Source organism: Mycobacterium sp. NS-7484 (assembly GCF_001953975.1).
Taxonomy (GTDB): domain Bacteria; phylum Actinomycetota; class Actinomycetes; order Mycobacteriales; family Mycobacteriaceae; genus Mycobacterium.
This window is the reverse complement of sequence record NZ_MBEJ01000014.1, coordinates 1-55,733: the sequence shown is the minus strand read 5'-3', so window position 1 is coordinate 55,733 and position 55,733 is coordinate 1. Positions and strand designations below refer to the sequence as shown.

Sequence of the window (55,733 nt, the reverse complement as noted above, 5' to 3'; positions counted from 1 at the left end):
GTCGATGGGCACCTCGCGGCTGAGCTCGGACAGCAGGTCGGCACCCACCGTCCGCCACCGGCGCAGCGGCTCGTTGATCATGGTGGCCGCCGAGGCCACGTCGCCGGTGTAGAGATGGCCTGGGTCGGCCACCCCGTGTTGGATGACCTGTGTCGGCGCCGCCCCGTTGTCCCACATCAGGCGGTTGAAGTCGGTGACGTGTACCAGGAGGATGTCGCTGCGATCCGACAATGGGTGGCTGCTCTCGGCGGCGTACGGCCGCGGCGCGTTGTGCTCCACATAGATCGCGGGAACGTCGATGCCCGGCCGCCGTCCCAACCAGTTCTCGGTGAGTGCGATCTCCTCGGGTCGCTGCAGAACCACCAGATCCACATCGGCATCCCGCAATTCGCCCACCGGAACCTCTTGGGCCCCTGGCCAATTGCGTCCGCAAAGACCCCGGCCGTCAGCGTCCCCGGCGTCGTTGACGGGGATCAAATAGCGGTGCGGACCCGCGACAAAGGCCTCCATCCAGGAACCGTGCACGTGCCACGCGAGGACGGACCGTGGTGGGTCTGGGTTCATGCCGCGGAAGTACCCGAGCAGAAGTCACTTAAACACTCGAAGAGTTTGATCGAGATGGCTGCGTGGTACTCCCGCCAGATGCCCCGCGACGACGTACCCGATGAAGTCCCGGTGGCCGACGCGCTCGAACAGCGACGCGACTACGGCGAACCGGTTGTCGACCGTGAAGTCTCCGTGACAGATCGGGACAGTCCTCCACTGGAAGCCACTGATCAGGACTGGCAGGAGCAGCGGGAGGCGGTCCCGGACGACTCCGAACTCGACGAGTTCGACCGTGACCGGTGACCCAGAGGCAGAAGAAACAAGGGTAGACAGACCACGGAGCGCCAAGGCGCTCGTGTCGGTCGCCCTGCTGCTTGCCGGACTGGGCCTGCTGCTGACGTGCTGCCCGGCCAACCGCGACGGGATGCCCGGGCAGCTTGCCCAGGCGATGGCGGAAACCGCGGCCGCCGCGCGCAGCGGCGCGTATGCGCTCGACCTGAGGATGCGTGACCGGTCCAGCCCACAGCTGGTCAGTGTCCAGATATCGGCGGCACGCGAAGACATCGCCAAGGCGTATCAGGGCATCGCCGATCTGCGCGCCGAGGATCCCGTCGACCTCGAACGGCAGAAATACCTCACCGAAGCCATGACCACGATGATCGCCCAGCTGAACACCGCATCGGCTCGGGTCCGCGGGGTCGCCGCCGAACCCGAGCTGAGCGCCCTGCGCTCCCAGCTGTTGGCATCGGCGGACGCCCTGGAAGCGGGATACCGCTGATGAAGAAATTCTTTGCCGTGGCGTTGGGCATCCTGACCGCGATCGGCGGGTTCCTCGACATCGGCGACCTGGTGATGAACGCCGTGGTCGGTTCGCGGTTCGGTTTGGCGCTGGCCTGGGTGATCCTCGTCGGTGTCGTGGGAATCTGTCTGTTTGCCCAGATGGCCGGTCGGGTGGCGGCGGTCAGCGGCCGCGCCACCTTCGAGATCATTCGCGAACGGCTCGGTCCGCGCACCGCGGCGGCAAACCTGGCGGCGTCGTTCCTGATCAACCTGATGACACTGACCGCCGAAATCGGTGGTGTGGCGCTGGCACTGCAGTTGGCCACCGACGTCGGGCGGATGATGTGGATCCCGGTGGCAGCAGTGGCGGTGTGGCTGGTGATCTGGCGAGTCAAGTTCTCGGTCATGGAGAACACGGCAGGACTCATGGGGCTGTGCCTGATCGTCTTCGCCGTCGCGGTCTTCGCGCTGCAACCTCAGTGGGGCGAGCTGGCCCACCAGGCGGTCCAACCGGTGATCCCAGAATCCGAGTCCTCGGCGACCTACTGGTACTACGCGATCGCACTGTTCGGCGCCGCGATGACCCCGTACGAGGTGTTCTTCTTCTCTTCGGGCGCTGTCGAAGAACATTGGACCGTAAAGGATCTCGGAAAGTCACGGATCAACGTCCTGATCGGGTTCCCGCTCGGCGGCATCCTGTCGGTGGCGATCGCGGCCGGCGCCACGCTGGTGCTGCTGCCCGAGCGGATTGAGGTCACCTCGCTGTCACAGGTGGTGATGCCCGTCGTAGAGGCCGGCGGCAAGCTCGCGCTGGCCTTCGCCATCGTCGGCATCGTCGCGGCCACGTTCGGTGCAGCCCTTGAGACGACGCTGTCCAGTGGCTACACCTTGGCGCAGTTCTTCGGCTGGACGTGGGGGAAGTTCCGTCGTCCCGCCGAGGCTTCGCGCTTCCACGTGGTGATGTTCGTGAGCATCGTGGTGGGTGCCGCCGTCCTGTTCACCGGCGTGGACCCGGTGATGGTGACCGAGTACTCGGTGGTGTTCTCGGCCATCGCCCTGCCGCTGACGTACCTGCCGATCCTGATCGTGGCCAACGACCCGGAGTACATGGGCGACAAGACAAACGGAAGGCTGCTCAACGTGTTTGGATCGGTGTATCTGGTGATCATCCTGGCCGCCTCGCTGGCCGCCATACCGCTGATGATCGTAACGGGAGCCGGACAATGAGGCCCTTGGACGCACGGCTACACCTGCTGGGCCACCAGTTGCTCGACCATGACGGCGATCCCGCCGGCATCGTCGACGACCTCGAGCTCGACGGAGTGGAACTCGAGGTCGACATCAAACCAGGAAGCCCACCGCCGCGCGTGGTGTCCCTGTTGTCGGGCCAAGTGGTGATGACCCGAATCCTCGGTGGCGCGCCCCCGCGGTCGCTGTTACACGAAATACCATGGGAGCTGGTCGATTCCGTCGGAGTGACGGTGCAGTTGACCCCGGTCGAACTGCCGTCCGACGCCGACTGGGTGGAACGTTGGCTCCGCGATCACATCGTCTCGCGCATTCCCGGAGGACGTCATGCAGCTGAGTAACCTCCTGGGGCTGCGGGTGGTCGACGCCGGCCACCACCGGGTCGGGACGGTGATCGACGTACGGCTGTGGCTCGACGAGGCGCGTGGCGATCATCCGCCCTGCCCCGAGGTCGTCGGGCTGGTGGTGAGCCCGCGAACCCGATCGTCCTACCTGGGCTATGAACGCAGGGGCATCAACGCCCCGGCGCTCATCGCCGCCATCGCCGCGTGGCGGCATCGCGACACATTTCTTGCCGCGTGGGAGGACGTGGCCCGGATCGGATCAGAACGCGTCACGCTGCGCGCGGGGTATACGCGTCATTCTGCGGCGTTACGCACGCAGTGATCCGCTCGTCGCCATCCAGCCACTGCCGTACCAGTTCGGCGACGGCTTGCTCGCCAAGGGCGCGCCGGCACTGGGTTTCGATGATCTCGGAGATACGCCCGAACAGGCCGTCGAGCCTACGTTGGGTTGTCATGGCTCACCTCGCATCCAATGGATAGCTGATACCCGCCCGACCCTTCGGACAAACCGTTTACCTACCGCCACGACCGGGAATAACTGCGACGAAATGACTACTGTTCCATCCGGACTCCCGTCCAGCACCCAGCCTCGGCTCCCGCATGCGCAGGGACCCGTTTCTGCCGCGGTGATCGAACGACTCGGCGACCGCGCACCCCACAATCACCTCGAACCGGTGTGGGTTCCGCTGCGCGACTCCGATCCGCTCGGCCTCGATGTGCAGCTGGCCCTGTACATCTGCTACGAGCTGCACTACCGCGGCTTCGCCGACGTCGATTCCGACTGGGAATGGAACGCAGGTCTGCTGCACCTACGGTCGCAGTTCGAACGGATCTTTCTCGCCGCCGTCCGTCGCGAGGTCGGCCCGATCGATCCCGAAGACACTGCCGAACAGGAAATGGCCCGGCTGTCGGTGGAACCGGCGGGCGGGACGGGACCGTCGTACTACCTGCGTGACGAGGGCAGCTGGGACCAGATGCGCGAATACTTCGTGCATCGGTCGCTGTATCACCTGAAAGAGGGCGATCCGCATGCCTGGCTGATCCCCCGCCTGGGCGGCCAGGCGAAGGCCTCCTTCGTCGCGGTCGAGTTCGACGAATACGGGGCCGGCTCGGGTGCCCGTCTGCACCAACGACTGTTCGGCGACCTGTTGACGGCCGCCGGGCTGGACTGTAGCTATCTGGGCTATCTGAATGTGGTCCCCGCCGAGTCCCTCGCGGTGGTGAACCTGATGTCGATGTTCGGGCTGCACCGTCGGCTGCGCGGCGCGGCCGCAGGGCATTTCGCCGCTACCGAGATCACCTCCTCCCCCGGCTCACAGCGGCTGATGGCCGCACTGCAGCGGATGGCGGCGCCCCAAGAGTGCGTGCACTTCTACCGGGAACATGTCGAAGCCGACGCTGTCCATGAGCAGGTGGTTCGCCATGACGTGGTCGGCGATCTGGTTCGGCGGGAGCCCGAATTGGATGCCGACGTGGTGTTCGGCATCCGGGCTTTCAACGCTCTGGAGGGCAGGCTGGCCGACCACCTGATGAAATGCTGGTCGGCCGACCGCAGCTCGCTATGCCGAGCGCTTGCCTGACCCTTTTCCACCACGCAGCACCTTACGGTGGCTGGTATCGCACAACGGATATGTCTTGGACCGGCGACACGTGCAGATCGCCACCATGAACCGGTCCGTTTCGACGGTCGTCCCATCGGGCAGTTCGATCCGCACCGGCCCCTCGACGAGGATCGGGCCGCCTTGGACGACCCGCACCTCCCGCCGGTCGGTCATCGCTTGTCCGCCCGGATCACGACGAGTTCTTCCTCGGCCCTGCTGTGCGTCAACCGCCCCGTCTCGCGCAGCCATTGGGCCTGAGAATGCAGCACCGGGCCGAACGGGATCTGCCGGGTGGCGCAGACGTCGGCGTCCAGACCACCGTCGCGCAACAAGGTGAGCGACTCTTCGACATCGGAGAACTCGGACTGCACGAGGAACAGCGAGCCGCCGTCGGCCAACATGGCCGCCGCCGAGCGGCACAACGGATCCAGGACGAGCCTGCCGTCGAGACCACCGTTCCACGAGACCATCGGACCGGCCAACGGGATCGATGCGGGGGTGTCCGGGCCGACGGGGACGTAGGGTGGATTGCACACCACGACGTCGAACGGCTCGTGTTCGAATGCCTGAGTCCACGAGCCGAGCTTGGCCTCGACATCGACCTGTGCGGCAAGCGCATTGGCCTGAGTGCATCGCATCGCGCTGGGCGAGACGTCCAGCGCGGTCACCCGGGCGGCACCCAACTCGGCCGCAGCGATGGCCACGACGCCGCTGCCGGCGCACAGGTCCACCAGCCGGCGGCCCGCCACCGCGTCGCTACGTTCGAGCGCGTCGATGAGCAGCCACGAATCGTGCTGTGGTTGGTAAACATCCTCGGCGCCAACGGCAATGGTCTCAACGGCCATTCTTGCTCCCTTCCCGGAGTAACTCCTATTCGATACCCATACCGGGGAAGGGCAAACCGCCAGGTTTAGCGGCGAGGTATCCGGGAACCCAGCGGTTGCGTGGAGAAGCCGCGTGGAACCACCAATCCACTCCAGTAGCGGAAAGGTAAGCATGACCGAGAAGAACTCAGGACCTGAAGAAGCCATCAAGGGCACCGTCGAGGATGTCAAGGGTAAGGCCAAGGAAGCCGTGGGTACCGTCACCGGGCGAGAAGATCTCGTTCGAGAGGGTAAAGCTCAGCAGGACAAGGCCGATGCCCAGCAGGACGCCGCCAAGAAGGAGGCCGAAGCCGACTCGGCCCGGGCCGGAGCCAAGGCAGCGGAGAAGCGCGAGCAGGCCAGTCAGCGGCCGTAGGTCGCACGACTCATACCGGGTTGAAGAGATGGCCCAGCCCACCGGGGCTGGGCCATCTTCTTTGTGCGCCTCAACTGTTCGGCGTCTGCCTTATGACATCCGGATGCTCTGCGTACCACTGCTTTTCGATTCGCCGGACACGCTGGTGTGCGATGGCCAGCCACAGCCCGCCACCGAGGATGCCGATGGCCGCCAGCACTGCCAGCAACACCGCCACCCCACTGTTGCCGGTGGCGAAGGCAAACAGGCACGCGACGAACAGCACCACGCCGACACCGATCATTGCCAGCGCCGGCATGTTGCGGTTGTCCTTCATCGTCTCCCCGGCGTGCGGCCGGGTCGTCCTGGTGTGGTCAACAGGATCGTCAGGGCCTTTCATCATTCACTCCCTCTCATTGGTAACGCGGGTATTGCCCGGTCTTGAGCAGCCCGGCCAGATGTGCCGCATTGCGCGCGGCAGCGCCGGTGGCATCGGCGACGGCACTGGGTACCTCGTCGAGATCCTTGTAGTCGGTGCCGTGCATCGCCTCACCGTTCCAGTACGTGCAACCCTGAGCCGGGATGCTGTAGCCGACGTCGTTGAGGCCCTGAAACAGATCGGCGACCGTCTTGTGCGCGCCGTCCTCGTTGCCCACCACCGCCACCAGGGCCACCTTGCCCGCCAGCACCGGGCGTCCGGCGTCGTCGGTGTTGGACAGTTCGGCGTCGAGCCGTTCCAGAACCCGCTGCGCGATGCTCGACGGGTGGCCAAGCCACACGGGCGTCGCCAGCAACAGGATGTCCGCGTCGAGGACCTTCTTGCGGATTTCCGGCCATTGGTCATCCCCGCCCATGTCGGGCTCGACCCCGGGTTCGATCGTGTAGTCGGCGCACCGCAACGATTCGGTGCCGACGCCGAGCACGGTGAGGTGTTGGCAGACCTGATCAGCGATCAGCGAGCTGCTGGACTCGGCCGGAGAGCGTTTGAGGCTGCAAACGAGGGCGAGTGCCGACAAGGTTGGAGCGGTCATCGACCCGGTCCTCTCGCCATTGCACAACTCCCCGCATCGCTACGACTCAGCGGAGGGGGTTTTCCCTGCAAGAGGGCGTTCTAAACCTCGGCGACCCGCAAGTGGCTGGTCAGCAGCAGCCGGTCGAACACCACACGGTTGGGAAAGACCTCGGTGTAGTCGAGGTCGAGGAAGTCATTCGCCAACTGCTCGGCCAGCAGCCGCAACTTGGTGTTGGTTTCCTGTGAACGCCACTTCAGCAGCTCGAACGCCGCGTCGGCGTTGATCCGGTAGATCAACATCAACATGCCTTTGGCCTGCTCGATGGCGCTGCGGGCCTCGGCGATCTCGGCAACCACCTCGGTGACGGCCCGCTCGTGTGCCTGCGCCACCGATGGCGAGACGTCGACATAGAAGCCGTGGGTGCCGACGACCGCACCGGCGTCGTCGAACAACTGATCGCCGACCACGACGACATGATGGACATCGCCCGTGGTGTCGACGATGCGGTGCCGCGTACTGAAGGCACCGGAGGTACGCCGGATTTCCTCCAGCGTGGCGGCCACCTGACCGTAGTCCTCGGGGTGCTTGTGCGAGAGCACCAGGTCGGTCGTCGGATGCGCGGTGCCCGGCTCGTACCCGTGCATCCGCTCGACTTGCGGCGACCATTCCCAGCGCTCGTCGGCGAAATAGAACCGGAACCATCCGACGCGCTGCGGTTCGCCGCCGGCAAGTGCATGCTCAATCGGCGACTCGAAGTCCTCCGCGGCCGGTTCACTGGTCACGGGTCGAGAGTAGCGCGCTTAGCTGGAGGTAGGTGGGGCGAATTGTCAGCGCCGGTCTCTAGCATTTCCGGCTGTGAGACGGCTTCGGATCAAGCTCTACCTCGCAGCCGGGGTGGCGGCGGCGATGGCGTGCCACCTGGCCGGCGTGGAGACCGGGTGGAGCCTGGCCACCGGCGCGGCGGTTTCCCTGGGGATCGCCTGCGCCCCGGGTTTTGTGCGGGGGGCCTTCGCGGGGGCAGGTACCCCGACCGCGCGGGAACAGGCGGCCACCGAGATGACCGGATTGCAGTTCGAGGACCACGTGGCCCATGTGGCACGACGCTGCGGGTTGCCGGTCATCATGACGCCTCTCACGGGTGACTGGGGCGTGGATCTGATCGTCGGACATCGCCCGAACCGGGTTGCCGTGCAATGTAAACGATTGTCCCGTCCGGTGGGCACCGCCGCCGTCCAGGAGGTTGTCGCGGGCGCGCCGATGCAGGACTGCGCCCGGACGATGGTAGTCACCAACAACGAATTCACCCCGGCTGCACGCAAACTCGCCGAGCTGCACGGCTGCGAGTTGGTTGCCGGGGCAGATCTACCCCGGCTGAAATCGATCTTGCGGCGGGCTGCCTCCGCCGCCCCTAGCCTCCCAGACGACGGCTGAGCGCGTCCCGGATGGCGTCGAGGCAGGCGTCGATCTCGCCGGGCGTCACCGTCAGTGCGGGCCGGAACCGTACCGAATGGGTACCGCTCGGCAGCATGATCACGCGGCGGTCCCACAACCGGCGCACGAGCTCGTCACGCGCAGCCGTCGAGGGAAGGCTGAACGCACACATCAAACCTCGTCCGCGTGGGTCGAGTACCGCGCCCGCGAAATCGTCGGCCAACTGCCGCAACTGACCGAGCAGGTAACTGCCTGTCACCGCTGCGTTGCCGAACAGATCCTCGGACTCGATCACCTCCAGGATGCGCCGTGAACGGACCATGTCGACCAGGTTGCCGCCCCACGTGGAGTTGATCCGCGAGCTCACCGCGAAGACATTGTCGGCGACCTCGTCCGTGCGGCCGCCGGCCATCACCCCGCACACCTGTGTCTTCTTCCCGAAGGCGACCACATCCGGTGTGACACCCAATTGTTGGTAGGCCCAGGCCGTTCCGGTGATACCGCAGCCGGTCTGCACTTCGTCGAAGATCATCAGGGCGTCGAACTCGTCGCACAGCTGACGCATCGCGGCGAAGAATTCGGGCCGCAGATGGCGGTCACCGCCCTCACCCTGGATCGGTTCGGCGATGAAGCAGGCGATGTCGTGCGGGTAGGCCTCGAACGCCGCCCGCGCCGCGCGCAGCGAATCGGCTTCAAGCGCAGCGATGTCCACGCCGGGCCGAAGATACGGAGCCTCGATCCGTGGCCAGTCGAACTTCGGGAACCGGGCCACCTTGACCGGATCGGTGTTGGTCAGCGACAAGGTGTATCCGCTGCGCCCATGGAACGCTCCACGCAGGTGCAGCACCCTGGTTCCCAGGGCAGGGTCGATCCCGCGGGCCTCGTTGTGCCGGCTCTTCCAGTCGAATGCCACCTTGAGCGCGTTCTCGACCGCCAGCGCCCCGCCGTCGACGAAGAACAGGTGCGGCAGCCGCGGATCACCGAGCACGCGGCGGAAGGTGTCGACGAACCGGGCCAACGGCACGCTGTAGATGTCGGAGTTGCTGGGTTTGTTGACCGCGGCCGCGGCGAGTTCGGCGCGGAAACTTTCGTCATCGGCGAGCGCGGGGTGGTTCATCCCGAGCGCCGACGAAGCGAAGAACGTGAACATGTCCAGGAAATGTTCGCCACTGCGCGCATCCACCAAGTGCGAGCCGCGGGAGCGGTCCACGTCGAGGACGAAGTCGAAGCCGTCGGTCAGGATGCTGCGCGCCAGGACCGCATGCACCTGGTCGGGGCTCACCTGTACCGGGGACGTCAGCACTGCAGTCATGACGCCACTTTAGCGAAATTTTTACGGCCATTCCCACTTATGACCGCAACTGTTACGGAATATAGTCCCGACCACTGTAAAATGTCTGCAAGATGATCGTGCTGCGCGTGCGGACATCGGCCGCCGTCCGGATGCGTTGGAGCAAGTCCTCCAAGGCCCGGGCCGAGGCGACCCGGACCAGCAGGACGTAGCTCTCTTCGCCCGCCACCGAGTGGCACGATTCGATTTCGGGGATGTGCTGCAACCGGGCGGGGGCATCATCGGGTTGGGACGGATCGAGAGGGGTGATGGCGACGAACGCCGAGAGCATGTGGCCCAGCGCTTCGGGATTGAGCCGCGCTGCATATCCGGTCACCACGCCCCGCGACTCCAGTCGACGCACCCGGGCCTGCACCGCGGACACCGACAGCCCGGCCGCGGACGCCAGCTGCGCCAGGGTCGCCCGGCCGTCCGCGACCAGCGCGCGGACCAGGATCCGGTCGGTGTCGTCGAGCACGTGTCCGTCGGCTTCGCCCATGGCCCGCACTGTAACCCCTCACCCAGCCTGAACTGACCCCAGAAAGGCAGCCGATGACCACCACCGAACGGACCGAGCTCCCCACCGCCGAACAGTTGCGACGACGGGTACGGCACGCCCTGGATGCGGTTGGTGCCCGCGCCGAGTTGGGTGAACCGACCGCCGCGGGCAGTGGCCTGACCGCCAGCACCCCGATCAGTGGAGACGTACTTTTCACGCTTACCGAACACGGTGCGGACGACGTCGACGCCGCGATCACCGATGCGGCGCAGGCATTCTCGACCTGGCGCACCACACCGGCGCCGGTGCGCGGCGCGTTGGTGGCCCGCCTGGGCGAGTTGCTCGTCGAGCACAAGGCCGATCTGGCGACGCTGGTGACGATCGAGGCGGGCAAGATCACCTCCGAGGCTCTGGGCGAGGTGCAGGAGATGATCGACATCTGCGGGTTCGCCGTCGGCCTGTCGCGGCAGTTGTACGGCCGCACCATCGCTTCCGAGCGGCCCGGACACCGGCTGATGGAGACCTGGCACCCGCTGGGCGTGGTCGGGGTGATCACCGCGTTCAACTTCCCGGTCGCGGTGTGGTCGTGGAACACCGCGATCGCACTGGTCTGTGGTGACACCGTGGTGTGGAAACCCTCCGAGCTGACCCCGCTCACCGCGATCGCCTGCCAGGCACTGATCGAGCGGGCCGCCTCGGACGTGGGTGCGCCGGCGGGCGTGGCCCGACTCATCCTGGGTGAGCGCGAGCTGGGTGAGCAACTGGTCGACGATCCGCGGATCGCCCTGGTTAGCGCTACCGGTTCGGTGCGGATGGGCCAACAGGTGGGGCCACGGGTGGCGGCCCGGTTCGGCAAGGTGCTGCTGGAATTGGGTGGCAACAACGCCGCGATCGTGACGCCCTCGGCGGATCTGGACCTCGCGGTGCGCGCCATCGTGTTCTCGGCCGCGGGTACTGCCGGGCAGCGGTGCACGACGTTGCGCCGGTTGATCGTGCACTCCTCGATCGCTGATGAGGTGGTCTCGCGCATCGTCGCGGCGTATCGCAGCCTGCCGATCGGTGACCCCAGCGCCGAGGGCACCCTGGTCGGGCCGCTGATCCACACCCGCGCCTACCGGGACATGGTCGGTGCCCTGGAGCAGGCCGAGGCCGACGGCGGTGAGGTGTTCGGGGGTGAGCGCCATGACCTCGGCATGGAGGGCGCGTTCTACGTCGCCCCCGCGGTGGTGCGGATGCCCGCTCAGACGGCCGTCGTGCACACCGAGACCTTCGCCCCGATCCTCTACGTCATGACCTACGACACCTTCGATGACGCCGTCGCACTGAACAATGCGGTACCGCAGGGCCTTTCGTCGTCGATCTTCACCACCGACGTGCGGGAGGCCGAACGGTTCCTGGCCGCCGATGGATCCGACTGCGGCATCGCCAATGTCAACATCGGGACCTCCGGCGCCGAGATCGGCGGCGCATTCGGCGGTGAGAAGCACACCGGCGGTGGCCGCGAATCCGGTTCGGATGCCTGGAAGGCCTACATGCGTCGCGCCACCAACACGATCAACTACTCCTCGGAACTGCCGTTGGCCCAGGGCGTGCATTTCGGATAAGAACTGCTCATGGACATCGAACAGAAGGTGGTTGTCGTCACCGGCGCCGGATCGGGAATCGGCCGGGCCCTGGCCGCGTCGTTCGCCACCGCCGGCGCCCGGGTGATCGCCGCCGACCTCGACGGCGAGTCGGCCGAACAGACTGCCGCACAGATCCATTCGGCCGGCGGCAAGGCCCTCGGAGTGCGGGCCGACGCCGCCGCCTCCGCGGACATCGAAGCGCTGAGCGCCACCGCGCTCGGCCCGGTGGACATCTACGTCGCCAACGCCGGCATCATCGGGGCGCCCGGTCTGGCCACGGACCAGGAGTGGGACGTCATTCTCGACGTCAACCTGCGGGCCCATGTCCGGGCCGCCCAAGTGCTTGTCCCGCAATGGCTGTCGCGAGGTGGCGGCTACTTCGTGTCGGTCGCCTCGGCAGCCGGTCTGCTGTCTCAGATCGGGGCGGCGGGGTACGCGGTGACCAAGCACGCCGCGGTCGGCTTCGCCGAATGGCTGGCCATCACCTACGGCGACGACGGCGTCGGGGTCAGCTGCGTGTGCCCGCTCGGGGTGGACACGCCACTGCTGGATGCGGTGCGCGGCGCCACGGATCCCGACGTCGCGGCCGGCGCGGCGTCGATCGTGGGGTCCGGTGAGGTGATCAGTGCCCAGGACGTGGCGGCAGCCACGGTGGACGCGGTCAAGGCAGACCGGTTCCTGGTACTCCCCCATCCACAGGTCCTCGACATGTACCGCCACAAGGGCTCGGATTACGACCGCTGGATCGCCGGGATGCGCCGCTACCAGCGGTCACTGCGCGCCGGCCGATGAACGCCCCGCCGACGGCAACGACTGCGGCGGAACATACACACCCAGCGAGATGCGTCGCCACCAGACATGGTCGCGGCGCAGTTCGGCCCAAGTGCTGAACTCGTACCGGTACAGCACGGCGCGCACGTAGCGGGGCGGCTGGTCGGTGAATGGGTTGTACCGCAGGAGTTTCAGGGTGGCGCGGTCGTTCTCGAGCAGTCGGGTCAGCAATGTCCGCAGCCAGCCCTGGGCGTATGCCGGCGAGATGGCCGCGAACCACATCAGCCAGTCCAGCCTCAGGTGATACGGCGCGAACTGCCGAGGCCACCGTCGAACATCACCCGGTTTGCCCTTGAACTCGTATTCCTTCCACACCGTGTGCTCACCCAGCTCGGAATCCGTCGTGCCCTCCAACACCACCTCGTCGCGGGTGCGTCCGACCGTGCCGAACGCCCCGTAGGAATTCACCAGGTGATAGCGGTCGTAGGAGGCGTTCATCCGCTGCCTCTTGGAGAACAGATTGCGCGCCGGCCGGTAGCTCAAGACGACCACCGCGGCAGCGAACGCGATCACCACGACGACGAACCACACTGGGGTCGGCCCGGATTGGCGTGGCGAGACCGCTATTGCACTGAACGCCAGGACGATCGTGATCCAGTTCAGCCAGGCGAAGTTGCCCGATATGACCAACCACAGTTGGGTGACGATCACGATGGCCGCCGCCATGCTCGCCACGGGCTGCGGGGCAAACAGCGCGAACGGCACGACGAGTTGGGCAAAGTGGTTGCCGGCCACCTCGATCCGGTGCAACGGCTTGGGCAGGTGATGGAAGAACCAGCTCAACGGCCCGGGCATGGGCTGAGTCTCGTGGTGGTAGTACAGACAGGTCAGGTTGCGCCAGCATGGATCCCCGCGCAGCTTGATCAACCCCGCGCCGAACTCGACACGGAACAACAGCCAGCGGGCCAGCCACAACACCAGCAGCGGGGGTCCGACGTCGTCATTGCCCAGAAACGTCATCAGGAACCCGGCTTCCAGCAGAAGCGATTCCCAACCGAACGAGTACCACGTCTGCCCGACGTTGACGATCGACAGGTACAACGCCCATACCGACAGCCAGGTCAGCATGGCGGCCCACAACGGAACGACATCTCCGAACCCCGCCAGCAGGGCCGCCGAGAGTAGCGCTCCGACCCCACACACCGCGGCGAAGAATCGGTCCGAATAGTGGAAGTGGAACAGGCTCGGCGCCTGCCGGAACGAGGTGGCCGCCAGGAATCGGGGTATCGGCAGCAGCCCCCGGGTGCCGAGCAGGGCGCGGAACTGCCGGGCCGCCGCGATGAACGCGACCAGATAGATCGCGGCGGTCCCCCGCTGCAATACCTGGCGGGCCAGCCAGTATTCGTCTGCGATGAACCATTCCATACGCGGACCTGTCAACGATGCGGTCTGTCCACGATGACGGTACCCCGAATCGGGCGCCTTCACGCCTGCCGCTGCCGAATCAGCGGCGGCGCAGGCCCAATCGGAAACCGGAGGGCATCATGGTCAGCCGCTCCTGAACCTGCAGCCGGTAGCCCGGATCGGCGATCAGGTCGTAGCGCCGGATCAGCACCGCCAGCAGCAACACCGCCTCGTGCAGCGCGAACTGTCTTCCGATGCACGCTCTTTCACCGGTGCCGAACGGTTTGTACAGCCCGCCGGGACGCGACCGCATCTGCTCCGGACAGAAGCGGTCCGGGTCGAACGCCTCGGGGTCAGGCCCCCATCGGGGGTCGCGGTGCAGGGTCGAGGTGAGCGCCAATGCCCAGTCGCCCTTGCGCATCGGCAGGATTCCGGCCAGCACGGTGTCCTCACGGGCCGCGCGGTAATACGCCGGCACCGTCGGCTGTAGCCGCAGCGACTCGTCGAGGACCCGCCGCACGTACCGCAGTTTGGCGATCTTCTCGTACCCCGGCCGCGGTTCGTCACCCCAGACCGCGTCGACCTCGGCGCGGGCCAACGCGAACACCTCGGGATGCCGCGACAGGAAGTAGAGCGCGAATGACAGTGCGCCCGAGGTCGTTTCATGCCCGGCGATCAGGAAGTTGATCAGCTGGTAACGGATGTTCTCGGCGTCGAGATCCGACTCCAACATGATCTGCAGCAGATCGTGGTGGTCGCCCGACCGCTCAGACCGGCGCTCGGAGACGATGTCGTCGGCCAGTGCGTGCAGGTACTGTGCGTCGCGGCGGATCCGGCGCTCGTAGCGCCGGTAGGCGAGGCTCGGCAGGAAGGTTTGCCGCAGCACGCCGAGGCGGTCGGCTCCCAGCAGCGCGGACACCATGTGTGTGACGAACGGGTGCGTGGCGTCGGACTGAAAGCACCCGAACGAATAACCGGCCGCACAGCGCCCGATGGTCTCCAGGGTGACCCGGGTGGTGTCGGCCGAGACGTCGACGGTCGCCCCGTTCCCGGCCTGCTGGTCCCACCGGTCGGTCAGCTCACCGGCGACGTCGAACATCGTCGCGTGGTAGCGCCGCATCGCGGCCTGGCTGAACGCCGGCATCAGCAGCTGATGGGCCTTGAGCCAGTTCGGCTCGTCGTTGTAGGCGGTGAAAAGCCCGTCGCCTCCGACGATTCGCAGCGCCTCGATGTCCGGGCCGACATGCTTGCAGAACCGGGTTTCGTCGTTGAGGTCGGCAACTGCGTCGGCACCGGCGGCCACCACATAGCGGGCCCCGAGGAACGTGAATTCACAAATCGGTCCGAGCTCGGCCATGCCCATCGCGGCCTGCATCGACGAATCCGACTGCAGACTCAAGACATCCCCGAGCAACGGCACCCGGCGCGGTGGATGTGGCAGGGTCCCCACGACGGTCATGACTTCAGGATTCCGGCCTTGTTATACATGTGTCAAGTAAGCCTCGGGGCGCTGCGGGTTAGGCTGCACCCGTGGGTGCCGAGTCGAGACGCCGGCTGTCCCCCGCCGACAGACGCAACGAGCTGCTGGCGCTGGGGGCCGAGGTGTTCGGTCAGCGTCCGTACGACGAGGTCCGCATCGACGAGATCGCCGAGCGCGCCGGGGTCTCACGGGCCCTGATGTACCACTATTTCCCCGACAAGCGGGCTTTCTTCGCCGCCGTGGTGCGCGCCGAGGCGGAGCTCCTGTTCGAGGCCACCAGCACCCCGGCCGAGCCCGGGCTGAGCCTGTTCGGTCAACTACGCGCCGGCGTGCTGGCCTATCTGCGCTACGACGAGGAACATCCGCACGGCGCCTGGGCCGCCTACATGGGGATGGGCCGCACCGATCCGGTGCTGCGTGGTGTCGACGACGTCGACAACGACCGCCAAGCCGACCGCATCATGAGCCGGATCGCCGAGGCCGTATCCGAGCCGCTGGACGCCAAAGTCGAACGCGATGTGCGGGCCACCGTCTACGGCTGGCTGGCCCTGACCTTCGAGATGTGCCGGCAACGGCTCATCGACCCGTCGATCGACGCCGGTTTCGTCGCCGACAGCTGCGCACACGCCCTTCTGGACGCCCTCGGGCGGGTATCGGGGTTGCCCGCCGAACTGGCCTCTGCGGCCGCCCCTGAGCACCGCTGACACCACTTGTCGGTGGCGCGCGGCAGTATGGCTGAGTGCCCTCCGCGCCGGCCGATCCACTGGCCCGGTTCAGTGCGCTGACCCGGGAGTGGTTCACTGCTGCCTTCCCGGCGCCGACAGCTGCGCAGGGCCAGGCCTGGTCAGCCATTGCCGAGGGGCACAACACCCTGGTCATCGCACCCACCGGCTCCGGCAAGACCCTGGCGGCGTTCCTGTGGGCGATCGACGAGTTGGCCCAGTTGCCGCCTGATCCTCGGCCGGGCACGACGGTGCTGTACGTGTCACCGCTCAAAGCGCTGGCCGTCGACGTCGAGCGCAACCTGCGCACCCCGCTGACCGGCATCACCCGCGTCGCCGAGCGCCACGGAGTGCCCGGCCCGTCGATCAGCGTCGGCGTCCGCTCCGGGGACACCACCCCCAGCCAACGCCGCGCGATGTTGAGCAAGCCGCCCGACATCCTGATCACCACCCCGGAATCACTGTTCTTGATGCTGACGTCGGCAGCCCGCGAGACATTGGCGAACGTGCGGACCGTGATCGTCGACGAGGTCCACGCCGTCGCCGCCACCAAACGCGGCGCCCACCTGGCCCTGTCGCTGGAGCGGCTCGACCAGTTGCTCGACAAGCCGGCCCAGCGGATCGGCTTGTCCGCGACGGTGCGCCCACCCGAGGAGGTGGCCCGGTTCCTGTCCGGGCAGGCCCCCACCACGATCGTCGCGCCGCCGACCGCCAAGACCTTCGATCTGTCGGTCCAGGTCCCGGTACCGGACATGGCCGCGCCCGACAACCAATCGATTTGGCCCGACGTCGAGGAACGCATCGTCGATCTCATCGAGGCGCACCAATCCTCGATCGTGTTCGCGAACTCGCGCCGGCTGGCCGAACGGCTGACCTCACGGCTCAACGAGATCCACGCCGAGCGGTGTGGGATCGAGCTCGCGCTAGACCACAATCCACAGGTCGGAGGCGGTGCACCGGCCCAACTCATGGCCAGCGGCCAGGCCAACGGCGCACCGACGCTGCTGGCCCGGGCCCACCACGGTTCGGTCAGCAAGGAGCAGCGGGCCCAGGTCGAAGACGATCTCAAGAGCGGCCGGCTGCGCGCCGTGGTCGCGACCTCCAGCCTGGAACTCGGTATCGACATGGGCGCGGTCGATCTGGTGATCCAGGTCGAGTCACCGCCGTCGGTGGCCAGTGGACTGCAACGCATCGGGCGTGCCGGGCATCAAGTCGGCGAGATCTCCCAGGGCGTGTTGTTCCCCAAGCACCGGACCGACCTGATCGGCTGTGCGGTGACGGTGCAGCGCATGCGCGCCGGTGAGATCGAGACCATGCACGTCCCGGCCAATCCGCTCGACGTGCTGGCCCAGCACACCGTGGCGGTGGCGGCCCTGGAACCGGTCAACGCCGACGCCTGGTTCGACGCGGTGCGGCGCAGTGCGCCATTCGCCACGCTGCCGCGCAGCGCGTTCGAGGCGACGCTGGATCTGTTGTCGGGCAAGTATCCGTCCACCGAGTTCGCCGAGCTACGGCCGCGGCTGGTGTATGACCGCGACACCGGAACGCTGACCGGGCGCCCGGGCGCGCAACGCCTGGCCGTCACCTCCGGCGGGGCGATCCCCGACCGTGGCCTGTTCACCGTCTACCTGGCCACCGACTCCGAAAAGCCTTCGCGGGTGGGTGAACTCGACGAGGAGATGGTCTACGAAAGCCGGCCCGGCGACGTCATCTCACTGGGTGCCACCAGTTGGCGGATCACCGAGATCACCCATGACCGGGTGCTCGTGATCCCGGCCCCCGGGCAGCCGGCCCGGCTGCCGTTCTGGCGCGGTGACAGCGTCGGCCGGCCCGCCGAGCTGGGCGCCGCAGTCGGTGCATTCACCGGGGAGCTGGCCGCGCTCGACCGCAGCGAGTTCGATACACGTTGCCAGACAATGGGTTTCGCCGGGTTCGCCACCGACAACCTCTATCAGCTGCTGCACGATCAGCGTACGGCCACCGGCGTCGTCCCCAGCGACAGCACGTTCGTGGTGGAGCGCTTCCGGGACGAGCTCGGCGACTGGCGGGTGATTCTGCACTCTCCATACGGCCTGCGGGTGCACGGACCGTTGGCATTGGCCGTGGGCCGCCGGCTGCGGGAACGCTACGGCATCGACGAAAAGCCCACCGCCTCTGACGACGGCATCATCGTGCGGTTGCCCGACAGCGGCGAGAACCCTCCAGGCGCCGATCTGTTCGTGTTCGAGGCCGACGAGATCGAGCCGATTGTGACCGCGGAAGTGGGCGGTTCGGCACTGTTCGCGTCCCGGTTCCGCGAATGCGCGGCGCGGGCCCTGCTGCTGCCTCGCCGGCATCCCGGCAAGCGTTCTCCGTTGTGGCACCAACGACAGCGCGCTGCACAGCTACTCGACATCGCCCGCAAGTATCCGGACTTCCCGATCATTCTGGAGACAGTGCGCGAATGCCTGCAGGACGTGTATGACGTCCCGGCCCTGACCGAGTTGATGCGCCGGGTGGCCCAGCGCCGGCTGCGGGTGGTGGAGGTGGAAACCGCCACCCCGTCACCGTTCGCCGCTTCACTGCTGTTCGGCTACGTCGGCGCCTTCATGTACGAGGGCGACAGCCCGTTGGCCGAGCGACGAGCCGCGGCGCTTGCGCTGGATACCGTGTTGCTGTCCGAACTCTTGGGCCGCGTCGAGCTGCGCGAATTGCTGGACCCGGCGGTGGTCGCCTCGACGTCGGCGCAGCTGCAACACCTCACCGAGGAGCGGGCAGCCCGCGACGCCGAGGCAGTGACCGATCTGCTGCGGATGCTCGGCCCGCTCACCGAGGCCGAGATCACCGACCGTTCCACCTCCGACACCATCGGAGGGTGGCTCGAGGGGTTGCATGCCGCCAAGCGCGCACTTGCGGTGACCTATGCCGGGCAAACCTGGTGGGCCGCAGTCGAGGACATCGGCTTGCTGCGGGACGGGGTCGGTGCGCCGGTGCCCGTCGGGGTTCCTGCCGCGTTCACCGAATCCGTCGACGATCCACTCGGGGATCTGATCGGCCGCTACGCCCGCACGCACGGGCCATTCACCACCACCGAGGTGGCCGCCCGCTTCGGGTTGGGCCTGCGGGTGACCGCAGATGTGCTGGGCCGCATGGCCGTTGATGGCCGGCTGGTGCGCGGTGAATTCGTAGACGATCTCCCTGGCGATCAGTGGTGTGACGCCGAGGTCTTGCGCATCCTGCGTCGTCGTTCCCTGGCCGCCCTGCGCGCTCAGGTCGAACCGGTGAGCACCGCGGCATTCGGCCGGTTCCTGCCGTCGTGGCAGCATGTCGGTTCCTCCCACAGTTCCGGGATCGACGGGCTGGCTGCGGTGATCGAGCAGTTGGCCGGGGCGCTCGTCCCGGCATCGGCGGTGGAGTCTCTGGTGTTCGGCCAACGCGTCCGCGACTATCAGCCGGCCATGCTCGACGAACTGTTAGCCTCCGGCGAAGTCATGTGGTCGGGCACCGGCCAGATCGGCGCCAGCGACGGCTGGGTGGCGTTCCACCTGGCTGACTCCGCGCCGCTCACACTGGCCGCCCCCGCCGAGATCGAGTTCACCGATACCCACCGGGCAATCATGGAGACCTTGGGGCACGGCGGGGCGTATTTCTTCCGTCAACTGACCGATCAGGCCGCTGACTCTGATCTGAAAACCGCGTTGTGGGAACTGATCTGGGCCGGGTGGGTCACCGGGGACACCTTTGCCCCGGTGCGGGCGATGCTGTCCGGCCTGGCAGGTTCAAGACGATCCGGCACGCCCGCGCACCGACAGCGCCAGCGCCCGCCACGGCTCAGCCGCTACAGCGTCGCACGCCCACAGAGCCGCGCGGCCGATCCGCTGGTGTCCGGCCGGTGGTCGGCTTTGCCTGCTGCCGAACCGGATTCGACGGTGCGAGCGCATTTCCAGGCGGAGTTGCTGCTCAACCGGCACGGGGTGCTGACCAAGGGAGCGGCGGCCGCCGAGGGGGTGCCCGGCGGGTTCGCCACGTTGTACAAGGTGTTGAGTGCATTCGAGGACGCCGGCCGCTGCCAGCGCGGCTATTTCGTCGAATCGCTGGGCGGGGCTCAGTTCGCCGCCGCATCGACGGTTGACCGATTGCGTTCGTACCTCGACGGCGTCGACCCCCAGCGGCCGGAATACCACGCAGTGGTGCTCGCGGCGACCGACCCGGCCAACCCCTACGGAGCGGCGCTGGCCTGGCCCGAGCGCGCCGGCGACGACACCCACCGGCCCGGCCGAAAAGCCGGAGCCCTGGTCGCACTGGTCGACGGGCAGTTGGTGTGGTTCCTGGAACGCGGTGGCCGGACCCTGCTGAGCTTCACCTCCGATGCCGAGACCCAACGAGCGGCCGCGGCCGCGCTGGCCGATCTGGTGAGCACCCGACGGATCCCGTCACTGTTGGTGGAACGGATCAACGGTGTCGCGGTGCTCGATCCCGGGGTCGACGACGACCGCGCCGCCGTGCAGGATGCATTGACCGGTGCCGGATTCTCCCGTACCCCGCGTGGGCTGCGACTTCGGTAGGTTCGTGGTGCCATGCCTGAAGGTGACACCGTCTTCCACACCGCCACGGCGCTGCGCGACGCCCTGGAAGGAAAGGCGTTGACGCGCTGCGACATCCGTGTGCCGCGGTACGCCACTGTCGACCTGAGCGGACATGCCGTCGACGAAGTCCTCAGCCGGGGCAAACACCTGTTCATCCGCGTAGGCCCGGCCAGCATCCATTCCCATCTGAAGATGGAGGGCAGCTGGCGTATCGGGTGGTCCAAAGCCGCACCGCACCGGATCCGTGCTGTGCTGGAGACCGCAGACAGTCGAGCCACCGGGATAGATCTGGGTGTACTGGAAGTGCTGGACCGCGACAACGATATGGCGGCCGTGGAGCACCTGGGCCCAGACCTGCTCGGCCCGGACTGGGATCCACGCACCGCGGCCGCCAATCTCACTGCCGACCCGGACCGCGAGTTGGCCCAGGCGTTGCTCGATCAGCGGGTGATGGCCGGCGTCGGCAATGTGTACTGCAACGAACTGTGTTTCGTGTTCGGCCGGCTGCCGACCTCTCCCGTCAGCACGCTGACCGACCCGCTACGCGTCGTGCAGCGCGCGCGGGACATGCTGTGGCTCAACCGGTCCCGCTGGAATCGGACCACTACCGGTGACACCCGGACCGGGCGGCAACTGTGGGTGTACGGCCGCGCCGGCGAGCCATGCCGACGCTGCGGAACCCTGATCCAGACCGACTGGGGCGGTGAACGGGTGACGTACTGGTGCCCGAGCTGTCAGACGTGAGTCTGTGGGCCAGCGGCCAGCCATCACCGATGTGATGAGAATGAGTGCGCGTGTCGGCCGTTGCCGACGTATTGGATGCAGGGTGCGGGGCGGATGCGCTCGGCGAGGGCCTCGCCTTGCAGGTCGGTGATGATGTCGCGTCGCCGGTGCTGACGAGAAGGCGTCCACGACGCTGGCGTCGATCGTCGAAGCCCTCGTCGCGGTCGGTGGTTTCTGGCGATGCCGGTTGACCGGATGGCCTGCCGCGAGAAGCACCATCGCTCGAGCCTGGGACCAGAAGTGTCAACCACCACCAGCAGTGTCACCGATGTCCTGATGCAGAAATGTCACCGATGTGCTGAGAAATCCTGTGGTTGTCGGTCGGTGATGGCATAATCGAACATGTGTTCGACACTGATTCTGATGCGGCCCTCATCGACGCGATGAGCGCTGCCGCGCGGGCAGAATCCGCGGCGATCGCCGCGCGGTTGGCCGCCATCGGTGCGTTGGACACCCGCCGCGAACACGAACTGGCCGACACGGTGTATTGGCGCACCGACCCATTCGAATCGGTCGCCGCCGAAATCTCCGCGGCGTTGAACATCAGCCGCCACCGCGCCGGTGAACAGATCCGCCACGCCCGCGTCCTGCGTGACCGGCTCCCCCAGGTGGCGGCCCTGTTCGCCTCCGGGGCCATCGACATGCGCATGGTGTTGGTCATCATCAACCGCACCGACACCGTCGACCCCACCGCCTGGGCTGCTGTCGACGAAGCCCTGGCCGCCCGCGCCGGAAGTTGGATGCGGTTGTCGAAACGCAAACTGCGCGACCGCATCGACCAATGGGTGGCCCGACTGGATCCCAACGGTGAACGAGTACCCCCGCAGATCGATGAGGGCCGGCATTTCAGCGTCGAGGCCGGCACCATCCCCGGTATGGCGACGGTGTGGGGCAATCTACGGGTCGGGGATGCCGCCGCCCTCGATCAACGCCTCGACGCCCTCGCGGCCACCGTCTGCCCTGATGATCCCCGCACACTCGATCAGCGCCGCGCCGATGCCGCCGGGGCGTTGGCCCGACTGCAAGACCACCTGCCCTGCCTGTGCCGCACCCCAGACTGCCCGGCAGCAGGCACCCGGGCTGCTGCCGATGCCGCGGTGGTGCACCTGCTGGCTGAGCAAGCCACCCTCGATGCCAACAGTCCCACCCCCGGCTACCTACCCGGCTACGGGATCGTGCCCGCTCAAAGCGTGCGCGACCTGGCCGCCAACGCCACCCGCAAACCGGTGCGCCTACCCGACGACAACCCCACCCCCCAGACCACCGGCGACGCTGTGGATGTGGCCGCCGATACCGGCGAGGCAGCTGACTCTCGTGAGGCCGCGACCGGCAACACCGCGGAGACCGTTAGCGCCGGAGGCGCCGGGGGCGCTGCCACCATGGATTCTCCTGTTGCCGCCCCGGCCACCACCGCTGAGACCCCGGCTGGTGAGCCTGGGTATCGCCCGTCGGTGGCGTTGCGGGAGTTCATCTTCTGGCGGGATCTGACCTGCCGGTTCCCCGGCTGTGACAAACCCGCACAGTACTGCGATGTCGACCACACCGTGCCCTATCCGGCCGGGCCGACCCATCCGTCGAACACCAAAATGTATTGCCGCACACACCATCTCGTCAAAACGTTTTGCCCCGGCTGGGCCGATCGCCAATCACCTGATGGCACCGTCGAATTCAACACACCCACCGGGCACACCTACACCACCGAAGCCCACGGCGCCACCCTGTTTCCCATCCTGGGCCAACCCACCGGGGACCTCAACCTCCCCAAACCCGAACCCGAAACCCCCAACCCGCACCGTGGCATGCGAATGCCCAAACGCAGCCACACCCGCGAACAAGAACGCCAAGAACGCATCGCCGAAGAACGACACCTCCGCGCCGAAATCAACAACGACCTCGACGTCGAACGCCAATACCAAATCTGGCTCGCCGAAGAATACGGGCCACCACCTCCATTCTGAGAAGATCGACAGCATGAGCATGCCGTGGTGGGAGAGGTGCATCGGCCTGCCGATGTTGATGCTGCACGACAAGGTCTACAAGGCCACCGATGGCCGAATCGGGCACCGCATCCCGGGCGGTCCGGTGACGCTGATCTTGCACACCGTGGGCGCCAAGACCGGTCTGCACCGGGCCAGCTCGCTCGCCTATGCCCGTGACGGCGACAACTACCTGGTTGTGGCGTCGAAGGGTGGGGAGCCGAAGGCCCCGGGTTGGTACCACAACCTCAAGGCCAATCCTCAGGCGGAGATCAACGTCGGCCCCAAGCGGTTCACCGTCACAGCACAACCCGTGCTCCCAGAGGATGTCGACTACCCGAGGCTGTGGCGGATCGTCAATGACATGCCGGGTAACAAGAATCGCTACATCGGTTATCAGAAGCGTACGACGCGACCCATTCCGGTGATCGTGTTGACGCCCGAGCTCACTGTCCGGTGAGCTTCAAAGCCGAAGCGGGACATAGCTTGACGGCTTCGCGGGCATGGTCGATCCCGTCGTCGGGAACCTCGTCGACGAGCACCTCGACGATACCGTCGTCGTCCTGATCGAAGATCACGTCGGAGACCATCACGCAGTTCCCCGACGCGATGCATGCGTCACGATCTGCTTCTACCCTCATGGCACCACCACGTTACCGCCAACGATTTCAACCCGTAGATGAAGTGAAAAGACCGATAGGCGACATCGTCGAAGGGTTCGGCCAACGCCAGGTCCGGGAAGCGCCGCAGCAGGGCCGGCAGGGCGATCCGCATTTCCATGCGGGCCAGCGGCGCGCCGAGGCAATGGTGTACGCCGTGTCCGAAGGCCAGATGCCCGGGTGCGCCGCGGCGGATGTCGAGAATGTCGGGATCCTGAATGAAGTCGGGGTCGCGGTTGCCGGCCGGCAGTGAGGCAAACACCAACTCGCCCGCGGGGATCCGCACCCCGGCGATCTCGACGTCGGTGGTGGTGAAGCGGGGGATCGCGTTCTGCACGATGGACAGCCACCGCAGCAGTTCCTCGACGGCGGGGCCGACGGCGTCCGGATCATCACGCACCGCGGTGAGTTGCTCTGGGTGGCGTAGCAGTGCCAGCACACCCAGGCCCAGCATGTTCGACGTGGTTTCGTGACCGGCGAGCAGTAGTAGCCCGGCGATGCCGACGAGTTCGTCGTCGGACAATTCGTCACCATGGTCGCGCACCAGCATGCCGAGGATGTCCTCACCTGGATCGCGACGGGCCCCACCCACCAGCTGCCGCATGTAGTCGCGAGCCTGACGTTGCAGCCCAAAGCGTTCCGCGATCGGCAGGGATAGATCGAGTTGACGTGCCGAGCGGTGCTGGAAGTCCTCGCGGTCGGTGTAGGGCACCCCGAGCAGTTCGCAGATCACGAGCGAGGGGATGGGCAATGCGAAGTCGGCCACCAGATCGGACGGCGGTCCCGCGGCGGCCATGGCATCCAGGTGTGCATCGACGATCTCCACGATGTGGGGTTCCAGCCGCTTCATCCTGCGGATCGTGAACTCCGCGGTGAGCATGCGGCGCAATCGCTGGTGCTCGGGCGGGTCGAGTCCGAGCAGGTTGCCGGCCCGCGCGCTGGCCAGTTCTTCCTCGGACATCACCGGCGCGCCGGGAAGCGCGAAACCGGGTGGTCTGCCGTTGGAGAACCGTTCGTGGTCCGACAGCACCGCCTTGACGTCTTCGTGGCGGGTGACCAGGTAGACGCGGTTGCCGAACGAGCTGACGACGGCGCGAACACCATCCGTCTCGCGGATCTCGCCGAGGTCAGGGGTGGGGTCGAAGCCATTGCGCCGCATGTGTACTGGCGGCAGTGTCGTCGGCCCACTCATGCCACGACGTTACCGGTCGGCGTGCAGCCCCGGCCACCAGATGCGTGGGCCGATCAATGTGAACAGCGCGGGGATGATCACCGTGCGGACCACGAACGTGTCCAGGAGGATGCCGAGTCCGACGATGATGCCCAGTTGGGTCAACACAATCAGCGGCAGTACTCCCAGCACACAGAACACCGCTGCCAGCACCACGCCGGCGCTGGTGATCACCGCGCCGGTGGCCGACACTGCCCGCACGATGCCTTGCCGGGTGCCGAACTCGGGCGTCTCCTCGCGGGCCCGGGTGACCAGGAAGATCGTGTAGTCCACGCCGAGGGCCACCAGGAACAGGAAGGCGAACAGCGGGGTGCTGTTGTCCAGGGCCGGGAAGCCGAACACGTGCACGCTGGCCCAGCCGCCCAGACCGATCGCGGCCAGGGCGCTCAATACCGTCACCCCGACCAACAGCAGCGGTGCGAAAGCCGAGCGCAGCAGCAGGTAGAGCACGGCCAGCACCACCGCCAGGATCGCCGGGATCACCACCAGCCGGTCACGTTGGGCCGCCGAGGCGGTGTCTCTGGCCTGAGCGTCGGCGCCGCCCACCACGGCGGACGGATCGGCAGCATGCACCGAATCACGCAGCGCGTCAATGGTTTCGAAGGCCTCATCAGAGGCCGGCTCGGCTTTGAGCACCACCGACCACTGGCTCAGTCCGGTCGGGGACTGGCCCGCCGGGGTGGCCGAGACGACGCCGGGAGTGTCGGTGATCGCCCGCTGCACCGCACCGCCACGAGCGGTGGAGGCGATGACGCGGGTGGGGTCGGTCAGGCCGCTCGGGAAGTGGGCGGCCAGGGTTTGATAGCCGCTCACCGATTCGGCCTGAACCCGGAACTGCTCGGTCTGGGTCAATCCGATCGGGGTGGACAGCAGGCCGGTACACAGCAGGGTCAGGCCGGCGAGCGCCACGATCGAAACGCGAGCAGGCTTGCGCGCCACGGCGTCGGCGATTCGGTGCCAGATTCCGCTTTCGGTCAGGGGCTGGGCGCCGACCTTTGGGATGAACGGCCAGAACAGTCGTTTGCCGCACAGGGCCAGCAGCGGTGGCAGTACCACGAGGACGAAGATGGCCGCGACCACAAGACCGGACGCGGCCTGCAATCCGAGGCTGCGGTTGCTGGGTGCGGAGGCGAACAGCAGGGTCAACAGGGCCAGCACCACGGTGGCGTTGCTGGCCACGATCGCCGGGGCAGCCGCGCGCACCGCCATCACCAGGGCTTCGCGGTGGCTTTCGGTCCGGCCGAGCTCTTCCCGATAACGCGAGATCAGCAGCAGCGCATAGTTGGTGCCCGCGCCGAAGACCAGCACGCTGGTGATGCCTGACGTCGAACCGTCCGGGCTGAGCCCGAAACCCGATGCCACGGCAGTGCCCACGACCGCGCCGACCCGGTCGGCGAAGGCAATCACCAACAGCGGGACCAGCCACAGCACTGGTGAGCGATAGGTGATGATGAGCAGCAGTGCCACCACGGTCGCGGTCACGGCCAGGAGCGTGATGTTCGCTCCGGCAAAGGAATTCGCGATGTCGGCACCGAATGCCGGCCCGCCGGTGATCTCGGCCGTCAGCCCGGGAGGCAATCCGTCGGCGGTGCGGGTGCGCAAATCTTTCACGGCGTCGTTGAGCCCGAAGCCGGACAGGTCGCCTTTCATCGGCACGGTGGCGATCGCGGCCTTGCCGTCGTCGGAGACCACCACCGGCGGGCCCGGCGCGTCGGTCAGCCGGTTGCGTGCATTGGCGACGGCGTCGACGTCGGCCATGGTGAGGGGACCGTCGTCGCTGCGGGTCACCACCAGGATCGCCGGAACCTGGTCGCCGCCGGGGAATTCGGCACGCAGCGCGTCGGCCCGCGCCGATTCGGCGTCCGCCGGCACGGCGACCGGTGACTGTGAGGCGGCGTCGCCGCCACTCAGCAGGCCCAGGAGGCCGCCGGAGACGATCACGACCAGGACAGCCAGCCAGGCCAAGCGTTTAATCACGATTCAGTGTCGCCTCTTCCAAGTCGAGCCCATGCAGCACAGTACGCAGCACTTCGTCATCGATGTGTCCGGCATCGCGTTCGGCGATGAATGTGTCGCGTTCGGCGGCAAGCATTTCCAGGCGCAATCGGCGGAACGCTGACGTCGGGCTCTCACCGATGTCGGCGTCGTCGCGGCCCAGCTGCTCCCAAGCGGTATTGCGGCGCCGGGTGTTCCACGCCCGCAACACGTCGGCGGCCCGTTGCGGCACGTCGGCGCCGGCCGATTCTTCGGCCAGCAATTCATCGAGCCGCTCGGCGGCGGCCCGGGCCGCCTTGTCCTGGGCCGCGGCGGTGGCGATGGCATCGCTGTGGGCCTCGTTGCCCTGGGCGTCGAGCACGCGGATGAACCAGGGCAGCGTCAAACCGTGCAGCAGCAATGTTCCGACCACGACGACGAAGGTGAGGAACACCAGTTGCGGGCGGCCGGGGAATGGATCGCCGGCGAGCGTGGTGGCGGGCACGGCGAACGCGGCGGCCAGCGATACCACGCCTCTCATGCCCGCCCATGCCACCACGAACACCTGGGCGCCGGGTGGGGACGTCTCCTGGTTGCGGAGTCTCTTGGACAGCAGCCGGGGCAGGTAGGTCGAGGCGTAGACCCACACCATGCGCACCCCGATCACCGTGGTGAGCACGGCCGCCGAGGAGATGGCCAGCGTGGCGGCCGAGATACCGGCCAGTTCGCTGATCACCTTCGGCAGCTGCAGGCCGATCAACAGAAAGGCAAACGATTCCAGGATCAGCTGCAGGGCTTTCCACACCGCTTTGTCCTGCAGGCGGGTGGCGTAGCTGGCCTGAGTTTCGCGCTGCCCCAGCAGTAGCGCCGCCACCACGACGGCGATCACGCCGGAGCCGTGGATCTCCTCGGCGATCAGGTAGATGAAGAACGGCGCCACCAGGCCGAGTGCGCTTTCGACCAGCGGATCGTCGAGCCGGGTGCGGATGAAGTGCACCACCATGCCGAGCACCCAGCCGACCACCACGCCGCCGACCGCCGCCAGGGCGAACGTGCTCAAGCCGCTGCCCCAACTCGCCGCCGTGCCGATCGCAGCGCCGAGGGCCACCTTGTAGGCCGTCAGTGCGGTGGCGTCGTTGAGCAGGCTCTCCCCGCCCAGCAGCGTCATGGTGCGTCGGGGCAGGCCGAGCCGGCGTCCGACCGCCGTGGCCGACACCGCATCGGGTGGGGCCACGATCGCGCCGAGGGTCAGCGCCGCGGCGATGGTGAGTTCCGGCACCGTGTGGAAGGCGACGAGGCCGACGACGAACGTGGTGGCCAGCGGCAGCCCGATCGCCAGGAATCCGATGGGTCGAATATTGCGGCGCAGCGCCACGTAGCTGCTCTCCAGCCCTGCCGACCACAGCAGCGGCGGCAGGATGACGAACAACACGAGTTCGGGGTCCAGTTTGACGTCATGGAAGCCGGGCAGCGCGCTGCCGGCCAGCCCGGCCACCACCAGCGCCAGCGGTGCCGAGACGTCGAACCGGCGGGCCACCGCGGCGAGCAGGATCGCGGCGACCAGTGCCGCCAAGAGCGAGGCACCCACGTTGTCAGCCCTCCTTTGTGTCGGTGCTTATCCTTGATCAACATGTTGAGGAGATCACGTCGGCGTGAGCCGGATCCGGCTCCTCGCACCTGTGAGCATCTCGCCGCCGAGGTCGCCGAGCCGCAACCGCTGACCCCCGGGCGCTGCCAGGAATGCGAGGAAGACGGCGAGACCAACTGGGCGCATCTGCGTATGTGCATGACGTGCGGTCACGTCGGTTGCTGTGATTCAAGCCCGCATCAGCATGCCACCAAGCACTTTCATTCCAGCGGTCATCCGGTCATGCGTTCGGCGGAACCCGGGGAGAGGTGGCGTTGGTGCTATATCGACCATCGGGTCGGTTGACGATCTGGCAGGGTGGAGCGTGCGATGAGTGAACCGATAGAAGATGCGCAGCCCGCCCGGGAGGCAACTGACCTGGCCGATGACCAGGTCGATGGCGCCGAAGAGGCTGTAGAAGATGCCGCACCCGAACCCGCGGCGACGGTGCTGCTGCTGGGTTCGGGGGAGTTGAGCCGTGAGCTCGCCCTGGCGTTCCAGCGACTGGGCGGTGTCGTGGTGGCCGCGGACCGCTACTACGCCCCGGCGCACGGCGTCGCCGACCGCTCGGCGGTGATCAAGATGAACGACGCCGAGGAACTCACCGCGCTGATCCATCGGGAGAAGCCGCGCTACGTCGTCGCCGAGTCCGGCGTCATCGCCGCCGATGCGTTGGTGGCGGTCGCCGAACGGGGTGACATCGAGGTGCTGCCGTCCCCGCGCAGCATCCGGCTCTCCCAGGACCGCGAAGGTCTTCGGCGGCTGGCGTCGGACGAGCTGGGCCTGCCCACGGTGCCGTTCTGGTTCGCCGGCTCGGTCGAGGAGTTGACCGCGGTGGCCGAGCACGCCGGCTTCCCGTTGGTGGTCAAGCCGGTGGTGGGGGCGCAGCGCGACGGCGAGTCGGTGCTGTTGCGTCCCGACGACGTCGAACCGGCCTGGCAGCGCGCGACAACTGCGGGCCACATCGCGCACAACCGGGTGCTGGCCGAGTCGGTGGTCGAGGTCGAGTACGAGATCACGATGCTGACCGTGCGCACCACCGGGCCGTCCGGTCCCGGGGTGCAGTTCTGCGAGCCGATCGGTCACCGTCAGGCCGGCACCGACGTGCTGGAGTCCTGGCAGCCCCAGCCGCTGACGCCGGCGGCCCTGGACGCCGCGAAGTCGATCGCCGCGCGGATCGTCAACTCGCTGGGTGGACGCGGGGTGTTCGGCGTCGAGTTGCTGGTCACCGGTGACGACGTCTACTTCTCCGATGTCCGGATCCGGCCGCACGACAGCGGCCTGGTGACATTGCGCTCGCAACGGCTCTCAGAGTTCGAGATGCACGCCAGGGCGATCCTCGGCCTGCCGGTGGACACCATCATGATCTCCCCGGCGGCCGCCGAGGTGACTTACGGCGGGGCCGATGCCCACGAGTTGCCGGCCGACATCAGCGGCGTCCTGGCCGATGCCCTGGCCACCTCGGAGAGCGACGTGCGCCTGTTCGGGCATCCCGGTGAATCCGAAGCGCCGCGTCGTCTCGGGGTGGCGCTGGCCACCGCTCCCGACGTGATCATCGCCCGCGACCGCGCCCGTCGGGTCGGCAGCGCGCTGCGCAAGCTGTGGTAGCCCCCATGGCCGAAAACGGACAACCGGCTGACGAACCAGTGGATCGGCCCACGATGGCGCCGTTCCTCGGCGCGCTCGCCGTCATTGTGTTCGCGGTGATCGTGGTCGTGCTGCTCAACACCTTCGGCACCGACGGGCGCAGCGAGGAGCAGAAGGTGAGCCTCGCGGCGGTCGGCCAGAACGATGCGCTGCAGCGGGAGAACTTCGGTGAATTCTCCGATTACACCTGCGTTGCCCAGCGTGGCACCGAGGCGGATTTCCTTGCCCGGCAGCGTGATTCGGTGGCCAAGCAGGGGGCCAGGTATGTCGACGACGTGACCGGGGTGCACGTCGACGGGGACCGGGCCACCGCGACGGTGGTGTACCACTTCGATAAGGCGCCGGACACCAAGGTCAACACCGAGACGACGTTCGTGCGTGAGGACGGCCAATGGCGCGTCTGCTCGGGTATGGGAGACTCACGCCCGTGAGCTATGCAGGGGACATCACGCCTGAGGAGGCCTGGAAACTTCTGAGTGAGAACTCCGAGGCCGTGCTGGTGGACTGTCGCACCGACGCCGAATGGCGCTTCGTCGGCGTGCCGGATCTGTCCACCCTTGAGCGTGACGTCGTATACGTGGAATGGAACCGGACCGACGGCAGCCACAACGACGCCTTCGTCGACGATCTCCAGGCGTCAGGCGTGACGCCGGGTGAGCGGCCGGTGGTCTTCCTGTGTCGCTCCGGCAACCGCTCGATCGGTGCCGCCGAGGCGGCCACCGCGGCCGGTATCGCGCCGTCGTACAACATCCTCGACGGATTCGAGGGCAATCTCGACGAGAACCGCCACCGTGGTGGGACCGGTTGGAAAGCGGTCGGTCTGCCTTGGAAACAGTCATGAGCGCTCCGGACAACGGGGTCCCGTCCGTCCGGATCCCGGCTGCCCTGCCCGAGGGCGTCAGCCAGGCCACCATCGGCGTGCGGGGCGGCCTGCTGCGCTCGGAGTTCGAGGAGACCGCCGAGGGCCTGTTTCTGACCTCGGGTTACGTCTACGAGTCGGCGGGTGCGGCGGAGAAGGCGTTCACCGGGGAGATCGACCGGTTCGTCTACTCGCGCTACGGCAACCCCACGATCGCGATGTTCGAAGAGCGGTTGCGCCTCATCGAGGGTGCCCCCGCGTGCTTCGCGACGGCCACCGGAATGGCCGCGGTGTTCACCGCGTTGGGTGCGCTGCTGGGGGCCGGTGACCGCCTGGTGGCCGCGCGCAGCCTGTTCGGGTCGTGCTTCGTGGTGTGTAGCGAGATCCTGCCCCGTTGGGGTGTGGAGACGGTGTTCGTCGACGGTGACGACCTCGCGCAGTGGGAAGAGGCGCTGTCGGTCCCGACGACCGCGGTGTTCTTCGAGACGCCGTCCAACCCGATGCAGTCGCTGGTCGACATCGCCGCGGTGTCCGAGCTGGCTCACGCTGCCGGCGCAAAGGTGGTGCTGGACAACGTCTTTGCCACGCCGCTATTGCAGCAGGGCATGCCGATGGGGGCCGACGTGGTCGTGTATTCGGGCACCAAACACATTGACGGGCAAGGCCGGGTGCTCGGCGGGGCGATCCTGGGTGACAAGGAGTACATCGACGGCCCGGTGCAGAAGCTCATGCGCCACACCGGCCCGGCGATCAGTGCGTTCAATGCCTGGACGTTGCTGAAAGGCCTTGAGACGCTTGCCATCCGGGTGGATTACGCCAACCGCTCGGCGCAGCAGATCGCCGAGTTCCTGGAGGACCATCCCTCGGTGAGCTGGGTGAAATACCCCTTCCTGAAGTCGCATCCGCAGTATGAGCTGGCCCAGCGTCAGATGCGGGGTGGCGGCACGGTCATCACCTTCGAACTCGACGCGAAGGACGGCAAGGCCCGCGCCTTCGAGGTGCTCGACAAGCTCAACGTCGTCGACATCTCCAACAACCTCGGTGATGCCAAGACGCTGATCACGCACCCGGCGACGACGACGCACCGGGCCATGGGTCCGGAGGGCCGTGCCGCGATCGGACTGGGCGATGGCGTCGTGCGTATCTCGATCGGCCTGGAAGGCACCGAAGATCTGATCGCCGATCTGGACCAGGCATTGAGCTAGGCCCGTGTCCAAGAGCTCCGATGCCAAGAAGGCTCGCCGGAAGAAGCGGCAGGCCGCACGTGAGACGCGGATCGTGCCGCAGGAGATGGTCGATCAACTGGCCGACATCCCCGACGCCGTCGTCGCCGATCTGGCCGAGTTCGACGAGCGAATCACCGCGCGGGGCTGGACATTTGACGAGGAACAATCCAACGACGACTACGCGGTGTGGTTTTACGAACCGTCCGGCGCGCCCGTGGAGGACGGTCTGCCGGTGACCTCACTGTGGCTGGATGCGGCCGAGGACGGCGAGATCGTGCGGGTGGTGTTCGTCGGCAGTGTGGAGCGCTACGAGTTCACCCATGAGGAACTGCGCGACGGTGCCCTCGACGTGATCGAGGGCTACCGCGCCGGTCAGCCGTTGCCTCAATTCGGCTGACCTTTGGGCGTTCAGAGTTACTGGGTGATCGACCCGCAGCAGGTCACGTTGACGGTGTTTGAACTCCGCGACGGCGCCTATGTCCAGGCTGCGGCGGTCAGCGGCAGTGAGGGGTACGAGGCAAAGTTGCCGTTCCCGGTGCGGATCGTGCCGCTCGACCTGTTGGGCCGCTTTTCCTGATCGCAGGTCTACGCCGACCCGCCGTCCGAGTCGATCACGCCCTGCGCGGACCGGGCACGGTCCTCGTAGCTCTTGCGCTTGGCCTTGTCGAACTCCAGGAACACCCGGTCCAGGCCGAGGAGCTTGTTCAGCTTGCGGCGGCCCTTGGGTGGCAGCATCTGGGCGGCCTGCGCGGTGAACCGCAACGGCGGCGGCACGGACACATGGGTCTTGGGCTTGTTCAGTGTCTTGACGATGGCCGCGGCGATGTCCTCGGGCTCGACCGGCTTCATCGCGCCGGTGGCCTTGGTGCCCGAGATCAGGTCGGTGTTGGTGAACGGCGGCATGATCACCGAGACGTTGACGCCGTGCGGGGCCATCTCGTCGGCCAGTGCGGTGGACAGCCCGACGACGGCGTACTTGGCGCCGACGTAGACCACCTGGCCGGGCAGCGGGATGAGCCCGGACAGAGAGGCGATGTTGATGACGTGGCCGCTGCGGCGTTTGACCATGTCGGGCAGCGCCAGCTGACAGCCGGTCAGCACGCCGTACACGTTGACCTCCAGGGAGGACCGGATCGACTGTTCGGTTTCCTCCAGGAACGGTCCGACGGGCATCACGCCGGCGTTGTTGATCAGGACATCGATGTGGCCGCCGCCGTCGGTGCGGGCCTTGTCCAGGAAGGTGGCAAACGATTCCCGGTCGGTGACGTCGAGCGGGTAGCCCGACACCTGGCCCAGCTTGCTGAGATCGACGACGGCAGACTCCTGAAGCGCGACGTCACGGTCGCCGATGACGACGCGGGCACCGTGAGCGAGCAGCGCTTTTGCGGTGGCGTAGCCGATACCGCGCGCCGCGCCGGTGATCGCGATCGTCTTACCCCTGATGTTGTCCATGGCGGCGAACTTTACACGTGTCAAGTTTGGTGGGGAAGAGGGTGTCGCGACGCTGCAGACTGTTTCGATCACGCTGATCGTGGGTGGAACACTGCGTCCCGATCGGCGTTGAACCCATCGTGGGTATAGAAACGGTGGTGATGTCCACCTCCGTGAATCGGCTGAGTTTCGTTGCGGTCGGCCTGGCTGACCCCTTGGCCGCACCGCTGCTCGACGAGCTGGCGGTGGAATATTCGGGACGCTACGGCGGGACCGCCGAACGCACCATGGTCTGGCTGACCACCGCGCCGGAGCAGTTCTCGGCACCCGATGGTGGGCTGTATATCGGCCTGCTCGACGGCGAGCCGGTCACCGGTGGCGCCTTCACCCGGTTCGACGCCGAGACCGCCGAACTCAAACGCATCTGGACCAGCAGTGAGCATCGGCAGCGGGGCTACGCCACCACATTGCTCGACCACCTGGAACGCGAGATCGCTGGGCGGGGATATCGGCGGGTCTATCTGACGACGGGGCATCTGCAACCCGAGGCCGAGGCGCTCTATGAAGCGGCCGGCTACACCCGGCTGAGCGCTCCGTTGCCGGCCGAAGGCGAGGACACGGTCTTCCCGATCGCGTTCGAGAAGGGCCTGACATGACGCCGGTCCCGCTCTCGATTCTCGACCTGGCCCCGATCAGCGCGGGCAGCGACGCCGCGACCGCGTTGCGCAACACCATCGATCTGGCCCGGCACGCCGAACAGTGGGGCTACCAACGGTATTGGGTTGCCGAGCATCACTTTGTATCGGTGGCCAGTTCGTCGCCGGCGGTGCTGGTGGGGCAGATCGCCGCGGCCACCGAGCGGATCAGGGTCGGCACCGCGGCCGTGCAACTCGGTCACACCACCGCGATCGCGGTGGCCGAGAGTTTCGGCACCCTGGCTTCGTTCTACCCCGATCGCATCGATCTCGGGGTGGGCCGTTCCGGGCAGAAGCGTGCCGAGGCGGTGCGGGACAAACCGCGTGCGCCGAGACCGCCGCGGGAGTGGCACGAGATCGACGGTGTGGTGATCCCCGCACCGTACGACGTCTCCGCGCTGATGCGGGATCCACGGCTGCGCGCCCGGATGGCGGTGTTGCAGCAGCCTGAAGCGCTCACGCCGGATTTCGCCGACCAGGTGGACGACATCCTGGCGATGCTTGCCGGCCGCTACGAGGTCGGCACGGTCGTTCCCGGTGCCGGCGCTGGTTTGACGCCGTGGGTGTTCGGCAGCAGCAAGGGGCAGAGTGCCCGCGTCGCCGCAGCGCGCGGGCTGCCGTTCGTGGCCAGCTACCACATCACCCCGGCGACCGCGCTGGAAGCAATTGAGGTGTACCGCAACGGTTTTACCCCGTCGGAGTATTTGTCAGAGCCGTACGTGGTGGTGTCGGCCGACGTGGTGGTGGCCGATGACGAGGCCACGGCGCGCCATCTGGCCTCCAGCTATGGCCACTGGGTGTACTCGATCCGGGCTGGCGGCGGGGCGGCGCCCTACCCCGATCCGGCCGACGCGCAACCGTTGACCCCCGAGCAGCTGGAGGTGGTCCGGGACCGTACCGCAACACAATTCGTCGGCGACCCAGATCAGGTGGTCACCCGTTTGGAGGCGTTGCAACGGCTCAGCGGGGCCGACGAACTCGTCATCACCTCGGTGACCCATCGACACTCCGACCGGTTGCACTCGCATCGGTTGCTGGCCCAGCGGTGGGGTCGGTAGCCGCTAGGCTGACCCCGGAACTGTCGTATCCGCTAGGGGTGTGTTTGCCGAGTCCGCAGGTAGTGGTGGGATCGCTGTTACTGGCAGCGGCTGCGGTGGTGTTTGCGGTCGGCGTGGCGTTGCGGATCTTCATCGGCCGTCGGACGGAATCGGCTCAGTCACGCCGGCGGATGCACGCGTTTCGCCGGACGAAGTTTGCCCGGGTGCTGTTCGGAGCGGTGTACGACGACGAGGTGTTCGACCCCGACGAACTCGACCAGATGGTCCTGATGCCGACGATCGTGCTGGCCTGCGGACTGTGCCTGACCGGCTTCTTTCTGCTCGGTTACCGGATTCTGCAGCACTAGGCGTGCCGGGCGGCCGCCGCAGCAGCGGCGTCGGCGATCGGACCGCGCCACACCGGCCCGTGGCCCGGCAGCATGACGTCGGCCTCCACGTTGGCCAGCGTCGTCAGGCTGGACAGGCACCCGTCCTCGTCGTGGTTGAACAGCGCCGGCAACAACGTCGGGCCGGTGCGTCGCAGCAGCGGATGCCCGGTCACCAGGGCGTCGCCGCTGACCAGGACGCCGTCGACGACGAACGAGCAGTGCCCGCCGGTGTGGCCCGGTGTGGGCACCGCCTGTGGTGCTCCGGGCAGCCCGGCGGCGATCTCCGGGCTGAGGGCTTGGGCGGTGGGGATGCCGTCATGGTTCAACCCGCCCTTGGCGGTGATGGTGGCCGCCCACTTCATCCAGCGGGGCTGCCAGATGTTGCGCACCACATCGGCGGGCGCGGCCTGCTCCAGATACTCACGTCTGGCGTGACCGACTTCGCTGTCATGGCAAAAGACCGGTGTGCCATGGGTTTTCGCCAGCCAGATGGCGGTGCCGAAGTGGTCGACGTGGGCGTGGGTGAGCAGCACGGCAGCGATGTCGTCGACCGTGAACCCGAGTTGGCGCACCGAGCCCAGCACGTCCTCGCGCTGGCCGGGAAATCCGGCGTCGATCAGCATGACTCGGTTTCCGTCGGTCACCAGCGTCCAGTTGACCAGATCGGTGTGCGCGAAATGCACGTGATCGGTGATCGCGGTCAGGGCTGCTGCCATGCCGCGAGTTTAGGCATAGGAGTAGAACAGAACCGTGGCTGAACTCAAACTTGGTTATAAGGCATCGGCGGAGCAGTTCGCGCCCCGGGAACTGGTCGAGTTGGCGGTTGCCGCCGAGGCGGCAGGCATGGACAGTGCGACGGTCAGTGACCATTTCCAGCCGTGGCGGCATGAGGGTGGGCATGCGCCGTTCTCGCTGGCGTGGATGACGGCGGTGGGTGAGCGCACGCAGCGGCTGGTGCTGGGTACCTCGGTGCTGACGCCGACGTTCCGGTACAACCCGGCGGTGATCGCGCAGGCCTTCGCCACCATGGGATGTCTGTACCCCGACCGGATCTTCCTGGGGGTGGGCACCGGGGAGTCGCTCAACGAGATTGCCACCGGTTACGCCGGCGAGTGGCCGGAGTTCAAGGAGCGCTTCGCCCGGTTGCGTGAGTCGGTCAAGCTGATGCGCGAGCTGTGGCTGGGCGACCGCGTCGATTTCGAGGGCGAGTACTACCACACCAAGGGTGCCTCGATTTACGACGTGCCCGAGGGTGGCATCCCGGTGTACATCGCCGCGGGTGGTCCGGTGGTGGCCAAGTACGCCGGGCGGGCCGGTGACGGGTTCATCTGCACCTCGGGCAAGGGTGAGGAGCTGTACAAGGACAAGCTCATCCCCGCGGTGAAAGAGGGTGCGGAGGCGGCCGGGCGCAACGCCGAGGACATCGACCGGATGATCGAGATCAAGATCTCCTATGACACCGATCCCGAGCTGGCGTTGGAGAACACCCGGTTCTGGGCGCCGCTGTCGTTGACGGCCGAGCAGAAGACCAGCATCCACGATCCGATCGAGATGGAGAAGGCGGCCGACGAGCTGCCGATCGAGCAGGTCGCCAAGCGCTGGATCGTCGCCTCCGATCCCGACGAGGCCGTCGAGAAGGTCGGCCAGTACGTCAAGTGGGGGCTGAACCACCTGGTGTTCCACGCCCCCGGCCACGATCAGCGTCGGTTCCTCGACTTGTTCAAGAAGGACCTGGAACCCAGGCTGCGCAAGCTGGGTTGATTCTGGCCCCATAGAGCTGACCCATTGTGAAGAAGATGGCGAGATTTTTCGAAAACCTCGCCATCTTCTTCACTTTCGGCGACGTCAGGCGGTGCGCACCGATCGCAGCACCGCGCCCGCCGCGCCGTGGCTCGTTGCGGTGAGCCGGACCCGGTCCGCCCGGAACAGGTCGTAGGCGTATTCGAATGGCCGGCCGTCGCCGTCACGCGTGACGCGGGTGATGGCCAACAGCGGCTTCCGCTGGGCGATGTCCAGCCACTGCGCTTCGCGGGCACTGGCGCTGACCACTTCGATGGTCTCGGTGGTGACCGCAGGGGTCAGGCCGTACCGCACCCGCACCAACTCGTAGAGCGAACCGCCGAGCGGCTGCTCCAGCAGATCCTCCATGTCTGCGGTGACGAAGCAGGACAGGTCGACCGACAGTGGCACCCCGTCGGCGAAACGCAACCGGCGGATCGTGAAAATTTCGGTGCCTTCGGCGATTTCGAGTGACTGGGCCTCTACGGCGGTGGCCGGACGGCGGTCGGTCGCCAGCACCCGACTGGTGCTGGTGTGGCCGCCGCGGTGCAGCCGTGCCGGTAGACCGACCAACTCCGCGGCATTCCGTTCGACGATGTCCGCGCGCACGAACGTGCCACCCCCTCGGCCGGTGCGCCGTTCCAGCACACCGGCCTGACTCAACGGCAGCAGCGCACTGCGCAGGGTCGAGCGCGACACCCCGAAACTCTCGGCCATCTCCCGCTCGGTGCCGAGCCGCGATCCGGGATGCAGGGTGCCCACCGCCAGCATGGACAGGATGCGCCGACGCACGTCCTCGGCGACTGGGCCGCCCGGTGTCATGGACATGCTCCGAGTGTGGACCAAATCGGCTGCACCGGGCAGACCAAAACGCGCCGATTCACCTGGCCGTTGCACAACTCCCAGGTTCGAAACATTGCGGTAACAAATGCCTTGACCCGCAACAGCTTCCGAGTTGACCGGCCGACCTGACGGGATAACAATGTGCAGCGTCGCGCCACAGCGCCGTCGGCGACGCCCAGAAACCAGACCAAATCGTGGTCCAGACGTCCTCCTCAGATAGGACCAAAAATGAGCGAGATCATCGATCCACCGGCGCCGTCGAACGCCACCATCCAACGCCTCAAACCCAACGCCGTGGGACTCGTCGGCGTGATGTTCATGGCGGTCGCGACGGCCGCCCCCATCACGGCCATGGTCGGCAATGTGCCGATCGCCGTCGGCTTCGGCAACGGTGTCTATGCCCCGGCCGGATATTTCGTCGCCACCATCGTGCTGACCCTGTTCGCGATCGGCTATGCGGCGATGAGTAAGCACATCACGGCCACCGGGGCCTTCTACGGATACATCTCCCACGGGTTGGGGCGGGTCGTCGGCCTCGGTGCCGGATTCTTGACGGCGCTGGCGTACATGGTGTTCGAGGCGTCGCTGATCGGCATCTTCTCGTTCTTCGGCAACGACCTGTTCAAATCATTCTTCGGCCTCGACGTTCCATGGATCATCTTCGCCGTGGTGATGCTGGCAGTGAACGCGGTGCTGACCTACTTCGACATCAACCTCGCTGCCAAGGTTCTCGCGGTGTTCCTGATCACCGAGATCGTCATGCTGGCCATGATGGCGCTGTCTGTGGTGTTCACCGGCGGTGGCCCACAGGGCTGGTCGTTGGGATCGCTGAACCCGCTCAACGGTTTTCAGAGCCTGTCCGGTGAGGTGGCCGGCGTCGACGGCAACATGATCGCGGTGGCCGGATCGGCCGGGGTCGGGCTGTTCTTCGCGTTCTGGTCGTGGGTGGGGTTCGAGTCCAGCGCCATGTACGGGGAGGAGTCGCGTAACCCCAAGAAGATCATCCCGATTGCGGTGATCTGCTCGGTCGTTGGCATCGGCGCCTTCTACGTCCTGGTGTCCTGGCTGGCCATCGTCGGTACCGGTCCGCAGAATGCCGTTGCGCTGGCGCAGGATTCGGCCACCGCCGGTGACATCTTCTTCAACCCGGTGCACCAGCATCTCGGCCAGTGGGCGGTCGATCTGTTCAAGATCCTGTTGATGACGGGGTCGTTCGCCTGCGGCATGGCCTTTCACAATTGCGCGGCGCGCTATCTCTATGCGATCGGCCGGGAGAACGTCATCCCGGGCATGCGCAGGACCGTCGGGGCTACCCATCCGGTGCACGGGTCACCGCACATCGCCGGGTTCGTGCAGACCGGCTTTGCCACCGTCGTGGTGTTGTTCTTCGACCTCACCGGACGTGACCCCTACACCGGGTTGTACGGCCTGATGGCGTTGCTGGGCACCACGGCCATCATGATCGTGCAGGCCTTGGCGGCGTTCTCGGTGGTCTCGTACTTCCACGTGCAGAAGCGTCACCCGGAGACGGCGAACTGGTTCACCACGCTGCTGGCCCCGGCACTGGGCGGGCTCGGCATGCTCTACGTCATCTACCTGCTCGCACAGAACGCGTCGTTTGCTGCCGGTTCAGCCGCATCGGACTGGATCTTCTCGTCGATCCCGTATGTTGTTGGCATCGCCGGGATCGGTGGTGTGCTCTGGGCGGTCTTCCTGAAATTCCGGGATCCGCAACGCTATTCCGATCTGGGCCGCACAGTGTTGGAGGAGGCGCACGAGCGCTGAGCAGGGGGGTGCAGGGCATGAGTTTCTCGAACATCATGGACTCCAACAGCTACACCGGTCGGTCGGCCGATCCGCAGACCGCCAAGCTGATCGAGGCCCGCACCCGCCTACTCGGACCGGCGTACCGGCTGTTCTACGAACGGCCGGTACATCTGGTCCGCGGCAGCGGTAGCCACCTGTTCGACGCGGACGGCGTGCGTTATCTCGACGCGTACAACAACGTCGTCAGCGTCGGACACTGCCACCCGCGCGTGGTGTCCGCGATGACGCGTCAGGCCGAGACGCTCAACACCCACACCCGGTATCTGCACGAGGGCATCCTCGACTATTCACAGCGGTTGCTGGACACCCTGGGCCTCGACCAGGTGATGTACGCGTGCACCGGATCCGAGGCCAACGATCTGGCGCTGCGGGTGGCCCAGATGTACACCGGTGCGCGCGGCGTCATCGTCACCAGCGAGGCCTACCACGGCAATACCGAAGCGGTGACGGCGATTTCACCGTCGATCGGCGGCGCCACGTCGATCGGTCCGCACGTGCGGGCGGTGCCCGCCCGGCCGCTCGACGTCACCGCTGCGATCGCGGATCTGCAGGACTCGGGTTACGGCGTCAGCTGCCTGATCGTGGACACGATCTTCGCCTCCGACGGCATCTATCCCGATCCCTCGGCACTGGCTCCGGCGGTGGCGGCGGTGCGCGCCGCCGGTGGGGTGTTCATCGCCGACGAGGTGCAACCCGGTTTCGGCCGCACCGGGGAGAGCATGTGGGGATTCGCGCGCCACGGCGTGGTGCCCGATCTGGTCACCATGGGCAAGCCCATGGCCAACGGGTTGCCGGTGGCGGCGATGGCGGCCCGCGGCGAGGTGCTCGAGGCGTTCGCCCGCGAGGTGCCCTACTTCAACACCTTCGGCGGCAACCCGGTGTCGATGGCCGCCGCGGCGACGGTGCTCGACGTCATCGAGGACGAGGACTTGATGGCCAATGCGGCCCGGGTCGGCGCCGCGTTGCGTGAGGAGCTCACCGGCCTGGCGGCCGACCATCCGCGCGTCGGAGAAGTTCGCGGGGCCGGACTCTACGTGGGCGTCGAGATGGTGACCGACCGCGACAGCGCAGTCCCGGACCGGGCCGCGGCGCACGATCTGGTCAACGCGATGCGGGACCGCAACGTGCTCATCTCGGTTTGCGGGGCGCAGGGCAGTGTGCTGAAGGTCAGACCACCCCTGGTATTCTCTCTGTCGGATGTGGACTGGTTCTGCACCGAATTCGCCGATGCGCTGCGGGACCTGCGCTGAGCAAAAGCAGAGCATCTGGCTGTCCAAACCCTGATGAGGGAAGCTGTATCAGTGCCAGAGGCAGACGTCGCCACCGCGATCTATATTGCGTCGCCCGAGGGGGACACCGGTAAGTCGACCATTGCGCTCGGGATTCTGCATCGGCTTGCCGCGACCGTGCCCAGGGTGGGCGTATTCCGACCCATCACCCGGCTCGGTGAGGACCGGGACTACATCCTCGAACTGTTGCTGGCCGGCGCCACGGCCGGCCTGAGTTACGACGACTGCGTCGGGGTCAGCTACCAGCAGGTACACGAGGACCCAGACGCCGCGATCGCCGAGATCGTCGACCGGTTCCACCGGGTGGCCGAGCAGTGCGACGCCGTGCTGATCGTTGGCAGCGATTACACCGACATCGCCACGCCCAGCGAGCTGAGCATGAACGCGCGCATCGCGGTGAACCTCGGGGCACCCGTCGTGCTGGCGGTCAAGGCCGCCGACCGCACGCCCGACGAGGTCGTGCACGTGGTCGAGGTGTGTCTGGCCGAGCTGAACCATCAGCATGCCCATGCCGCGGCGGTGGTCGCCAACCGATGCGATCCGGCGCAGCTGGCCGCGGTGGCCGAGGCGCTCACACCGCTCGGCCCACCCGCCTACGTGCTGCCCGAGGAGCCGTTGCTGGTGGCTCCGTCCGTGGCCGAGCTGCAGGTGGCGGTCGACGGCACCCTGGTCGCCGGGGATCCCGAGCTGGTGTCACGGGAGGCGCTGGGCGTGATGGTCGCCGGTATGACGGCCGAGCATTGCCTGGAGCGGCTGACCGAGGGCGTTGCGGTGATCACCCCCGGTGACCGGTCCGACGTGGTCCTGGCTGTCGTGAGTGCCCATGCCGCCGAGGGCTTTCCGTCACTGTCCTGCATCATCCTCAACGGTGGGCTCGAGCTGCACCCGGCGATCGCCGCGCTGGTCGACGGGCTCGGGCAACGGCTGCCCATCGTGGCCACCAAGTACGGCACCTTCGAGACCGCCAGCCGCGTCGCGGGGGCGCGCGGCCGGGTGACCGCGAAATCACAGCGAAAGATCGACACCGCACTGGCGTTGATGGACAAACACGTCGACGTCAACGATCTGATCGCCCAGCTGAGTATCCCGATCCCGGCGGTCACCACGCCGCAGATGTTCACTTATCAGCTGCTCGACCAGGCCCGCTCGGACCGTCGGCGCATCGTGTTGCCCGAAGGGACCGACGACCGCATCCTCAAGGCCGCGGGCCGGCTGCTGCAGCACGAGGTGGCCGAGCTGACGATCCTCGGTGAGGAAGGCCAGATCCGGTCCCGGGCAGCCGAACTCGGTGTGGACATCGAGGCGGCCACGGTCCTGGACCCGCGCACCAGCGAACTGTGCGATCAGTTCGCCGAGCAGTATGCCGAGCTGCGCCGCAAGAAGGGCGTGACAGTCGAGCAGGCGCGCGAGATCATCCACGACGTCTCGTATTTCGGCACCATGCTGGTGCACAACGAGATGGTGGACGGCATGGTCTCGGGCGCCGCGCACACCACCGCGCACACCGTGCGCCCGGCCTTCGAGATCATTCGCACCGCACCAGGTATCTCCACGGTGTCCAGCATCTTCCTGATGTGCCTGGCCGACCGGGTGCTGGCCTACGGTGATTGCGCGATCGTGCCCGACCCGACCGCTGAGCAACTCGCCGACATCGCGATCTCCTCGGCCCGCACCGCCGCGCAGTTCGGCATCGATCCGCGGGTGGCCATGCTCTCGTACTCGACCGGAACCTCGGGTACCGGCGCCGATGTCGACAAGGTCAGGGCGGCAACCGAATTGGTGCGGCAACGCGAACCCGACCTGCTGGTGGAAGGCCCGATCCAGTACGACGCCGCGGTGGAACCGTCGGTGGCCAAGACCAAGATGCCCGATTCCGCCGTGGCCGGGCAGGCCACCGTGCTGATCTTCCCCGACCTCAACACCGGCAACAACACCTACAAGGCCGTGCAACGTAGCGCGGGGGCCATCGCGATCGGCCCCGTGCTGCAGGGCCTGAACAAGCCGGTCAACGATCTGTCCCGGGGAGCGCTGGTGGAGGACATCGTCAACACGGTGGCGATCACCGCGATTCAGGCGCAGGGGCAGGGGCAGTAAATGACCGTCCTGGTGATCAACTCCGGGTCCTCGTCCCTGAAATACGCCGTGGTGAAACCGGACTCGGGTGAGTTCCTGGCCGATGGCATCATCGAGCAGATCGGATCGGCGCAGATGCCCGATCACGATGCCGCGCTGCAGGCGGCGCATCAGGCGCTGGCCGATCAAGGCCTGCACCTCGACACCCTCGGGCTGACGGCGGTGGGGCACCGGGTGGTTCACGGTGGCACCACGTTCTATCGGCCGACGTTGATCGACGACGCCCTGATGGCCAAGGTCGAAGAGCTGTCTCCGCTTGCGCCGCTGCACAATCCGCCCGCCATCCTCGGTATCGAGGTGGCCCGCAAGCTGCTGCCCGATGTGCCGCACATTGCAGTGTTCGACACGGCCTTCTTCCACAACCTGCCCGCGGCGTCGGCCGCCTATGCCATCGATCGTGAGGTGGCCGAGCGCTGGGGCATCCGACGCTACGGCTTCCACGGGACGTCGCACGAGTACGTCAGCCAGCAGGCCGCCGTCTTTCTGGACCGGCCTTACGAGTCGCTGAATCAGATTGTGCTGCACCTCGGGAACGGTGCGTCGGCCTCGGCGATCGCCGGGGGCCGGCCCGTGGACACCTCGATGGGGCTGACGCCGATGGAGGGCCTGGTGATGGGTACCCGCAGCGGTGACATCGACCCCGGCATCCTGATCTATCTGTGCCGCACGGCCGATATGAGCGTCGAAGAGGTCGATACGCTGCTCAACCGTCGTTCGGGTGTGCGTGGTCTCGGCGGGGAAAACGACTTCCGCAAATTGCGCGCCCTGATCGAATCGGGCGACGAGAACGCGCAATTGGCCTACGACGTCTACATCCACCGGCTGCGTAAGTATGTCGGCGGGTACCTCGCGGTGCTGGGGCGCACCGACGTGATCAGCTTTACCGCCGGGGTGGGGGAGAACGACGCCGTGGTGCGCCGCGATACCCTGGCCGGGTTGACCGGGCTGGGCATCGAGATCGACGAGACGCTCAACACCGCGCCGTCACGCGAGGCCAGGCGTATCTCCGCCCCCGGCTCTGCGGTGACGGTGCTGGTGGTGCCGACCAACGAGGAGTTGGCGATTGCGCGTGCCTGTGCCGACGCGATCTGATCAGAACGTGCTCATGGGCCGCACGCTGTTGGCCAGGTCGATGAGGGCATAGCGGTGTGACTGCGTGGGCGCGACGCGGGCCAGTGCCCGAAGTGACGCCTCCACACCGAGTTTGAGGCCGTGCTCGGTGAACGGGAATCCGAGGATGTGATTGCTGCTGGCCGAGTTGTCGGCCAGCCAGTCCATTGCGGTGCCCAGCACCAATGCCCTGATCTGCAGCACCCGGGGTTCGGAATCGGGTAGTGCCTCCACCCGGCGGGCGGCATCGCGGATGTTCTGCTCGGTGATCTCACCGCTGGAGCGCCCGGACAGGAGGGTCACCGCGCTGGTCAACCGGGCGGTGGTGAAATGCCGTGAGGTGGGCGGAACCTGGTCGAGGGTCTGGACCGCGTTGTCCCGCTCGCCGGCCACCGATTCGGCCCGCGCCAGGCCGAACCCGGCGGAGATCACGCCGTTGTCGGTGGCCCACACGGTGTTGTAGAACTTCAGCTCGTCGGCGGTACCGGCCAGTTCGGCCGTCGCCGCCAGCGCCAGCTTCGGGGCCAGCTCGCCCGGCAGGGTATCGAGCACCTCGGTGAAATGCTTTGTCGCCGAGTCGTAATCGGCGGACAGCATCTCGGCCACGGCGCGGAACCACACGAGCCGCCAGCTCCAGCCGGCTCGGACCGCCAGGTCGTCGAGCTTGCGGGTGGCCTTGGCCACGTCGCCCAGATCCAGCAGGGCTCGTGCCTCCATCAGCGGCAGCTCCACGGATTCGGATACGTCCACGCCTTCGGCGTCGATCGCGCCGTGCCGCGCCGCACGCAACTGGTCCAGGGTGTGGACCGGTTGGCTCAGCACGCTGGCCACCAGCAACGGGGCTCCGACATCGGTGCGGTCGACCAGCGGAACCGGCAACGCCCGGACGATCTCCTGCGCCGTCAGTTTCTCCGAATGCACTTGCCCGTCGACGTAGACGTCGGTGTGCGCCACGAGCAGATCGATGCCGAACGTCGAACGGGACGGGCTGAACACCGTCGACAGACCGGGCCGCGGGATTCCGGTGTCGGCGGCCACCACCTCGCGCAGCACACCGAGCAGCTGAGACGACATCTCCTCGGCACTGCTGAACCGGCGACGCGGATCGGGATCGATCGCGCGGCGCAGCAGCCGTCCGAACGAATCGTAGGTGTCGAGCACCGGATCCTCCGACGGCAGCCCGTCGACGTAGCGGCCGCGGCGGGTCCGCAGCTTCACGGTCAACGCGGCCAGCGTGCGGCCCACCGTGTAAATGTCGGTGGCCACCGTCGGGCCGGTCCGCACGATCTCGGGGGCCTGGAATCCCGGTGTGCCGTACAGGTATCCGTAGGAGTTGAGCCGTGACACCGCGCCCAGGTCGATCAGCTTGAGCTGTTCCTCGGTGATCATGATGTTCTCGGGCTTGAGGTCGTTGTAGGCCAAGCCGATCGAGTGCAGGTAACCGAGGGCGGGCAGGATCTCCAGCATGTAGCCGATGGCCTCGGCCACCGGCAGTTTGGTTCCCTTGGCCTGTTTGAGCGAGGTTCCGCCGACGTATTCCATCACGATGTAGCCGACCGGATTGCCGTGCTTGTCATCGTGTTCGACGAAGTTGTAGATCTTCACGATCCCGGGATGCGTCACCTCGGCGAGGAACTGCCGCTCGGCCATGGCGATCGCCTGCGCCTCGGCGTCGCCGGAATGCACCAGACCCTTGAGCACGACCGGCCGTTCGTTCACGTTGTGGTCGAAGGCCAGATACACCCAGCCCAGCCCACCGTGGGCGATGCAACCCTTGATCTCGTATTGGTCGGCGACGATCTCACCCGGGGACAGCTGCGGCAGAAACGAATACGCGCTACCGCAGTGCGGGCACCAGCCCTCGGATTGGGCGTGCCCGTTCGGCGACGACCGGCCCACCGGCCTGCCGCAGTTCCAGCAGAACCGCTTCTGTTCGGCCACCACCGGGTTGGTCATCAACGCGGTCAACGGATCCCGTTCGGGCACGCGTGGGATCTCGACCAGCCCGCCACCCAGCCGCCGGATCGGTGAGAGGGCGCGGGTCGCGATCGTGGCGTGGTTCTGCGGCTCGGTGTCGTCTCCACCGAACGGGGAGTCGTCGGAGTCATCGAACTCCGGCCGGAACACCGCTTGGGTCGCCATCGGCCGCATGGTCGACAACGAATCCATGTCGAGTTCTTCGAGGCTGGCCGGCTGGGTCCCCGGCCCCGCATCCGTATCGGGGTCGGGGCCGGTGGTGTCGTCGTACTGTTCCATCAGTCCACGTACCTCGCCACCGGGGGTGAAGGTGCCGGCCCGAGCACGGTCAACCACTTGCGGTACAACGTGTTCCAGGTGCCGTCGCGCCGGATGCGTTCGAGCGTGGCGTTGACGACGCGGACCAGTCCGTCGTTGTCCAGGCTCAACCCGATGCCGTAGGGCTCCTCGGCGAGGCTCGGACCGACGATGTGCAGGTAGGGATCCTGGGCCACCAGCCCGGCCAGGATCGAATCGTCGGTGCTGACCGCATCGGCCTGACGCTGCTGCAACGCCACCAGGCAGTCGGCCCACGTCACCACCGACACGATGATCGGCGCCGGGCTGATCTGCTGGATCCGTTTGAGTGAGGTGGTGCCGTCCACCACGCACACCCGTTTGCCCGACAGGTCCGAAGCCTGCGAGATGTTGGAATCCCGCGCGGCCAGGATGCGTTGATGCGCCATCAGATACACCGTGGAGAAGTTCACCTGCTTGCGGCGTTCACAGGTGATCGTCATGGTCTTCACCACGATGTCGACCTGATGGTTCTGCAGCGCCGTGATGCGGTCGGCCGAGGACAGGATCCGGTACTCGACCTGTGACGGGGTGCCGAAGATGTCGCGGGCCACCTCCCCGGCGATGTCCACGTCGAATCCGTTGATCTGCCCGGTGATCGGGTCGCGGAAGGAGAACAGGTTGCTGCCGATGTCCAGCCCGACCACCAGGCGTCCCCGCTTGCGGATGTCGGCCACGGCCGCCTCGGCGTCGGCCTTGTTGCTGAACGGCCGCAGACTGGCGGTGCGGTTGCACTCGTCGGTCTCCGGTGACGGCACCCGCACCGGCTGCGGGGCCAGCTCCTGCATACCGGCCGGGCTGGGCGGCGCCAGCGTCATCGTCGGCACCGTCAACGGCGGCGCGCTCTGGCCGCAGCCGGCCACCGCCACCACCGTGGCCAGGATCGCCACCAACTTGCGCACGGTCATCTGCTGTCTCTTCTTCGCGCAAGCGCTCATCAGTGCTGTTCTCTTCTTCGCGCAAGCGCTCATCAGCGGTACTCACTTAGCCGAGGCCACAACCCCAACGCCACCGCCAACGCCGCCGCCACACTGAGCAGCGCGGCGCCCACCGTCGCGCCGGACAGCACGCGGCGGGCATTGGCGATGTCGTTGCGCAACTGGCTGCGGCTCTGCTCGATGCCCTTGGACAACGCGCCGTCGAGTTTGTCGAATGCGGTCGTGGAGTCGTCCTCTCCGGTCCCCAGCGCCACCTGCGTCGCGGCCTGATAGTTGCCCACTGCGATGTAGGCGTTGATCCGGTCATCGGCCGCGCGCCATTTGGTGAGCAATTCTTCGGCGCCGTTCAGATCGCTCTTGTCGATGTCGGACTCGCGGGCCAGGTACTGCGCAAGCTGTTGCTGCATGGCCTCGATGCGTTGGTAGTAGGACTGCTTGCGCAGATTCTCGTCGCCGCGCCGGATCAGGGCCAGCGTCTCGTCGGCCCGGGCCTGCTGCGCGGTGATGGCCAGATTGGTCACCGTCTTGAGTGATTCGGCGGCCGTGTCCTTGGCGCTGCGGCTGTCCGACGTCGAGATCACCAAGGCGGTGGTCACCCAGATCAGCATGATCAGCACGGCCATGCCGCCGGCGACGAAACCGATGTTCACCCGGCGCCGGGTGCGTCGGGCCAGCCACCGGTTGGCGAACGCCCCGAACATCAAGGTGGCCAGGACCACCAGCATCACCGGGGCCGGGATCCGGGTCGAGGCCGTCGTCTCGGCATCCACTCGGGCCGAGGTCTCCTCGTAGAGCCGTTGCGCATCGGGCAGGATCTGCGACTGCATCATCGCCGAGGCTTCCGACAGATAAGAGGAGCCGACGGGGTTGCCGGCCCGGTTGTTGGTGCGCGCGGTTTCCACCAACCCGGTGTAGACCGCCAGCCGCGCGTTGATCCGGCCGAGCAGCTGCACCAGGGTTTCGTCGGTCAGCCCGCTCGACGCCCGTGTCACCGCCACCGACGCATCGGTGATGGCCTGCTCGTAGCGCTGCCGCACATCGCGGGGCTCGGCCCCGGCGATGAACGCGGTGGCCGCGGCGGCGTCGGCCACCGACAACGTGGTGTAGAGCTGCCCGGCGGCGAAGGCCAGCGGTTCGGTGTGGTCGAGGACCGTCGTCAACGCCTGCTGACGATCATTGATCGTCGTGGACGTGGCGAACGCGCTGGCGATCACGAGCGCCGACAGGACCAGACCGATGGTCAGGATGCGTCCGGGGGTGGTCCACAGAAACCACCAGCGTGGGTGGGCAGGAGTGGTCGGCGACCGGGACGCGAGCGGTTCGGTCGAGGGATGTGCCAACTCCACAGTCACCTGCGCAGGGACCTCATTTAGTTTCGGTGCTTACGGCTGCCTCAACACTATAAAAAGTTTCTAAGAGCGGCCGCTAAGGCTCGCGGAGAAATCGAGGGCAGGCGAAATCGGCCGGGTTCCTTATTCTGTACGGGTGCGTGGCGACGGTGACGGCTGGGTGTTCTCCGACAACGGCGCCCGATACTGGGGGCGTCACGGGGCGGCCGGCCTGTTGTTGCGGGCCCCGTGGCCGGGCGGATCGGCGGCCGTGCTCTTGCAGCACCGCGCGCCGTGGAGTCATCAGGGCGGGACGTGGGCGTTGCCCGGCGGAGCCCGCGACAGCCACGAGACGGCCGAGCAGGCCGCGGTCCGCGAAGCCCACGAGGAAGCCGGGGTGACGGCCGAGCAACTCACCGTGCGCACGACGGTGGTGACCGCCGAGGTGGCCGGCATCGGTGGCACGCACTGGTCCTACACCACCGTGATCGCCGATGTGCCCGAACCGCTGGAGACTATCCCGAACCGCGAGAGCTCGGAGTTGCGCTGGGTGGCCGAGGACGAGGTGGCCGACCTGCCGTTGCATCCCGGGTTCGCCGCGAGCTGGCAGCAGCTGCGGGTGGTGACGGCGTCGCTTCCGCTGGAACTCAATCGGCCGCGCTGAGTGTCCTCTTGAGTTCTTGGGCGGCCGCCTGTGGATCCTCGGCCGCGGTGATCGCCCGGACCACCACGATCCGTCGCGCGCCGGCAGCCAGCACCTCGGGCAGCCGCTGCGCATCGATCCCGCCGATGGCGAACCAGGGCTTGGCCGGGTTCAGCGCCGCGGTCGAGCGGACCAGGTCGAGCCCGGGTGCGGTCCGGCCCGGTTTGGTCGGGGTGGGCCAGCACGGGCCGACGCAGAAGTAGTCGACGGCCTCGTCGACGGCGGCGCGGGCCTGCGCGGCGTCGTGGGTGGAACGCCCGATCACCGGACGGTCCCCGACGATTCCGCGCGCGGCGTCCAACGGCAGATCGTCCTGACCGAGGTGCAGCACGTCGGCCCCGGCCGCCCGCGCGATGTCGGCGCGGTCGTTGACCGCCAGCAACGCGCCGTGGCGCCGGGCGGCGTCGGCCAGGACCTCAAGCGCTTCGAGCTCCTGGCGGGCCTCCAGTGGGCCGAACGTCTTCTCCCCGGCCGAGCCCTTGTCGCGCAGCTGGATCAGATCCACCCCGCCGGCCAGCGCGGCGTCGGCGAATTCGGCCAGGTCACCACGCTCTCGGCGAGCATCGGTGCACAGGTACAGGGTGGCGCGCTGCAAACGGTCGACGGGTGATTCCACACCGCGACGGTAGCTGGTCGGTCTCCGAGTACCCTGGACTGGCAATACGGGAGTCCCTGGGACGTGGGGCTGAGAGTGGGCAGACGAACCGGCCCTGACCGTCACACCTGATCCGGGTCATGCCGGCGAAGGGAGCGGATATGGCACTCGGAGGAGCGCGAACACTTGCCGTCATCGGCGGCGGGGTGATCGGGCTGTCCATCGCCCGCCGGGCGGCGCTGGACGGCTGGACCGTGCGGCTGCACTGTAGGCGTGAGCACGGCGCCTCCTGGGTGGCCGGCGGCATGCTGGCCCCGCACAGCGAAGGCTGGCCCGGCGAAGAGCAGATCCTGCAGATCGGGCTGGAGTCACTCAAGCTGTGGCACTCCGGTTTCCTCGAAGGCCTGGCGCCCGAGGTGGTCACGGCGCGTGAGTCGCTCGTGGTCGCCGTGGACCGGGCCGATGTGGCCGATCTGCGTACGGTCGCCGAATGGTTGTCCGCCCAGGGGCAGCCGGTCGAGTTGACCACCGCGGCGCGCGACGTGGAACCGCTGCTGGCCCAAGGTATCCGGCATGGGTTCCGGGCCACCACCGAACTGGCCGTCGACAACCGGGCCGTGGTCGACGGGCTGGCCGCGCACTGCGAGCGGCTGGCCGTGCGGTGGGCCGGTCCCGTCGAGGACCTGGCCGGCGTGGACGCGGACGCGATCGTGATCGCCAACGGCATCGACGCCCCGACCTTGTGGCCGGGCCTGCCGGTTCGCCCGGTCAAAGGTGAGGTACTGCGGCTGCGTTGGCGCAAGGGGTGTATGCCAGTGCCGCAGCGGGTGATTCGGGCCCGGGTGCACGGACGCCCGGTGTACCTGGTGCCGCGCGCCGACGGTGTCGTCGTGGGCGCCACCCAGTACGAGCACGGCCGCGACACCGCGCCGGTGGTCAGCGGCGTGCGTGATCTGCTCGAGGATGCGTGCGCGGTGATGCCCGCGCTGGGCGAGTACGAACTGGCCGAGACCGCGGCCGGGCTGCGACCCATGACGCCCGATGGGCTGCCGATCGTCGAACGGGTCGACGAGCGCACGCTGGTGGCCGTCGGACATGGCCGGAACGGATTTCTGTTGGCGCCGTGGACCGCTGAGCGGATCGCGGCGGAGCTCAAGATGAGTGTGGGAGTGCAATGATCACCATCACGGTCAACAACGAGACCCTCGAAGTGGACGAGCAGACCACCATCGGCGGACTGCTGGAGGACCGGGGTTTCCCGGACAAGGGCATCGCCGTCGCACTGGACTGGGCGGTGCTGCCCCGGTCCGAATGGGACCGCACGTTGTGCGACGGTGCCCGCGTCGAGGTCGTGACGGCGGTGCAGGGTGGCTGATTCAACTCTCACCATCGGCGGCCGGGAGTTCGGCTCCCGGCTGATCATGGGCACCGGTGGTGCCCCGAACCTGGCGGTCCTGGAAGAGGCCCTGGTGGCCTCGGGCACCGAGTTGACGACGGTGGCGATGCGACGCGTCGACGCCGAAACCGGTACCGGGGTACTCGATCTGCTCAACCGGCTCGGTATCGCCGCACTGCCCAACACCGCAGGATGTCGTGGTGCGGCCGAGGCCGTGCTCACCGCGCAGCTGGCACGGGAGGCGCTGGGCACCGACCTGGTCAAGCTCGAGGTGATCGCCGACGAACGCACGCTGCTGCCCGATGCGATCGAATTGGTCAAGGCCGCAGAGCAATTGGTCGACGACGGGTTCACGGTGCTGCCCTACACCAATGACGACCCGGTGTTGGCCCGGCGGTTGGAGGATGCCGGCTGTGCGGCGGTGATGCCGCTGGGTGCACCGATCGGCACCGGCCTGGGCATCTCCAATCCGCACAACATCGAGATGATCGTGGCGCAGGCCGGGGTGCCGGTGGTGCTCGACGCCGGGATCGGCACCGCCAGCGACGCCGCGCTGGCCATGGAATTGGGTTGTGACGCCGTGCTGTTGGCCACCGCCGTCACCCGCGCCTCCGATCCACCGACCATGGCCGCCGCGATGTCCGCGGCCGTCACCGCCGGGTATCTGGCCCGTCAGGCCGGCCGTATCCCGAAGCGATTCTGGGCACAGGCGTCAAGTCCGGCGCGGTAACTCGACGTGCACGGTAAACGGTATGTGGCCCTGGGCAGTTCGATGGCTGCCGGGCCCGGGATCATGCCTCGAGCCGCGGGTGCACCGTTTCCGGCCGGACGCTCGGCACGCAACTATCCCCATCTGGTGGCCCACGCACTCGGGCTCAATCTCGTCGACGTGACGTATTCGGGGGCCACCACCGCGCACGTACTGAGTGAGCGGCAGAACGGTGCCCCACCGCAGCTGCAGGCGCTGGACGGCTCCGAGGCGTTGGTCACGGTGACCATCGGCGGCAACGACGTCGGCTATGTGCCGTCGTTGATGGCCGCCGGGCTGCCGCGGGTCACCCGGTCGTTGCCGGTCTTCGGGTCGTGGGCGCGCAACCTGCTGAACCTCGACGCGCGGGAGACTGCGTTGAGCGAGGTGGCCGGCGCACTGGTGAGTGTGGGGCGTGAGATTCGCCGGCGCGCTCCCGAGGCGCGGGTGTTGTTCGTCGACTATCTGACGATCTTGCCGCCGGCCGGCATCGGGGCGAAGCCGCTGTCGGAGGCCGACGCCAGGCTGGGCCGTCATATCGCCGCCACGCTCGAACGACTCACCGGGGAGGCTGCCGCCCAGACCGGGTGCGGATGGGTTCGCGCGGCGGCGGCCAGTGCGGGGCACCATGCCTGGTCGGCCGAGCCCTGGACCACTCGGCCCGGTTTGCCCTGGCCGGGCCGGCCGGCGCCGCTGCATCCCAACGCTGCCGGTATGCGGGCGGTCGCCGATATGGTGGTGGCGTGGGAGCCATGATCGAACTGGCCGGGCTGACAAAGCTCTACGGCACCCACCGCGCCGTCGACGATCTGACCTTCACCGTCGAACCGGGCGTGGTCACCGGGTTTCTCGGGCCCAACGGTGCGGGCAAGACCACCACCATGCGGCTGATCCTCGGCCTGGACCATCCCAACGCCGGGACGGCGACCATCGACGGCAAGCCCTATCGGGATTTACGCGATCCGCTGCGCTCGGTCGGCGCCCTACTCGATGCCCGGCAGGCCCATCCCAACCGCTCGGCCCGCAACCACTTGCGCTGGATCGCCGCGGCCAACCGGATTCCGTCGGCCCGTGTCGACGAGGTGCTGGAGATGGTCGGTCTGACGTCGGTGGTCGACCGCAACGCCGGCACGCTGTCGCTGGGCATGAGCCAGCGGCTCGGGATCGCCGCGGCGCTGTTGGGCGATCCGCCGGTGCTGCTGTTCGACGAACCGGTCAACGGGCTGGATCCCGAGGGCATCCACTGGGTCCGCACGCTGATGCGCAGTCTGGCCGCCGAGGGTCGCACGGTGTTCGTCTCCAGTCACCTTCTGGCCGAGATGGCCAACACCGCCGATCGGCTGGTGGTGATCGGGCAGGGCAAGCTGATCGCCTCCACGACCGTGCGTGAGTTCGTCAGCGGCACCTCGGCCGACACCGTGCGGGTACGCAGCCCACAGCTGGAGACGCTGCGTGAGGTGCTGACCGACGCCGGGTTCGAAGTCGACGCCGCCGCCGACGGTGACGCGCTGGCGGTCCACGGCGCGGCCATCGAGGTGATCGGTGATCTGGCCGCCCGCAATGCGATCGCACTGCACGAGTTGAGCCAGCGGCAGGCCTCGTTGGAGGAGGCATATCTGAAACTCACCGACGATGCCGTCGACTACCGGGCGGCACCGAAGGCGGCACCGAAGTGAGCGCGCTCGCCGCGCTCGACGCCGAGCGCATCAAATTGTCCACCACCCGCTCGCCCCTGTGGTCGGTGATCGGGGTGGCGGTACTCAGCCTCGGTCTGGCCGCGATGCAGGGCATGACCGCCGATCACTACACGGCACTGTCCCCGGGCCGGGCCGCGTTGGGTGTCGCGGTGTTCGGGGTTCCGGTGCTGATGGTGCTGTCGTCGTTGACGATGACGGGGGAGTACCGCAGCGGCCTGATCCGCACCACGCTGTTGGCGACCCCGAACCGGACGCAGGTGCTGGCCGCCAAGGCCGTGGTGTGTGCGGCGTTCTCCTCGGTGTGTGCGGTGATCATGGTGCTGGCGGCCGTGCTGGTGGCCCGGTTCGTCGCCGACCCGGTGGTCGGCACCCAACTGTCGATGGCCAACCCGGCGACCTGGCGAGTGGCCGGCGGGTTTGCGTTGTACGCCGCATTGGCCGCCGTCCTCGGCGTCGCGGTCGGGGCACTGCTGCGGTTTGCGGCCGGTGCGGTGGCGGTGCTGCTGCTGTGGCCGCTGGTGGCCGAACCGCTGCTGGGCAACCTGCCGGGAAACGGCGCCGAATTCGGACCGTGGCTGCCGTTCGCCAACATGTTCCGGTTCCTTCAGGTGGAGTGGCTGTTCCCGGCCTATGACATCCCATGGGGTGAGGTGGGCTCGCTGCTGTATTTCCTGGTGTGGGTGGTGATCGCCTTCGTCGCCGCCGCGGTGGTACTGAACAGGCGTGACGCCTGACCCGGGATCACTCCGGGTCAGACGCCACGTCACCACCGATCGCCAGCACCACCTTCGACCCGTACGGCACCTGCTGGATCAGCCGCAGCTGCGCCAGTGCCGGGTGGGCGTCCAGCAGCTTGCCGGCGTTGGCCAGCGCGCGCAGGGCCGCGGTCTCGGCGCGGGCGGCTTCCAACTTCGCCGCACCGG

58 protein-coding genes, 1 pseudogene and 1 riboswitch (1 of these 60 running past the window's edge) are annotated in these 55,733 nt (G+C 67.3%); of the genes and pseudogenes, 37 read left to right on the top strand and 22 right to left on the bottom strand.

Annotation, left to right across the window (positions count from 1 at the left end; all coding sequences use genetic code 11):
* A protein-coding gene (locus tag A5733_RS03140) for a glycosyltransferase (protein ID WP_076239040.1) crosses the window boundary here: on the bottom strand, positions 1–564 show its 5' portion. 408 nt of this gene lie to the left of the window's left edge; only the first 564 of its 972 coding nucleotides appear in the window; its start codon is at positions 562–564; the stop codon falls past the left edge of the window.
* A gap of 54 nt (positions 565–618) precedes the next feature.
* Between A5733_RS03140 and A5733_RS03135 the strand changes: the two genes are divergently transcribed.
* From A5733_RS03135 to A5733_RS03110, 6 genes are all read left to right on the top strand, one after another.
* Positions 619–849 (top strand): hypothetical protein, encoded by a 231-nt coding sequence (locus tag A5733_RS03135; protein WP_231965656.1) that lies wholly within the window; start codon positions 619–621, stop codon positions 847–849.
* Between the two features lie 52 nt (positions 850–901).
* Entirely contained in the window at positions 902–1,324 is a 423-nt protein-coding gene (locus A5733_RS03130) for a hypothetical protein (RefSeq protein ID WP_142253775.1), read from the top strand.
* Positions 1,324–2,553, top strand: a complete 1,230-nt coding sequence (locus A5733_RS03125; RefSeq protein WP_076239039.1) for an Nramp family divalent metal transporter — start codon at positions 1,324–1,326, stop codon at positions 2,551–2,553. The genes A5733_RS03130 and A5733_RS03125 overlap by 1 nt, the downstream gene beginning before the upstream one ends.
* The gene (locus tag A5733_RS03120; RefSeq protein WP_076239038.1) at positions 2,550–2,915 is read left to right on the top strand and encodes a hypothetical protein; all 366 of its coding nucleotides are present in this window, start codon (positions 2,550–2,552) and stop codon (positions 2,913–2,915) included. Before A5733_RS03125 ends, A5733_RS03120 begins: the two co-directional genes overlap by 4 nt.
* A complete protein-coding gene (locus A5733_RS03115; protein ID WP_076239037.1) occupies positions 2,902–3,240 on the top strand; it encodes a PRC-barrel domain-containing protein in 339 nt (112 codons plus the stop codon). Before A5733_RS03120 ends, A5733_RS03115 begins: the two co-directional genes overlap by 14 nt.
* 226 nt (positions 3,241–3,466) lie before the next feature.
* Complete coding sequence (locus A5733_RS03110; protein WP_076239036.1) at positions 3,467–4,498, top strand: iron-containing redox enzyme family protein; 1,032 nt, start codon at positions 3,467–3,469, stop codon at positions 4,496–4,498.
* On the opposite strand, the gene A5733_RS03105 is transcribed toward A5733_RS03110, so the two are convergent.
* Together A5733_RS03105 and A5733_RS03100 are read right to left on the bottom strand one after the other, a co-directional pair.
* Complete coding sequence (locus tag A5733_RS03105) at positions 4,478–4,693, bottom strand: CDGSH iron-sulfur domain-containing protein (protein WP_076239035.1); 216 nt, start codon at positions 4,691–4,693, stop codon at positions 4,478–4,480. The two genes, A5733_RS03110 and A5733_RS03105, sit on opposite strands and share 21 nt — an antisense overlap.
* Positions 4,690–5,364 (bottom strand): HemK2/MTQ2 family protein methyltransferase, encoded by a 675-nt coding sequence (locus A5733_RS03100; protein WP_067768444.1) that lies wholly within the window; start codon positions 5,362–5,364, stop codon positions 4,690–4,692. Before A5733_RS03100 ends, A5733_RS03105 begins: the two co-directional genes overlap by 4 nt.
* Before the next feature lie 151 nt (positions 5,365–5,515).
* On the opposite strand from A5733_RS03100, the gene A5733_RS03095 reads away from it, so the two are divergent.
* Positions 5,516–5,758 carry a CsbD family protein gene (locus A5733_RS03095; protein WP_076196477.1) on the top strand — a complete coding sequence of 81 codons (243 nt, stop codon included), beginning with the start codon at positions 5,516–5,518 and terminating at the stop codon, positions 5,756–5,758.
* Positions 5,759–5,828: 70 nt separating this feature from the next.
* Here A5733_RS03095 and usfY read toward each other — a convergent pair whose 3' ends face one another.
* The 3 genes from usfY to A5733_RS03080 all read right to left on the bottom strand — a co-directional run bounded on the left by usfY (position 5,829) and on the right by A5733_RS03080 (position 7,532).
* Positions 5,829–6,137 (bottom strand): protein UsfY, encoded by a 309-nt coding sequence (gene usfY / locus A5733_RS03090; RefSeq protein WP_076239034.1) that lies wholly within the window; start codon positions 6,135–6,137, stop codon positions 5,829–5,831.
* A 13-nt stretch (positions 6,138–6,150) separates the two neighbouring features.
* A complete protein-coding gene (locus A5733_RS03085) occupies positions 6,151–6,768 on the bottom strand; it encodes a flavodoxin family protein (protein WP_076239033.1) in 618 nt (205 codons plus the stop codon).
* Positions 6,769–6,848: 80 nt separating this feature from the next.
* A complete protein-coding gene (locus tag A5733_RS03080) occupies positions 6,849–7,532 on the bottom strand; it encodes a PAS and ANTAR domain-containing protein (RefSeq protein WP_076239032.1) in 684 nt (227 codons plus the stop codon).
* 73 nt (positions 7,533–7,605) lie between these two features.
* Here A5733_RS03080 and A5733_RS03075 point away from each other — a divergent pair, with 73 nt between their 5' ends.
* Positions 7,606–8,181, top strand: a complete 576-nt coding sequence (locus A5733_RS03075; protein ID WP_142253774.1) for a restriction endonuclease — start codon at positions 7,606–7,608, stop codon at positions 8,179–8,181.
* Here A5733_RS03075 and lat read toward each other — a convergent pair.
* Both lat and A5733_RS03065 read right to left on the bottom strand, forming a co-directional pair.
* The gene (gene lat / locus A5733_RS03070; protein WP_076239031.1) at positions 8,159–9,493 is read right to left on the bottom strand and encodes an L-lysine 6-transaminase; all 1,335 of its coding nucleotides are present in this window, start codon (positions 9,491–9,493) and stop codon (positions 8,159–8,161) included. The genes A5733_RS03075 and lat overlap by 23 nt on opposite strands.
* Before the next feature lie 52 nt (positions 9,494–9,545).
* The gene (locus A5733_RS03065; RefSeq protein ID WP_076239030.1) at positions 9,546–10,010 is read right to left on the bottom strand and encodes an Lrp/AsnC family transcriptional regulator; all 465 of its coding nucleotides are present in this window, start codon (positions 10,008–10,010) and stop codon (positions 9,546–9,548) included.
* Between the two features lie 53 nt (positions 10,011–10,063).
* Here A5733_RS03065 and A5733_RS03060 point away from each other — a divergent pair, with 53 nt between their 5' ends.
* Together A5733_RS03060 and A5733_RS03055 are read left to right on the top strand one after the other, a co-directional pair.
* Positions 10,064–11,614: an aldehyde dehydrogenase family protein gene (locus tag A5733_RS03060; protein ID WP_076239029.1), complete on the top strand. Its 1,551-nt coding sequence runs from the start codon at positions 10,064–10,066 to the stop codon at positions 11,612–11,614.
* A 9-nt stretch (positions 11,615–11,623) separates the two neighbouring features.
* Positions 11,624–12,427 carry an SDR family NAD(P)-dependent oxidoreductase gene (locus A5733_RS03055; protein WP_076239028.1) on the top strand — a complete coding sequence of 268 codons (804 nt, stop codon included), beginning with the start codon at positions 11,624–11,626 and terminating at the stop codon, positions 12,425–12,427.
* Here A5733_RS03055 and A5733_RS03050 read toward each other — a convergent pair.
* Positions 12,407–13,831: a lipase maturation factor family protein gene (locus tag A5733_RS03050; protein WP_076239027.1), complete on the bottom strand. Its 1,425-nt coding sequence runs from the start codon at positions 13,829–13,831 to the stop codon at positions 12,407–12,409. The genes A5733_RS03055 and A5733_RS03050 overlap by 21 nt on opposite strands.
* A 79-nt stretch (positions 13,832–13,910) precedes the next feature.
* Positions 13,911–15,269 (bottom strand): cytochrome P450, encoded by a 1,359-nt coding sequence (locus tag A5733_RS03045; protein WP_076239026.1) that lies wholly within the window; start codon positions 15,267–15,269, stop codon positions 13,911–13,913.
* A 71-nt stretch (positions 15,270–15,340) separates the two neighbouring features.
* Between A5733_RS03045 and A5733_RS03040 the strand changes: the two genes are divergently transcribed.
* The 5 genes from A5733_RS03040 to A5733_RS03020 all read left to right on the top strand — a co-directional run bounded on the left by A5733_RS03040 (position 15,341) and on the right by A5733_RS03020 (position 23,796).
* The gene (locus tag A5733_RS03040; RefSeq protein ID WP_076239025.1) at positions 15,341–15,994 is read left to right on the top strand and encodes a TetR/AcrR family transcriptional regulator; all 654 of its coding nucleotides are present in this window, start codon (positions 15,341–15,343) and stop codon (positions 15,992–15,994) included.
* Positions 15,995–16,029: 35 nt separating this feature from the next.
* On the top strand, positions 16,030–20,556 hold the full coding sequence (locus A5733_RS03035; RefSeq protein WP_076239024.1) for an ATP-dependent helicase: 4,527 nt from the start codon (positions 16,030–16,032) through the stop codon (positions 20,554–20,556).
* Between the two features lie 12 nt (positions 20,557–20,568).
* Positions 20,569–21,321 carry an endonuclease VIII Nei2 gene (gene nei2 / locus A5733_RS03030; protein WP_076239023.1) on the top strand — a complete coding sequence of 251 codons (753 nt, stop codon included), beginning with the start codon at positions 20,569–20,571 and terminating at the stop codon, positions 21,319–21,321.
* Positions 21,322–21,704: 383 nt separating this feature from the next.
* Positions 21,705–23,318, top strand: a complete 1,614-nt coding sequence (locus tag A5733_RS03025) for an HNH endonuclease signature motif containing protein (protein WP_076239022.1) — start codon at positions 21,705–21,707, stop codon at positions 23,316–23,318.
* A 19-nt stretch (positions 23,319–23,337) separates the two neighbouring features.
* Positions 23,338–23,796, top strand: coding sequence for a nitroreductase family deazaflavin-dependent oxidoreductase (locus A5733_RS03020; RefSeq protein WP_076239053.1), 459 nt, complete (start codon positions 23,338–23,340; stop codon positions 23,794–23,796).
* Here A5733_RS03020 and A5733_RS03015 read toward each other — a convergent pair.
* Genes A5733_RS03015 through A5733_RS03000 form a run of 4 tightly spaced genes read right to left on the bottom strand, consistent with a single transcriptional unit; the run spans position 23,783 to position 28,788 of the window.
* A complete protein-coding gene (locus A5733_RS03015; RefSeq protein ID WP_076239021.1) occupies positions 23,783–23,977 on the bottom strand; it encodes a ferredoxin in 195 nt (64 codons plus the stop codon). The two genes, A5733_RS03020 and A5733_RS03015, sit on opposite strands and share 14 nt — an antisense overlap.
* Positions 23,955–25,187 (bottom strand): cytochrome P450, encoded by a 1,233-nt coding sequence (locus A5733_RS03010; protein ID WP_076239020.1) that lies wholly within the window; start codon positions 25,185–25,187, stop codon positions 23,955–23,957. Before A5733_RS03010 ends, A5733_RS03015 begins: the two co-directional genes overlap by 23 nt.
* Positions 25,188–25,196: 9 nt before the next feature.
* Positions 25,197–27,203, bottom strand: coding sequence for an MMPL family transporter (locus tag A5733_RS03005; protein WP_076239019.1), 2,007 nt, complete (start codon positions 27,201–27,203; stop codon positions 25,197–25,199).
* Positions 27,196–28,788: a Na+/H+ antiporter gene (locus A5733_RS03000; RefSeq protein WP_076239018.1), complete on the bottom strand. Its 1,593-nt coding sequence runs from the start codon at positions 28,786–28,788 to the stop codon at positions 27,196–27,198. The genes A5733_RS03005 and A5733_RS03000 overlap by 8 nt, the downstream gene beginning before the upstream one ends.
* A gap of 42 nt (positions 28,789–28,830) precedes the next feature.
* Here A5733_RS03000 and A5733_RS02995 point away from each other — a divergent pair, with 42 nt between their 5' ends.
* The 7 genes from A5733_RS02995 to A5733_RS02965 are packed head-to-tail and all read left to right on the top strand — an operon-like array spanning position 28,831 to position 33,136.
* Positions 28,831–29,133 carry a UBP-type zinc finger domain-containing protein gene (locus A5733_RS02995; protein WP_076239052.1) on the top strand — a complete coding sequence of 101 codons (303 nt, stop codon included), beginning with the start codon at positions 28,831–28,833 and terminating at the stop codon, positions 29,131–29,133.
* 24 nt (positions 29,134–29,157) lie between these two features.
* Positions 29,158–30,435 carry a formate-dependent phosphoribosylglycinamide formyltransferase gene (purT, locus tag A5733_RS02990; RefSeq protein ID WP_076239051.1) on the top strand — a complete coding sequence of 426 codons (1,278 nt, stop codon included), beginning with the start codon at positions 29,158–29,160 and terminating at the stop codon, positions 30,433–30,435.
* Between the two features lie 5 nt (positions 30,436–30,440).
* The gene (locus A5733_RS02985; protein ID WP_076239017.1) at positions 30,441–30,905 is read left to right on the top strand and encodes a lumazine-binding protein; all 465 of its coding nucleotides are present in this window, start codon (positions 30,441–30,443) and stop codon (positions 30,903–30,905) included.
* The gene (locus A5733_RS02980) at positions 30,902–31,315 is read left to right on the top strand and encodes a rhodanese-like domain-containing protein (protein WP_067764097.1); all 414 of its coding nucleotides are present in this window, start codon (positions 30,902–30,904) and stop codon (positions 31,313–31,315) included. The genes A5733_RS02985 and A5733_RS02980 overlap by 4 nt, the downstream gene beginning before the upstream one ends.
* Complete coding sequence (locus tag A5733_RS02975) at positions 31,312–32,538, top strand: O-succinylhomoserine sulfhydrylase (RefSeq protein ID WP_076239016.1); 1,227 nt, start codon at positions 31,312–31,314, stop codon at positions 32,536–32,538. The genes A5733_RS02980 and A5733_RS02975 overlap by 4 nt, the downstream gene beginning before the upstream one ends.
* A gap of 4 nt (positions 32,539–32,542) precedes the next feature.
* Entirely contained in the window at positions 32,543–32,956 is a 414-nt protein-coding gene (locus A5733_RS02970; protein WP_076239015.1) for a hypothetical protein, read from the top strand.
* 3 nt (positions 32,957–32,959) lie between these two features.
* Complete coding sequence (locus A5733_RS02965) at positions 32,960–33,136, top strand: Uma2 family endonuclease (protein ID WP_083665966.1); 177 nt, start codon at positions 32,960–32,962, stop codon at positions 33,134–33,136.
* A gap of 8 nt (positions 33,137–33,144) precedes the next feature.
* Here A5733_RS02965 and A5733_RS02960 read toward each other — a convergent pair whose 3' ends face one another.
* Positions 33,145–34,011: an SDR family oxidoreductase gene (locus tag A5733_RS02960; RefSeq protein ID WP_076239014.1), complete on the bottom strand. Its 867-nt coding sequence runs from the start codon at positions 34,009–34,011 to the stop codon at positions 33,145–33,147.
* 140 nt (positions 34,012–34,151) lie between these two features.
* Between A5733_RS02960 and A5733_RS02955 the strand changes: the two genes are divergently transcribed.
* Genes A5733_RS02955 through A5733_RS02945 form a run of 3 tightly spaced genes read left to right on the top strand, consistent with a single transcriptional unit; the run spans position 34,152 to position 36,090 of the window.
* Complete coding sequence (locus tag A5733_RS02955; protein ID WP_076239050.1) at positions 34,152–34,646, top strand: GNAT family N-acetyltransferase; 495 nt, start codon at positions 34,152–34,154, stop codon at positions 34,644–34,646.
* A complete protein-coding gene (locus tag A5733_RS02950; protein ID WP_076239013.1) occupies positions 34,643–35,743 on the top strand; it encodes an LLM class flavin-dependent oxidoreductase in 1,101 nt (366 codons plus the stop codon). Before A5733_RS02955 ends, A5733_RS02950 begins: the two co-directional genes overlap by 4 nt.
* 44 nt (positions 35,744–35,787) lie before the next feature.
* Complete coding sequence (locus A5733_RS02945; RefSeq protein WP_233152600.1) at positions 35,788–36,090, top strand: hypothetical protein; 303 nt, start codon at positions 35,788–35,790, stop codon at positions 36,088–36,090.
* Here the strand turns inward: A5733_RS02945 and A5733_RS02940 are convergent.
* Entirely contained in the window at positions 36,087–36,827 is a 741-nt protein-coding gene (locus A5733_RS02940) for an MBL fold metallo-hydrolase (RefSeq protein ID WP_076239012.1), read from the bottom strand. The genes A5733_RS02945 and A5733_RS02940 overlap by 4 nt on opposite strands.
* Before the next feature lie 34 nt (positions 36,828–36,861).
* Here A5733_RS02940 and fgd point away from each other — a divergent pair, with 34 nt between their 5' ends.
* A complete protein-coding gene (gene fgd, locus A5733_RS02935; RefSeq protein ID WP_067764082.1) occupies positions 36,862–37,872 on the top strand; it encodes a glucose-6-phosphate dehydrogenase (coenzyme-F420) in 1,011 nt (336 codons plus the stop codon).
* A gap of 84 nt (positions 37,873–37,956) precedes the next feature.
* Here the strand turns inward: fgd and A5733_RS02930 are convergent, their stop codons facing one another.
* A complete protein-coding gene (locus A5733_RS02930) occupies positions 37,957–38,718 on the bottom strand; it encodes a GntR family transcriptional regulator (protein ID WP_076239011.1) in 762 nt (253 codons plus the stop codon).
* A 243-nt stretch (positions 38,719–38,961) separates the two neighbouring features.
* Here A5733_RS02930 and A5733_RS02925 point away from each other — a divergent pair, with 243 nt between their 5' ends.
* Genes A5733_RS02925 through A5733_RS02910 form a run of 4 tightly spaced genes read left to right on the top strand, consistent with a single transcriptional unit; the run spans position 38,962 to position 45,074 of the window.
* Positions 38,962–40,518, top strand: a complete 1,557-nt coding sequence (locus tag A5733_RS02925) for an APC family permease (RefSeq protein ID WP_076239010.1) — start codon at positions 38,962–38,964, stop codon at positions 40,516–40,518.
* A gap of 17 nt (positions 40,519–40,535) precedes the next feature.
* On the top strand, positions 40,536–41,810 hold the full coding sequence (locus tag A5733_RS02920; RefSeq protein ID WP_076239048.1) for an aspartate aminotransferase family protein: 1,275 nt from the start codon (positions 40,536–40,538) through the stop codon (positions 41,808–41,810).
* A 51-nt stretch (positions 41,811–41,861) separates the two neighbouring features.
* Positions 41,862–43,943: a phosphate acetyltransferase gene (gene pta / locus A5733_RS02915; RefSeq protein WP_076239009.1), complete on the top strand. Its 2,082-nt coding sequence runs from the start codon at positions 41,862–41,864 to the stop codon at positions 43,941–43,943.
* A complete protein-coding gene (locus tag A5733_RS02910) occupies positions 43,944–45,074 on the top strand; it encodes an acetate kinase (protein WP_076239008.1) in 1,131 nt (376 codons plus the stop codon).
* On the opposite strand, the gene A5733_RS02905 is transcribed toward A5733_RS02910, so the two are convergent.
* From A5733_RS02905 to glnX, 3 genes are all read right to left on the bottom strand, one after another.
* Positions 45,075–47,348: a serine/threonine-protein kinase PknG gene (locus A5733_RS02905; protein WP_067764131.1), complete on the bottom strand. Its 2,274-nt coding sequence runs from the start codon at positions 47,346–47,348 to the stop codon at positions 45,075–45,077.
* Positions 47,348–48,313, bottom strand: coding sequence for a glutamate ABC transporter substrate-binding protein (locus A5733_RS02900; protein WP_369806637.1), 966 nt, complete (start codon positions 48,311–48,313; stop codon positions 47,348–47,350). The genes A5733_RS02905 and A5733_RS02900 overlap by 1 nt, the downstream gene beginning before the upstream one ends.
* 62 nt (positions 48,314–48,375) lie before the next feature.
* The gene (glnX, locus tag A5733_RS02895; protein ID WP_067764057.1) at positions 48,376–49,695 is read right to left on the bottom strand and encodes a protein kinase G-activating protein GlnX; all 1,320 of its coding nucleotides are present in this window, start codon (positions 49,693–49,695) and stop codon (positions 48,376–48,378) included.
* A gap of 133 nt (positions 49,696–49,828) precedes the next feature.
* On the opposite strand from glnX, the gene A5733_RS02890 reads away from it, so the two are divergent.
* Positions 49,829–50,335 (top strand): NUDIX hydrolase, encoded by a 507-nt coding sequence (locus A5733_RS02890; RefSeq protein ID WP_067764054.1) that lies wholly within the window; start codon positions 49,829–49,831, stop codon positions 50,333–50,335.
* On the opposite strand, the gene thiE is transcribed toward A5733_RS02890, so the two are convergent.
* Positions 50,319–50,990 carry a thiamine phosphate synthase gene (gene thiE, locus A5733_RS02885; RefSeq protein WP_076239005.1) on the bottom strand — a complete coding sequence of 224 codons (672 nt, stop codon included), beginning with the start codon at positions 50,988–50,990 and terminating at the stop codon, positions 50,319–50,321. The genes A5733_RS02890 and thiE overlap by 17 nt on opposite strands.
* A gap of 36 nt (positions 50,991–51,026) precedes the next feature.
* A riboswitch (TPP riboswitch) is annotated at positions 51,027–51,141 on the top strand.
* Between thiE and thiO the strand changes: the two genes are divergently transcribed.
* The 6 genes from thiO (at position 51,131) to A5733_RS02855 (ending at position 55,544) form a co-directional block, all read left to right on the top strand.
* Positions 51,131–52,147 (top strand): glycine oxidase ThiO, encoded by a 1,017-nt coding sequence (gene thiO / locus A5733_RS02880; RefSeq protein ID WP_076239004.1) that lies wholly within the window; start codon positions 51,131–51,133, stop codon positions 52,145–52,147. It overlaps the preceding riboswitch by 11 nt.
* Positions 52,144–52,344 (top strand): sulfur carrier protein ThiS, encoded by a 201-nt coding sequence (gene thiS / locus A5733_RS02875; protein WP_082957511.1) that lies wholly within the window; start codon positions 52,144–52,146, stop codon positions 52,342–52,344. The genes thiO and thiS overlap by 4 nt, the downstream gene beginning before the upstream one ends.
* Entirely contained in the window at positions 52,337–53,095 is a 759-nt protein-coding gene (locus A5733_RS02870; protein ID WP_076239003.1) for a thiazole synthase, read from the top strand. The genes thiS and A5733_RS02870 overlap by 8 nt, the downstream gene beginning before the upstream one ends.
* Before the next feature lie 24 nt (positions 53,096–53,119).
* Positions 53,120–53,869, top strand: coding sequence for an SGNH/GDSL hydrolase family protein (locus tag A5733_RS02865; protein WP_067764042.1), 750 nt, complete (start codon positions 53,120–53,122; stop codon positions 53,867–53,869).
* Complete coding sequence (locus A5733_RS02860) at positions 53,866–54,789, top strand: ABC transporter ATP-binding protein (protein WP_076239002.1); 924 nt, start codon at positions 53,866–53,868, stop codon at positions 54,787–54,789. Before A5733_RS02865 ends, A5733_RS02860 begins: the two co-directional genes overlap by 4 nt.
* On the top strand, positions 54,786–55,544 hold the full coding sequence (locus A5733_RS02855) for an ABC transporter permease subunit (protein WP_067764036.1): 759 nt from the start codon (positions 54,786–54,788) through the stop codon (positions 55,542–55,544). Before A5733_RS02860 ends, A5733_RS02855 begins: the two co-directional genes overlap by 4 nt.
* Positions 55,545–55,551: 7 nt before the next feature.
* On the opposite strand, the pseudogene A5733_RS02850 reads toward A5733_RS02855, so the two are convergent.
* A pseudogene (locus tag A5733_RS02850) lies at positions 55,552–55,733 on the bottom strand (slipin family protein); the annotation flags it as partial.

Excerpts from the sequence above, each read along its gene's own strand:
- A5733_RS03135 (WP_231965656.1), top strand. The coding sequence starts at position 619 with ATGGCTGCGTGGTACTCCCGCCAGATGCCCCGCGACGACGTACCCGAT.
- A5733_RS03125 (WP_076239039.1), top strand. The coding sequence starts at position 1,324 with ATGAAGAAATTCTTTGCCGTGGCGTTGGGCATCCTGACCGCGATCGGC.
- A5733_RS03120 (WP_076239038.1), top strand. The coding sequence starts at position 2,550 with ATGAGGCCCTTGGACGCACGGCTACACCTGCTGGGCCACCAGTTGCTC.
- A5733_RS03115 (WP_076239037.1), top strand. The coding sequence starts at position 2,902 with ATGCAGCTGAGTAACCTCCTGGGGCTGCGGGTGGTCGACGCCGGCCAC.
- A5733_RS03110 (WP_076239036.1), top strand. The coding sequence starts at position 3,467 with ATGACTACTGTTCCATCCGGACTCCCGTCCAGCACCCAGCCTCGGCTC.
- A5733_RS03105 (WP_076239035.1), bottom strand. The coding sequence starts at position 4,693 with ATGACCGACCGGCGGGAGGTGCGGGTCGTCCAAGGCGGCCCGATCCTC.
- A5733_RS03100 (WP_067768444.1), bottom strand. The coding sequence starts at position 5,364 with ATGGCCGTTGAGACCATTGCCGTTGGCGCCGAGGATGTTTACCAACCA.
- A5733_RS03095 (WP_076196477.1), top strand. The coding sequence starts at position 5,516 with ATGACCGAGAAGAACTCAGGACCTGAAGAAGCCATCAAGGGCACCGTC.
- usfY (WP_076239034.1), bottom strand. The coding sequence starts at position 6,137 with ATGAAAGGCCCTGACGATCCTGTTGACCACACCAGGACGACCCGGCCG.
- A5733_RS03085 (WP_076239033.1), bottom strand. The coding sequence starts at position 6,768 with ATGACCGCTCCAACCTTGTCGGCACTCGCCCTCGTTTGCAGCCTCAAA.
- lat (WP_076239031.1), bottom strand. The coding sequence starts at position 9,493 with ATGACTGCAGTGCTGACGTCCCCGGTACAGGTGAGCCCCGACCAGGTG.
- A5733_RS03065 (WP_076239030.1), bottom strand. The coding sequence starts at position 10,010 with ATGGGCGAAGCCGACGGACACGTGCTCGACGACACCGACCGGATCCTG.
- A5733_RS03060 (WP_076239029.1), top strand. The coding sequence starts at position 10,064 with ATGACCACCACCGAACGGACCGAGCTCCCCACCGCCGAACAGTTGCGA.
- A5733_RS03055 (WP_076239028.1), top strand. The coding sequence starts at position 11,624 with ATGGACATCGAACAGAAGGTGGTTGTCGTCACCGGCGCCGGATCGGGA.
- A5733_RS03050 (WP_076239027.1), bottom strand. The coding sequence starts at position 13,831 with ATGGAATGGTTCATCGCAGACGAATACTGGCTGGCCCGCCAGGTATTG.
- A5733_RS03045 (WP_076239026.1), bottom strand. The coding sequence starts at position 15,269 with ATGACCGTCGTGGGGACCCTGCCACATCCACCGCGCCGGGTGCCGTTG.
- nei2 (WP_076239023.1), top strand. The coding sequence starts at position 20,569 with ATGCCTGAAGGTGACACCGTCTTCCACACCGCCACGGCGCTGCGCGAC.
- A5733_RS03020 (WP_076239053.1), top strand. The coding sequence starts at position 23,338 with ATGCCGTGGTGGGAGAGGTGCATCGGCCTGCCGATGTTGATGCTGCAC.
- A5733_RS03015 (WP_076239021.1), bottom strand. The coding sequence starts at position 23,977 with ATGAGGGTAGAAGCAGATCGTGACGCATGCATCGCGTCGGGGAACTGC.
- A5733_RS03010 (WP_076239020.1), bottom strand. The coding sequence starts at position 25,187 with ATGAGTGGGCCGACGACACTGCCGCCAGTACACATGCGGCGCAATGGC.
- A5733_RS02995 (WP_076239052.1), top strand. The coding sequence starts at position 28,831 with ATGTTGAGGAGATCACGTCGGCGTGAGCCGGATCCGGCTCCTCGCACC.
- purT (WP_076239051.1), top strand. The coding sequence starts at position 29,158 with ATGAGTGAACCGATAGAAGATGCGCAGCCCGCCCGGGAGGCAACTGAC.
- A5733_RS02985 (WP_076239017.1), top strand. The coding sequence starts at position 30,441 with ATGGCCGAAAACGGACAACCGGCTGACGAACCAGTGGATCGGCCCACG.
- A5733_RS02975 (WP_076239016.1), top strand. The coding sequence starts at position 31,312 with ATGAGCGCTCCGGACAACGGGGTCCCGTCCGTCCGGATCCCGGCTGCC.
- A5733_RS02960 (WP_076239014.1), bottom strand. The coding sequence starts at position 34,011 with ATGGACAACATCAGGGGTAAGACGATCGCGATCACCGGCGCGGCGCGC.
- A5733_RS02955 (WP_076239050.1), top strand. The coding sequence starts at position 34,152 with ATGTCCACCTCCGTGAATCGGCTGAGTTTCGTTGCGGTCGGCCTGGCT.
- A5733_RS02950 (WP_076239013.1), top strand. The coding sequence starts at position 34,643 with ATGACGCCGGTCCCGCTCTCGATTCTCGACCTGGCCCCGATCAGCGCG.
- A5733_RS02940 (WP_076239012.1), bottom strand. The coding sequence starts at position 36,827 with ATGGCAGCAGCCCTGACCGCGATCACCGATCACGTGCATTTCGCGCAC.
- A5733_RS02930 (WP_076239011.1), bottom strand. The coding sequence starts at position 38,718 with ATGTCCATGACACCGGGCGGCCCAGTCGCCGAGGACGTGCGTCGGCGC.
- A5733_RS02925 (WP_076239010.1), top strand. The coding sequence starts at position 38,962 with ATGAGCGAGATCATCGATCCACCGGCGCCGTCGAACGCCACCATCCAA.
- A5733_RS02920 (WP_076239048.1), top strand. The coding sequence starts at position 40,536 with ATGAGTTTCTCGAACATCATGGACTCCAACAGCTACACCGGTCGGTCG.
- A5733_RS02910 (WP_076239008.1), top strand. The coding sequence starts at position 43,944 with ATGACCGTCCTGGTGATCAACTCCGGGTCCTCGTCCCTGAAATACGCC.
- A5733_RS02905 (WP_067764131.1), bottom strand. The coding sequence starts at position 47,348 with ATGGAACAGTACGACGACACCACCGGCCCCGACCCCGATACGGATGCG.
- A5733_RS02900 (WP_369806637.1), bottom strand. The coding sequence starts at position 48,313 with ATGACCGTGCGCAAGTTGGTGGCGATCCTGGCCACGGTGGTGGCGGTG.
- thiO (WP_076239004.1), top strand. The coding sequence starts at position 51,131 with ATGGCACTCGGAGGAGCGCGAACACTTGCCGTCATCGGCGGCGGGGTG.
- thiS (WP_082957511.1), top strand. The coding sequence starts at position 52,144 with ATGATCACCATCACGGTCAACAACGAGACCCTCGAAGTGGACGAGCAG.
- A5733_RS02860 (WP_076239002.1), top strand. The coding sequence starts at position 53,866 with ATGATCGAACTGGCCGGGCTGACAAAGCTCTACGGCACCCACCGCGCC.